At 60.6% G+C, this 57,275-nt stretch carries 52 protein-coding genes and 1 pseudogene (1 of these 53 running past the window's edge); 15 read left to right on the forward strand and 38 right to left on the reverse strand.

What is annotated here, in order from left to right; translation table 11 throughout:
• The 21 genes and pseudogenes from EIY71_RS08510 to tssA all read right to left on the reverse strand — a co-directional run.
• A pseudogene (locus EIY71_RS08510) lies at positions 1-247 on the reverse strand (type VI secretion system tip protein VgrG); the annotation flags it as partial.
• 28 nt (positions 248-275) lie between these two features.
• Entirely contained in the window at positions 276-1,277 is a 1,002-nt protein-coding gene (locus EIY71_RS08515; protein WP_039765160.1) for a serine/threonine-protein kinase, read from the reverse strand.
• Positions 1,274-2,002 (reverse strand): PP2C family serine/threonine-protein phosphatase, encoded by a 729-nt coding sequence (locus tag EIY71_RS08520; protein ID WP_039765158.1) that lies wholly within the window; start codon positions 2,000-2,002, stop codon positions 1,274-1,276. The genes EIY71_RS08515 and EIY71_RS08520 overlap by 4 nt, the downstream gene beginning before the upstream one ends.
• Positions 2,002-5,541, reverse strand: coding sequence for a type VI secretion system membrane subunit TssM (gene tssM, locus EIY71_RS08525; protein WP_134021353.1), 3,540 nt, complete (start codon positions 5,539-5,541; stop codon positions 2,002-2,004). Before tssM ends, EIY71_RS08520 begins: the two co-directional genes overlap by 1 nt.
• Positions 5,542-5,554: 13 nt before the next feature.
• On the reverse strand, positions 5,555-6,430 hold the full coding sequence (gene icmH, locus EIY71_RS08530) for a type IVB secretion system protein IcmH/DotU (RefSeq protein WP_011336585.1): 876 nt from the start codon (positions 6,428-6,430) through the stop codon (positions 5,555-5,557).
• Positions 6,431-6,435: 5 nt separating this feature from the next.
• Positions 6,436-7,767 carry a type VI secretion system baseplate subunit TssK gene (gene tssK / locus EIY71_RS08535; RefSeq protein ID WP_039765155.1) on the reverse strand — a complete coding sequence of 444 codons (1,332 nt, stop codon included), beginning with the start codon at positions 7,765-7,767 and terminating at the stop codon, positions 6,436-6,438.
• A gap of 2 nt (positions 7,768-7,769) precedes the next feature.
• The gene (gene tssJ, locus EIY71_RS08540; protein ID WP_011336587.1) at positions 7,770-8,270 is read right to left on the reverse strand and encodes a type VI secretion system lipoprotein TssJ; all 501 of its coding nucleotides are present in this window, start codon (positions 8,268-8,270) and stop codon (positions 7,770-7,772) included.
• Positions 8,271-8,275: 5 nt separating this feature from the next.
• Positions 8,276-9,469 (reverse strand): type VI secretion system-associated FHA domain protein TagH, encoded by a 1,194-nt coding sequence (gene tagH / locus EIY71_RS08545; RefSeq protein WP_085747928.1) that lies wholly within the window; start codon positions 9,467-9,469, stop codon positions 8,276-8,278.
• A gap of 18 nt (positions 9,470-9,487) precedes the next feature.
• Complete coding sequence (locus EIY71_RS08550; protein WP_003229566.1) at positions 9,488-9,628, reverse strand: hypothetical protein; 141 nt, start codon at positions 9,626-9,628, stop codon at positions 9,488-9,490.
• Positions 9,629-9,721: 93 nt separating this feature from the next.
• Positions 9,722-11,248 (reverse strand): sigma-54-dependent Fis family transcriptional regulator, encoded by a 1,527-nt coding sequence (locus tag EIY71_RS08555; RefSeq protein ID WP_085747929.1) that lies wholly within the window; start codon positions 11,246-11,248, stop codon positions 9,722-9,724.
• 10 nt (positions 11,249-11,258) lie between these two features.
• Positions 11,259-13,916 carry a type VI secretion system ATPase TssH gene (gene tssH, locus EIY71_RS08560; protein ID WP_134021356.1) on the reverse strand — a complete coding sequence of 886 codons (2,658 nt, stop codon included), beginning with the start codon at positions 13,914-13,916 and terminating at the stop codon, positions 11,259-11,261.
• A gap of 11 nt (positions 13,917-13,927) precedes the next feature.
• On the reverse strand, positions 13,928-14,935 hold the full coding sequence (gene tssG / locus EIY71_RS08565; RefSeq protein ID WP_039765146.1) for a type VI secretion system baseplate subunit TssG: 1,008 nt from the start codon (positions 14,933-14,935) through the stop codon (positions 13,928-13,930).
• The gene (tssF, locus tag EIY71_RS08570) at positions 14,899-16,686 is read right to left on the reverse strand and encodes a type VI secretion system baseplate subunit TssF (RefSeq protein WP_011336593.1); all 1,788 of its coding nucleotides are present in this window, start codon (positions 16,684-16,686) and stop codon (positions 14,899-14,901) included. Before tssF ends, tssG begins: the two co-directional genes overlap by 37 nt.
• Positions 16,687-16,755: 69 nt before the next feature.
• The gene (locus tag EIY71_RS08575; RefSeq protein ID WP_102688424.1) at positions 16,756-17,178 is read right to left on the reverse strand and encodes a hypothetical protein; all 423 of its coding nucleotides are present in this window, start codon (positions 17,176-17,178) and stop codon (positions 16,756-16,758) included.
• Between the two features lie 264 nt (positions 17,179-17,442).
• Positions 17,443-17,829, reverse strand: coding sequence for a hypothetical protein (locus EIY71_RS08585; protein ID WP_134021359.1), 387 nt, complete (start codon positions 17,827-17,829; stop codon positions 17,443-17,445).
• Positions 17,826-18,812 (reverse strand): DUF6402 family protein, encoded by a 987-nt coding sequence (locus EIY71_RS08590; RefSeq protein WP_085747933.1) that lies wholly within the window; start codon positions 18,810-18,812, stop codon positions 17,826-17,828. Before EIY71_RS08590 ends, EIY71_RS08585 begins: the two co-directional genes overlap by 4 nt.
• A gap of 11 nt (positions 18,813-18,823) precedes the next feature.
• Positions 18,824-19,348, reverse strand: coding sequence for a PAAR domain-containing protein (locus EIY71_RS08595; RefSeq protein WP_102718398.1), 525 nt, complete (start codon positions 19,346-19,348; stop codon positions 18,824-18,826).
• Positions 19,349-19,359: 11 nt separating this feature from the next.
• Entirely contained in the window at positions 19,360-19,767 is a 408-nt protein-coding gene (gene tssE, locus EIY71_RS08600) for a type VI secretion system baseplate subunit TssE (protein WP_007954373.1), read from the reverse strand.
• Between the two features lie 9 nt (positions 19,768-19,776).
• Entirely contained in the window at positions 19,777-21,252 is a 1,476-nt protein-coding gene (gene tssC / locus EIY71_RS08605) for a type VI secretion system contractile sheath large subunit (protein WP_011336600.1), read from the reverse strand.
• 28 nt (positions 21,253-21,280) lie between these two features.
• On the reverse strand, positions 21,281-21,784 hold the full coding sequence (gene tssB / locus EIY71_RS08610; protein ID WP_003229587.1) for a type VI secretion system contractile sheath small subunit: 504 nt from the start codon (positions 21,782-21,784) through the stop codon (positions 21,281-21,283).
• A gap of 32 nt (positions 21,785-21,816) precedes the next feature.
• Positions 21,817-23,379 carry a type VI secretion system protein TssA gene (gene tssA / locus EIY71_RS08615; RefSeq protein ID WP_102688427.1) on the reverse strand — a complete coding sequence of 521 codons (1,563 nt, stop codon included), beginning with the start codon at positions 23,377-23,379 and terminating at the stop codon, positions 21,817-21,819.
• Between the two features lie 715 nt (positions 23,380-24,094).
• Here tssA and tssI point away from each other — a divergent pair.
• The 5 genes from tssI to EIY71_RS08640 all read left to right on the forward strand — a co-directional run bounded on the left by tssI (position 24,095) and on the right by EIY71_RS08640 (position 30,360).
• Positions 24,095-27,436 (forward strand): type VI secretion system tip protein TssI/VgrG, encoded by a 3,342-nt coding sequence (gene tssI, locus EIY71_RS08620; RefSeq protein ID WP_134021362.1) that lies wholly within the window; start codon positions 24,095-24,097, stop codon positions 27,434-27,436.
• Between the two features lie 10 nt (positions 27,437-27,446).
• On the forward strand, positions 27,447-28,118 hold the full coding sequence (locus tag EIY71_RS08625) for a DUF2931 family protein (protein WP_236190448.1): 672 nt from the start codon (positions 27,447-27,449) through the stop codon (positions 28,116-28,118).
• An 82-nt stretch (positions 28,119-28,200) separates the two neighbouring features.
• Positions 28,201-28,833, forward strand: coding sequence for a CDP-alcohol phosphatidyltransferase family protein (locus EIY71_RS08630; protein ID WP_134021365.1), 633 nt, complete (start codon positions 28,201-28,203; stop codon positions 28,831-28,833).
• The gene (locus EIY71_RS08635; RefSeq protein WP_134021368.1) at positions 28,820-29,419 is read left to right on the forward strand and encodes a 1-acyl-sn-glycerol-3-phosphate acyltransferase; all 600 of its coding nucleotides are present in this window, start codon (positions 28,820-28,822) and stop codon (positions 29,417-29,419) included. The genes EIY71_RS08630 and EIY71_RS08635 overlap by 14 nt, the downstream gene beginning before the upstream one ends.
• The gene (locus EIY71_RS08640) at positions 29,416-30,360 is read left to right on the forward strand and encodes a phosphatidate cytidylyltransferase (RefSeq protein ID WP_039765128.1); all 945 of its coding nucleotides are present in this window, start codon (positions 29,416-29,418) and stop codon (positions 30,358-30,360) included. The genes EIY71_RS08635 and EIY71_RS08640 overlap by 4 nt, the downstream gene beginning before the upstream one ends.
• Before the next feature lie 99 nt (positions 30,361-30,459).
• On the opposite strand, the gene EIY71_RS08645 is transcribed toward EIY71_RS08640, so the two are convergent.
• From EIY71_RS08645 to EIY71_RS08655, 3 genes are all read right to left on the reverse strand, one after another.
• On the reverse strand, positions 30,460-30,735 hold the full coding sequence (locus tag EIY71_RS08645; protein ID WP_003213368.1) for an HU family DNA-binding protein: 276 nt from the start codon (positions 30,733-30,735) through the stop codon (positions 30,460-30,462).
• A gap of 190 nt (positions 30,736-30,925) precedes the next feature.
• Positions 30,926-32,074, reverse strand: coding sequence for an NAD(P)/FAD-dependent oxidoreductase (locus tag EIY71_RS08650; RefSeq protein ID WP_134021371.1), 1,149 nt, complete (start codon positions 32,072-32,074; stop codon positions 30,926-30,928).
• Positions 32,075-32,095: 21 nt separating this feature from the next.
• On the reverse strand, positions 32,096-32,263 hold the full coding sequence (locus tag EIY71_RS08655) for a rubredoxin (protein ID WP_007954349.1): 168 nt from the start codon (positions 32,261-32,263) through the stop codon (positions 32,096-32,098).
• 199 nt (positions 32,264-32,462) lie between these two features.
• Here EIY71_RS08655 and EIY71_RS08660 point away from each other — a divergent pair, with 199 nt between their 5' ends.
• Both EIY71_RS08660 and ubiA read left to right on the forward strand, forming a co-directional pair.
• Positions 32,463-33,014, forward strand: coding sequence for a chorismate lyase (locus EIY71_RS08660; protein WP_134021374.1), 552 nt, complete (start codon positions 32,463-32,465; stop codon positions 33,012-33,014).
• Positions 33,014-33,904 carry a 4-hydroxybenzoate octaprenyltransferase gene (gene ubiA / locus EIY71_RS08665; RefSeq protein WP_085747942.1) on the forward strand — a complete coding sequence of 297 codons (891 nt, stop codon included), beginning with the start codon at positions 33,014-33,016 and terminating at the stop codon, positions 33,902-33,904. Before EIY71_RS08660 ends, ubiA begins: the two co-directional genes overlap by 1 nt.
• Positions 33,905-33,955: 51 nt before the next feature.
• On the opposite strand, the gene EIY71_RS08670 is transcribed toward ubiA, so the two are convergent.
• Complete coding sequence (locus EIY71_RS08670) at positions 33,956-34,339, reverse strand: hypothetical protein (protein WP_134021377.1); 384 nt, start codon at positions 34,337-34,339, stop codon at positions 33,956-33,958.
• 151 nt (positions 34,340-34,490) lie between these two features.
• On the opposite strand from EIY71_RS08670, the gene phoB reads away from it, so the two are divergent.
• The 3 genes from phoB to EIY71_RS08685 all read left to right on the forward strand — a co-directional run bounded on the left by phoB (position 34,491) and on the right by EIY71_RS08685 (position 37,993).
• Positions 34,491-35,180, forward strand: coding sequence for a phosphate regulon transcriptional regulator PhoB (gene phoB / locus EIY71_RS08675; RefSeq protein WP_003229608.1), 690 nt, complete (start codon positions 34,491-34,493; stop codon positions 35,178-35,180).
• 74 nt (positions 35,181-35,254) lie between these two features.
• Positions 35,255-36,541, forward strand: a complete 1,287-nt coding sequence (gene phoR / locus EIY71_RS08680; protein ID WP_256661085.1) for a phosphate regulon sensor histidine kinase PhoR — start codon at positions 35,255-35,257, stop codon at positions 36,539-36,541.
• A 111-nt stretch (positions 36,542-36,652) separates the two neighbouring features.
• Positions 36,653-37,993: a hemolysin family protein gene (locus EIY71_RS08685; protein ID WP_007954342.1), complete on the forward strand. Its 1,341-nt coding sequence runs from the start codon at positions 36,653-36,655 to the stop codon at positions 37,991-37,993.
• Positions 37,994-37,999: 6 nt separating this feature from the next.
• Here EIY71_RS08685 and EIY71_RS08690 read toward each other — a convergent pair whose 3' ends face one another.
• The 8 genes from EIY71_RS08690 to EIY71_RS08725 all read right to left on the reverse strand — a co-directional run bounded on the left by EIY71_RS08690 (position 38,000) and on the right by EIY71_RS08725 (position 48,725).
• Entirely contained in the window at positions 38,000-38,896 is an 897-nt protein-coding gene (locus EIY71_RS08690) for a M23 family metallopeptidase (RefSeq protein WP_085747943.1), read from the reverse strand.
• 191 nt (positions 38,897-39,087) lie between these two features.
• Positions 39,088-40,044 carry a response regulator gene (locus EIY71_RS08695; protein WP_064379783.1) on the reverse strand — a complete coding sequence of 319 codons (957 nt, stop codon included), beginning with the start codon at positions 40,042-40,044 and terminating at the stop codon, positions 39,088-39,090.
• Between the two features lie 177 nt (positions 40,045-40,221).
• Complete coding sequence (phoU, locus tag EIY71_RS08700; protein ID WP_007954334.1) at positions 40,222-40,983, reverse strand: phosphate signaling complex protein PhoU; 762 nt, start codon at positions 40,981-40,983, stop codon at positions 40,222-40,224.
• Positions 40,984-41,107: 124 nt separating this feature from the next.
• On the reverse strand, positions 41,108-41,941 hold the full coding sequence (pstB, locus tag EIY71_RS08705) for a phosphate ABC transporter ATP-binding protein PstB (protein ID WP_007954333.1): 834 nt from the start codon (positions 41,939-41,941) through the stop codon (positions 41,108-41,110).
• A 100-nt stretch (positions 41,942-42,041) separates the two neighbouring features.
• Positions 42,042-43,712, reverse strand: a complete 1,671-nt coding sequence (pstA, locus tag EIY71_RS08710) for a phosphate ABC transporter permease PstA (RefSeq protein WP_134021382.1) — start codon at positions 43,710-43,712, stop codon at positions 42,042-42,044.
• Between the two features lie 16 nt (positions 43,713-43,728).
• Entirely contained in the window at positions 43,729-45,762 is a 2,034-nt protein-coding gene (locus EIY71_RS08715; RefSeq protein ID WP_178083782.1) for an ABC transporter permease subunit, read from the reverse strand.
• 424 nt (positions 45,763-46,186) lie between these two features.
• A complete protein-coding gene (locus tag EIY71_RS08720; protein ID WP_007954316.1) occupies positions 46,187-47,188 on the reverse strand; it encodes a phosphate ABC transporter substrate-binding protein PstS in 1,002 nt (333 codons plus the stop codon).
• Positions 47,189-47,426: 238 nt separating this feature from the next.
• Positions 47,427-48,725, reverse strand: coding sequence for an MFS transporter (locus EIY71_RS08725; protein ID WP_085747947.1), 1,299 nt, complete (start codon positions 48,723-48,725; stop codon positions 47,427-47,429).
• Between the two features lie 378 nt (positions 48,726-49,103).
• Between EIY71_RS08725 and EIY71_RS08730 the strand changes: the two genes are divergently transcribed.
• Positions 49,104-49,508, forward strand: coding sequence for an acyl-CoA thioesterase (locus tag EIY71_RS08730; protein WP_003229628.1), 405 nt, complete (start codon positions 49,104-49,106; stop codon positions 49,506-49,508).
• Positions 49,509-49,565: 57 nt separating this feature from the next.
• Positions 49,566-50,465, forward strand: coding sequence for a D-hexose-6-phosphate mutarotase (locus EIY71_RS08735; RefSeq protein WP_085747948.1), 900 nt, complete (start codon positions 49,566-49,568; stop codon positions 50,463-50,465).
• 48 nt (positions 50,466-50,513) lie between these two features.
• Here EIY71_RS08735 and EIY71_RS08740 read toward each other — a convergent pair whose 3' ends face one another.
• The 4 genes from EIY71_RS08740 to purE all read right to left on the reverse strand — a co-directional run bounded on the left by EIY71_RS08740 (position 50,514) and on the right by purE (position 53,097).
• Positions 50,514-51,050 carry a DUF3299 domain-containing protein gene (locus EIY71_RS08740; protein ID WP_064379774.1) on the reverse strand — a complete coding sequence of 179 codons (537 nt, stop codon included), beginning with the start codon at positions 51,048-51,050 and terminating at the stop codon, positions 50,514-50,516.
• Positions 51,051-51,153: 103 nt separating this feature from the next.
• A complete protein-coding gene (locus tag EIY71_RS08745) occupies positions 51,154-51,399 on the reverse strand; it encodes a GlsB/YeaQ/YmgE family stress response membrane protein (RefSeq protein ID WP_003229635.1) in 246 nt (81 codons plus the stop codon).
• A gap of 113 nt (positions 51,400-51,512) precedes the next feature.
• Positions 51,513-52,595 (reverse strand): 5-(carboxyamino)imidazole ribonucleotide synthase, encoded by a 1,083-nt coding sequence (locus EIY71_RS08750; protein WP_085747949.1) that lies wholly within the window; start codon positions 52,593-52,595, stop codon positions 51,513-51,515.
• Between the two features lie 10 nt (positions 52,596-52,605).
• Positions 52,606-53,097 carry a 5-(carboxyamino)imidazole ribonucleotide mutase gene (purE, locus tag EIY71_RS08755; RefSeq protein ID WP_007954291.1) on the reverse strand — a complete coding sequence of 164 codons (492 nt, stop codon included), beginning with the start codon at positions 53,095-53,097 and terminating at the stop codon, positions 52,606-52,608.
• Positions 53,098-53,590: 493 nt separating this feature from the next.
• Here purE and EIY71_RS08760 point away from each other — a divergent pair, with 493 nt between their 5' ends.
• Together EIY71_RS08760 and EIY71_RS08765 are read left to right on the forward strand one after the other, a co-directional pair.
• Positions 53,591-54,196 (forward strand): reprolysin-like metallopeptidase, encoded by a 606-nt coding sequence (locus EIY71_RS08760; protein WP_085747950.1) that lies wholly within the window; start codon positions 53,591-53,593, stop codon positions 54,194-54,196.
• A 34-nt stretch (positions 54,197-54,230) separates the two neighbouring features.
• Positions 54,231-54,818, forward strand: coding sequence for a hypothetical protein (locus EIY71_RS08765; RefSeq protein ID WP_085747951.1), 588 nt, complete (start codon positions 54,231-54,233; stop codon positions 54,816-54,818).
• 57 nt (positions 54,819-54,875) lie between these two features.
• On the opposite strand, the gene EIY71_RS08770 is transcribed toward EIY71_RS08765, so the two are convergent.
• The gene (locus tag EIY71_RS08770; protein WP_085747952.1) at positions 54,876-55,787 is read right to left on the reverse strand and encodes a LysR substrate-binding domain-containing protein; all 912 of its coding nucleotides are present in this window, start codon (positions 55,785-55,787) and stop codon (positions 54,876-54,878) included.
• Between the two features lie 180 nt (positions 55,788-55,967).
• Between EIY71_RS08770 and aspA the strand changes: the two genes are divergently transcribed.
• Positions 55,968-57,275: the 5' portion of an aspartate ammonia-lyase gene (aspA, locus tag EIY71_RS08775; protein ID WP_039765095.1), read on the forward strand. The gene runs 117 nt beyond the window's last position; 1,308 of the gene's 1,425 nt are visible here — the first part of the coding sequence; the start codon lies at positions 55,968-55,970; the stop codon falls past the right edge of the window.

The following is a 57,275-nucleotide window of genomic DNA, read 5'->3' on the forward strand; positions in this document are numbered from 1 at the left end:
CGGCATCGCCCTGGGCCACGCGGTAGATCTGGCCGTGGATGCCCGAGCCCTGCGGATCGAGGGCGAGGAACGCCTGTTTGTGCAGGAGTTTTTCCAGGTCCAGATCCGGGTTTTCGCTGACCAGTTCGATGTCGAAACGAAACGGCTGGCTGATGCCTTCGGTGCCGGTGAACGACAGGACTTGCAGGTCGCCTACGTAATCTTCAACAGTCAGGCTGAAGTGCGTTTCGTTAGCTGGGTTGAACATAAAGTGCTCCCTGTTCGAATGTCATCCGTTACGCCCTCAGCCGCAAACGCTGCAGCCAGGACGAAGTGGCGCCCAAGGCGTCACGCAATTGTTCGGCAGAAATGTTGCGCTCTGCCGCGTCAAAGGCCAGCGCGGTGCGCAGCGCGGGCCAGCAGTGTGTCGGCAGATTTGCCGGGGCTTGCAGTTCGCGATCCAGGTGTTCGTCACGGGCCTGGGTCGAGGGCAAGCGGCGGAACGGGTGTTTGCCGCCCGCCAGTTCATAGATCACGCAGGCCACGCCGTACACGTCCGCGCTGGCCGACAGCGGTTGGCCCTCAAGCAGTTCGGGGGCGGCGTAGCCCGGAGTCCAGGCGTTGAAGCGCTCGCGGCTCAGGTGCGGCAGGCCGGGCAGGATGCCCTCCTCGGCCTGCCCGAGACCGAAGTCAAACAGGCGCACGCCGTCTTCGCTGAGCATGACGTTGCTCGGTTTCATGTCACCGTGCAGCACCCCGCGACGGTGGGCGTAGGCCAGCGCGTCGAGCAGCGGCAGCGCGATGTCGCGCAGTTCTTTCCACGGCAGGCCCAGCGGCCGCTCGCAGAGCAGTTTGTCCAGGGTCAGGCCACGCATGAGTTCCATGGTGATGAAGGCCCGCTGGCAATCGGTGTCGACTTCGAACGTGTGCGGTCGCAGCACGTTGTCGTGGCGCAGGCGTCGGGTCAGGGCGAACTCGCTGTAAAGCAAGGCACTGGCGTCCGGCGACTCGGCAAATTCTTCGCTGAGGATTTTCAGCGCAATGTAAGGATCGGGATCGCCGAACTGTTCGTGCAGCAGATCCCGGGCCCGGTAAACCGCTCCCATGCCGCCGGCCCCGAGCAGGCGCTCGAGGTGGTAGCGGCCTGCCAGAACATCCGGCAGTGCGCCGACGCTGGCCTTGGTTGGCGCCAGCGCGGGTTCGGCGTTGTGCTGCTTTGCAAAAGCGAAATAGGTCAGGTTGTTGGCCTGCTCCTCGCTCATCAGCAAGTCATCGACTGAGGATTCGATTTCAGTCATTGGCGGATCACCACGGCCGTCAGATTGTCGCGGGCGGCGCCACGCAGGGCGCCGTCGAACAGACGTTCCAGCGCCACATGCGGCGCCGCCAGGCTGAGGGCGTTGCCGAGGGCATCGCTGCTCAGGCCTTGATACAAACCATCGCTGCACAGCAGGAACACATCACCGGGATAGACCTCGAGTTCCAGCACATCCAGGGTCAACTGTTCCGCCGCGCCGACCGCCCGGGTCAACGCCTGGGCTGCCGGGTGCGCCGCCGCCTGTTCGACACTCATCTGCTGCTCATCGATCAGTTGCTGTTGCAGCGAGTGATCCTTCGACAGCTGATACAACCGCTGCCCGCGCCACATGTAGCAACGGCTGTCGCCGGCCCAGATGCAGGCCGCGCGATTGCCTTCCACCAGCAGCGCCACGACGGTGCTGCCCATGATGCTGTCGTGACGCCCGGCGGTGACGGTCAACTCCTGCCCCAGGCGCCGGTTCAGCCAGTGCAGGCACTGGCGGATGGCTTTGAGACGTTCGTCGAAGTCTTCGTGCTGCGGCAGTTCAGCCAGGCTGGCGACGATCAACTGGCTGGCGATGTCGCCACCCTGATGACCGCCCATGCCGTCCGCGACCACCCACAGCCCATGCTGCGGGGTGTCGAGGAAGGCATCTTCGTTGCGCGACCGCACCTTGCCCGGGTCGGTTCGCGCCGCGCTGCGCCAGGGACTGGCCACCAGCATCAGAGCTGCACCGGCATACGGAAGGTACGCAGCACGCCCATGTCGAACGGGTTCGGCGTGCGCTGGCTGGTCAGCAGGTAGTTGGCGCGCAGGCCACCCACGTCGGCTTTGAGCACCAGCACGTCGCGACCGGTCAGGTACTCGGTCTGCATCAGGTCGAACAGACGGAACAGCGACCACGGGCCGGAGTTTTTCTCGATGCCGATCGGGCGTCCGGCCATCTTGTCCATGACCAGGCTGGTGCGACCGTCTTCAGCATCGGTCGGCCACTTGAAGTTCATTGGCAGGATCGGACCGTGGCGGTATTCCATGGTCTTGTCACCGAACTTGAACTCGGAACGGCTGACGGCCGGATCGAGGGTGTACGGCTCCAGCTTGAACTGCACGGTCGGCTCGGCCGGGTTGATCGAGAAGAAGCTCTGGCGAATGTTCAGTGCCGCCGCCATCTGGTCGAGGAAGACCTTGGACACCGGCAGGCTGCGACCGTCGATGCTGCGCATCCGGTAGTTGCCCGGATCACCGCTGACGAACGGACGCATGTAGCTGTCGAAGAAGCGGTCGATGGTGCCTTGAGCCCGGAAGAACTCGCGGAAATCGCTGATCGCCACGTCGCTTGTGCTCGACGCGCTGAACGGATAGCGCTTGCTGATGGTTTTGCCATACACGCTGTACAGCTCGTTCTGATAACGGCCGTTCAGGTATTGGTAGGCATCGTTGAGCACCAGGCGCCACGAGTCTTCGGCCAGCACGTTGAACCACACGCTCAGCGGACGCGGCAGACGACCCGACGCATTGCGCAGATTGGTCAGCGCATCACGCTGGCCGCTCATGCGGGTCTTGGCCAGTTCGAACGCGGCTTGCTCCGGCGTGCTGGAACGGGCGAGGCCCGCCAGTTGCAGTTGCAGGTCGTTGAGCGCGGTGAAGGCCGGGGTCAGGTCAGCGGCCGGGCCGTTGTTGTCGTCGAGCAACTTGTGCAGCGGCTCGAAGCGACGTTGCAGCGACTTTTTGGCGGTGTCCGGCAGGTTCTTCGCCACGTTCATGGCCGCAGCCTTGTCCGTCAACGCCGAAGCGAGTTTGCCGACCTTGCCCAGTTTGCCCTTCTGCCCCGCCAGCGCATCGGCAGCGTCACCGGCTTCATCCACCGGTTCAGGAGCTGCCGGGAAGCGGGTGTTCTCACGCACTTCGGTCAGCAGCGCCAGCACCGGCGAGTTGGCCGAGGTCAGGCCCGCCAGTTGCTCTGCGCCTTCACCGGCATCGCTGATCGGCGGCAGCGCCACCTGGCCAACGGCCTCGCTCCAGTAGTTGGCATAGTCGCGGAAGTACAGTTGCTCCAGCTCGACCATCAGGCGACGCAAGTCCATGTCGCTGATGCCGGCGCCTTCGCCCAGCACCCAGTTGTCACGCAGGATGTCGGTCACCAGCGATGCGCCTTGGACCGAGAAATACTGCTGATAGCCTGTCTGGGTGTAGAAGCCCGGAATCACGTATTCAGTGCCAATGAACAGCGAGCCCTGCGGCCCGAGGTGCTGGCTGAAACGGTAATCCGGCAGGTTGCGCGCCTGCTCGCGGAGCATGCGGTAAACCACGGTCGCCAGCGACTCGCTGCGCAGGATCTGACGCGCCTGGGCCACCAGTTGCTCGTTGAGCGGATAGATAAACGGCTGCTGCAACAGACGCTCGAGGTGCGTGTTCAGACCGTTCTGCACCGCGGTGTTGCCGGTGTAGCGCTGCGACCAGTCCGCCGCGATCCAGTCCTTGAGCCATGCCGCGTCACGACGATCCTTCATGTTCAACATCAGGTACGCGCGCAGGCTGTTGATCAGCTTTTCGCGGTCCTTCATGTTGGCGCGGATCTGGCCTTCAAGCATCGTTGCAACGCGCGGCAGCAGTTGCTTTTCAAGCTCGTGCTCGTAAGCCTCCTTGACCACCGGATTGACGTCCTGGCCCTGATACAGACCCATCCGTTCGTGGTACGCCGCGTCGCCTTTTTTCGGGAACACCTGGGTGGCAGCGTAGCTGGTGTCGAGAGTTTTCAGTGCGCCCATGGCGTCATCGCGCGGCGACAGTGCCGTGCGTTGCTGCGTCCAGTTCTGCGCCAGATTGCGCAGGTTTTCCAGACGCTCGTAGTTGGCCGAGAAACCACCGGCCCAGAGCATGCCGAACAGGACCAGCGCACCCAGTGCGCCGACGTACAACGCACGCTGCCCCCAGTGGATGCGGCTGCGCTCGCGCTTGTCCAGACCGGCCAGATCGGCCTCGGGGAAAATCACCCGGCTGAGCAAGTGATGGATGAAACGCGAACGACCGCTGCGCAATGTCGGCAACACGCCGGCGCTCATGCCCAGACTCGCGCCGATGCCGGCGGTGGTCGAATCCATTTCCTGAGTCAGGTGCGGTGCGCTGGTCAGGTAGAAACCACGCAGTTGCGTCGCACGCTGGTAGCGGTTGCCGGTGAACGCCATGTCGACCAGCAGGCACAGACGCTCGCCGATCTGGCCCATCTGGTGCGGGAAGTCGAGGATGCGGCCACGGCGCTGGGTATCGCGCTCGGAGTGCATGCGCATGATCACCTGGCTGTTGAGGCGACGCAGCAGCTCTTCGAACTCGTTGCGCAGCACCGTCACGTCGGTGCCAACCTGATCCTTGCGGAAACTGGTACCCAGCACCTGATCGCTTTCTTCGCGAGTCAGTTGGTCGAAGAACTCGTCGAAGCCCAGCAGCTTGTCGGCCTTGCTCAGCACCAGATACACCGGCACATCGACGTGCAGCTTCTGATAGGCGTCTTGCAGACGCGCACGCACTTGGCGGGCCAGGGTTTCGATGTCCTGTTCGCTGCCGCCGGTCAGGGTTTCCACCGGAATGGTCACCAGCACGCCGTTCAGCGGACGACCGCGACGACGCTTGCGCAACAGCTCCAGCAAGGTGGTCCAGGCGCTGCCGTCGACTTCCGCATCCGGCTGGGTCAGATAGCGGCCGGCGGTGTCGATCAGTACACCGTGATCGGCGAAGTACCAGTCGCAATGACGGGTGCCGTGGGTGTCGCGGGTCAGCTTGCGGTCGATCTTGTTGATCGGGAATTCCAGCCCGGAGAAGTCCAGCAGGCTGGTCTTGCCGCTGGCCTGCGGGCCGATCAGCAAGTACCACGGCAAGTCATTGCGCCAGCGCTCGCTGCGGCCGCGGTACAGGCTCGAAGTCTTGAGGGTTTTCAGGGCGTCCTTGAAACGCTCCTTCAACTCTTTCTGCTCTTCGTCGATCAACTCTTCGCGGCGGATACGGTCCTGGCCGTCTTCGGTTTCTTCGACGGCTTTCTTGCGGATCCCGGCGCGCCAGCTGACGAAGACCATGGTCAGGCCCCAGATCAGGAACAGCACGCTGATGGTCAGCAGACGCGAAGTCGCGCTTTCCCAGAACTTGTAGTCATCCACTGCCAACAACGGGCCGACGAACCACACCAGCAGCGCCACGAACAGCACCAGCAGCAGGGTCCAGACCCAGGTCTGGCGCAGGAAGGCGCCGACTTTCTTGAAAAACTTTTTCATCACACGTCCCTGTTTACGGCTGCGACTGCGGCTGGGCCGCGGCCGGATCAAGCGGCTGATAAGGTTGCAGAACGGTGTCGCGCTGCTCGCCCAAGACCCAGGCGAAGCCCGAATACATCATCACCAGGCAGACGAAGGTGAACAGCACCACCATCCACGCCGGCACGATGCGCACCAGGTTGCGGCGCTGATCGTTGAGGCCTTCCCACTGCGGCGACAATTCACGCGGCACATCGCCACGCAACTGACGGATCTGGCGGTACAGGGCATCGCGGATGCCTTCGAGTTCCAGCATGCCGCGCGCCTGCACGCGGTACTTGCCCTCGAAACCGAGGGACAGGCACAGGTACATCAGTTCCAGCATCGGCAGGTGCTTGACCGGGTTTTTCGACAGCCGATCGAGCAGCTGGAAGAACTTCTCGCCACCGAAGGTTTCGTTGTGGAAGCTGCTGAGCAGGCTCATCTGCGACCACTCGCTTTCGTTGCCCCACGGCGTGGTCACGACGGCTTCGTCAACCACGGTGCAGAGCACATAACGGGCGGCCATCACCTGGCTGCTTTCGGCGCCGTTGTGCAGGGCACGCACTTCAAACAGCTTGAGCCCGGCGGTCAGGCGCTCGTTGAGCGCGTAGAGGTCTTCGCGGGTTTCGCTGTGTTTGAGGCGCACCACTTCCGACAGCAGTTCGGACGACGCGGCCACCAGCGAATTGAGGCTGATGTTGAAGGCCTCCGCCGGGCGCAGGCGCGCGGCGTAGATCATCCGTTCTTCCAGTTGTTCGAAGCGCGGCGGCGCGGCGAAGTCGGTCAGCGGACTCGCCGCCGGGCCATGGCCCTGACGGTCGAGCAGGACGGTTTTGTCGTCCTGGTTGTGTTCCATGTCCTTGATCATGTCGGTCAGTTCCTGATGGCCCAGAATTTCAGTTCAAGCTCGGCGAATTCGCCGGACACGTGGAACGCGAAGCCGCCGGAGCGCTCGAGTTGTGCCAGGTCTTCGGAACTGAGTTCGAGGATGAAATAGGTTTTGTTGGAGTGGAACGCGATCTGCCGCGGGGCCACCGGCAACGGTTTGACCTTGATCCCCGGCAGGTGCAGGTTGACCAGTTGGCGGATACGCTCCACCGGGCCGACCTTGAGGTGCGCAGGCAAGCGATTGCGCAGTTCTTCGGAGTCGCAGTTGGCACTGGCTGCCAGCACGAACGACGCCGAGCCCAGCAGTTTGTGGTCGTGCAGCGGCGACACGATGATCCCGTACTGACGCGCTTGCAGGATCAGTTCGATGGCGTGCTGTTCCAGCACCATCGACAGTACCTGACGGATCGACTCCATCAGTTTGCGGAAGCTCGCACCCTGGTCAGCGTGGGAGTAACGACTGTCCAGACGCGGGCGTTTGCTGTCGCTGGAGAACGTCGCCAGATCGCCGAGCATGGTCAGCAGCGTGCGGTACAACTCTTCCGGGTGAACCTGCTCCAGACCCAGGTAGTGGCGCAGCAGCAGTTCGGTGCGGTTGATCAGTTGCAGCATCATGAAGTCGCCGATTTCCGCGCCGCCGACCTTGCCGTTCGAACGGATGCGCTCGGCAATGGTGTCGCCCCGGTGACCGAGCATGCTGATCACTTCTTTCAGGCACGACAGCAGGTAGCTGGAGGCGTGGGCCTGAATGTAGGTCGGCACGAAATCCGGATCGAGGCTGATCACGCCGTCCGGTGTGGTGTCGAGCACGTCGCAGATTTTCAGCTTCACGTAGGCCTGGTCGCTCTGCTGCTCGCCGAGCAACAGCTTGAAATCCGGACGGCCGCAGCTGACCTGGCTGGCGGAATCATCGCCGGCGTTGGAGTCGGCGACTTCGGCATCATACGCGGTGTACCGCGCAAGAACGTCGGACTGCTCCGGGCGACGGGCCTCGATGTGGTTACCGGTGACCAATGGCAGCGCCAGGTAGATCGGCGTGTTGCCGGTGTTCGGCGGCACGTCCAGCGCCAGCGGTTCGGTGTTGCCGCCGAGTTCGAACAGGCTGCCGTCCGGCAGGATCCCCGAGGCTTCACTGATTACCAGTTTGCCCATGTTGAGGAACTGCAGGTCGATCTCCAGATTCAAGAAACCCCAGGTGTAGCCGCCCAGCAACCGGGTGCGGGTCTTCATCTGGTGATCGTAGTAGCGGTCGTTGTGCTGGAAGTGCTGCGGACGCAGCAGCATGCCTTCCTGCCAGATGACTTTATGGGTATTCATGATCAGTCATCCGCCTTGGCGAGCACTTCGTTGGTCTTGCGGATACCGGCCTGATCCAGGGTCAGATCGGCTTCGGTGACTTCCAGCGGCGTGATCGGGAACGTGTGGCGCCATTTGGTTTCCGGCAGGTCGCGGTATGCGGCGAGGATGCCGATGAAGCGGCTGCCCTCCTCCACGCTGAGTTTCAGCTCCACGGTTTCACCCGGGCGCAGTTCGAGTTCTTCGCTGGCCACCAGATCCGGGTTGAGGGATTCCTTGGCGCGCTCGTAGAGGCTGAAGAAATCGGCGTTCTCGAACGTCACCGGGTGCTTGAGTTCGAACAGGCGCACCACGATCGGCGACGGACGACCGTTGAGGTCCGGGTTCAACTGATCGCTGCCGGTCAGCTTCAGGTTGATCTTGGTCACTTTCGAATACGGCGACAGCGACGAGCAACCGGCGAGCAGCACCAACAGGGTGAGCGCGGTCAGCGTCTTGAAAAAAGCGGTCGAGCGGCGAGACATGCGCATCATCCTTGGTGGTCGGTGTGGAGGGTGGAGATCAGGCGGATCTGTTCTTCGTAGGCCTGGGCGAAGTCGCGGGCCAGCAGGCGCTCGCTCCAGTCGTCGTCCTGACGCAGCGCATGGTGGTAGCGGTTGAACGCTCTCCAGCGGCCGCCGGCGGTGGCGAGCAACGGCTTGTTGTCACGCTCGAAACGCAGGGTCAACTGCTCCGGCGAGAAGTGCTCCAGAGTGCCGCGCACCGCCGCGCGGCTGGCGGTCAGCAGCGCCACCTGATGCGCCTGCAAATCGCGGAACGCCCGGGAGATCGCCTGCTCGGCCGGCAAATGGCCCGGCTTGTGCGGTTGCAACAGGATGTCCAGCGCTTCGCTCGGATCGACGGCGAATTTCAGCGGATTCTTGTTGGTGCCTTGCACGGTGGTCTGGGCCAGACGCAGCTCGTTCTTCAGCTCGGAACGGGTGCGCAGGCTCTGTTGCAGACCGCCGATGCTCTGGCGCAGCAGACGTGCGGCATTGACCGCCAGTGCTTCGCGCTCGTCATGGCTCAGGCCTTTCAGATCGACACCGAGGGCCGCGCCGAATTTATCCCAGAAGGTTTCGCTCTGACGCTCGACCGCTTTCGGTGCCGGCGCAGGCTCAGGCTTGGGCTCGACGATCAGCTCCGGCACCATCAGGCTTTCCATGTCGATGCGCGCGTAGTCGGCGCGCTGACGGGAGTCTTCAGGATCGGTAACCGGCGCGAGCATCTCCTCGAATTCCGAGTACACGCGCTCTTGCTGCTCCAGCGACTTCAGCGGGTCGAGGTCGAGGAACGCGTCGTCCGGGATGATGGTGCCGGCGGCGCGTGGCTGGCCGACTTCACCGTCGAACGTCGCCGGGTCGCGCACCAGTCGCGCACGAATCTCGAAGTCGCCCAGCACGTAGGTGCTGCCGTGCTCGATGCGCACCGGTTCGCCCTTGTGCAGGCGTGCGCCGCTGTCGCCGTCCTGAACACCGTTGCTGCTGGTGTCGGTCAGGAAAAACGTGCCCTCGCGATAGCTGACAATCGCGTGGTGATTGGACAAGTGACGCTTGCGGTCAGGGATGATCCAGTCGCAGTCCTCGCCCCGCCCGATCACGCCACCGGCCTGTTTGAAGGTCCGCTGGCACAGCTCGGTGGGCACGAACTGCTTGGTGTTCAGCATTTCGAAAACCAATTCCATGTTTGATGCTCCTTGCGGTCACTTGCCGCGATTGACCGCCTGCGGATCACCCAACGGGCGGTAATCGTTATCGTTGAATTTGTAATTGCCGCTGCAACCGCCGAGGCCGCATAGAACGACGAGGGTCAGCAGGACAGCGTGCCAGTGACGAACAGACATCAGAGGGTCTCCAGGTGTAGACAAAGCACAAAGCGCCGACCCTCACGGGCGGCGCTGAAATAGGTGTTCGAGGTGAATCCGACGGACTTTTGCCTACCCATCGAAATCTCCCAGATTGATGTTCAAGCGGCCGAGCCGGTACAGCAGCGTGCGTCGCGGCAAGCCCAGTTCACGGGCGGCGAGCGTCTGGTTGCCGTCGTTCTTGCGCAGGCAATCGAGCAGCAGATTGCGTTCGACCGCTTCCAGTCGTTCGCGCAGATTGAGGCCGCAGTGGTCTTCCGGCACCGGCGCCGATTCCAGGCGCAGCGAGAAATGCTCCGCCAGCAACTCGCCGCCCTCGCACAACAACACTGCGCGTTCGACCAGGCCTTTGAGTTCACGCACGTTGCCGGGAAAGGTGTAGCCGGACAGGTGTTCAAGCGCCGCGTCCGACCAGCGCACCGGATCACGTTGCAGGAAGGTGCAGGCCTTGTCGGCGAAGTGTTTGGCCAGGTCGAGGATGTCGCCTTCGCGCTGACGCAGGGCCGGCAACTCGATCGGAAATTGCGCGAGACGGTAGTACAGGTCTTCGCGGAATTTGCCTTCGCTGACCAGCACCGACAGATCGCGGTGCGTCGCGGCGATGATGCGCACGTCGATCTTGTGGGTGTCGTTGGAGCCCAACGGACGGATCTCGCCTTCCTGCAACACGCGCAGCAATTTGGCTTGCAGCGACAGCGGCATGTCACCGATTTCATCGAGCAACAGGGTGCCGCCATTAGCCGCATCGAACAGCCCGGCGCGGTCGCGATCAGCCCCGGTGAACGCGCCTTTGCGATAGCCGAACAGCTCGCTCTCCAGCAAGTTTTCCGGGAACGCCGCGCAGTTCTGCACGATGAACGCCTGGGACCGGCGCGGGCCGCAATCGTGGATCGCCCGCGCGACCACTTCCTTGCCGGTGCCGGTCTCGCCACGCAACAGCACGGTGTACGGGCTGTGCAGGACTTTGCTGATCAGCGAATAGGTCTGACGCATCGCCGCGCTCTTGCCGATCAGGCCATAGCCACTGGCACTCGGCAGGCTGCGCACGACCGGCGCGGCCGCATCCACTGGCTGGCGCAGACGTTGCAGCAGATGCAGCTGACCCAGCACGAACGAGCCGAGCTGGCCGAGAGAATCGGCGAAGCCTTGCAGGTTGATATGTCGACGGCTGGCGCACAGCAACAGGCCTTCGACAGCCTTCTGCTGATTGACCAGCGGCACGCACAACAGCGACTGCCACGGCGTGGACGATGCCGGCAGAAAGCTGGTTTCGTGCAGGCTGCCGCCCAGGTCATCGAAGCTCACCACGCGGTTCTGGCACAGGGCGAACTGCAACAGTTGCTCGCCGTTGTAGTCCGCCGGCAGGCTCGCCGCGCTGCGCGGTTGCAGCACACCGTCGAGGCATTCGGCGTTCATTCCCAGCGACGTGTGCGTGGCGTCCAGCAAGTACAGCTGCGTCAGTTCGCAACCGCTCAGCCCGGCCAGACCGCGCACGAAGTCACCCAGCAGCGCAGCACCGTCCGCCGCGCGCGACAGGCTGGCGAACTGCGCCAGCAAGGCTTCGGCATAGAGCAGTGGCTGCGGCACTTGAGTGAACATCACACTCACCTCAGGCGAACTCGCAGGTCACGCTGGCTTCACCGTCGAGCGTCGCATGCACGCGCTTCAGGCTTTCACCGGTGGCCATGGCATCGAGCAAGCGGTCGGCCACCAGCGGCAGCACGTGCTGATCGAGCAAATGGTCGATCAGGCGCGCACCGCTTTCGCTTTGGGTGCAGCGCTCGGACAGGTGATCGACGAGGTTCTGGCACCAGGTGAAATCCAGCTGGCGACGGTTCAGACGCTCGCCCAGACGACCGAGCTTGATCTCGATCAGCTCGCGCAGCACCGGGCCGCCGACCGGGTAGTACGGCACCACTTTCATCCGCGCCAGCAGCGCTGGCTTGAAGTGTTTGCTGAGCACCGGGCGAATGGTTTCTTCCAGCACTTCGGCGGTCGGACGCGCACCGTCTTCGCAGAGGTCGCTGATCTTGTCGCTGCCCAGGTTCGAGGTCATCAGGATCAACGTATTGCGGAAGTCGATCTCGCGCCCTTCGCCGTCGTTGGCCACGCCTTTGTCGAAGATTTGGTAGAACAGATTGAGCACGTCCGGATCGGCCTTCTCGACTTCATCGAGCAGCACCACCGAGTACGGCTTCTGGCGCACGGCTTCGGTGAGCATGCCGCCCTCGCCGTAACCGACGTAGCCTGGCGGTGCACCGATCAGGCGGGAAACGGTGTGTTTCTCCTGGAACTCGGACATGTTGATGGTGGTGATGAAACGGTCGCCGCCGTACAGCAGGTCGGCGAGTGCCAGTGCGGTTTCGGTCTTGCCGACGCCGCTCGGGCCGACCAGCAGGAACACGCCGACCGGTGCGTCAGGCTTGTTCAGGCCGGCAGCGGTGGCGCGCATCGAGCGATCCAGTGCGTGCACGGCTTGTTCCTGACCACGGATACGGGTGCGCAGATCAGTGGCGAAGCTGGCGACCTTGGCGTTGTGTTCGCGGGCCAGTTGCGCCAGTGGCACGCCAGTCCAGGCGCTGATCACTTCGGCCACCAGACGCGGGCAGACTTCGAAGCTGACCAGACGCTCCTTGACCTGAGCGGCGGTCAGGGCGCTGTGGGTTTCGTTGAGTTGCGCTTCCAGCGCTTCGACGCTTTGGCCTTCTTCAACTTCAGCAGCAACGGTTTCGATCACCGTGCCTTCGGCGTCTTCTTCAACGGTCACCACCGGCTCGACCGCAGCGGCTTCACGGGCCTTGGCCAGTTGCTGACGCAGTTCCAGCAGGCGCTCGGCCAGTTGCTTCTGCTCGGTCCACAGGGTTTCCAGTGCGACCATTTCCGCTTCGGCTTCGTCCAGACGCGCTTCCAGTGCCTCCAGCGCTTCGTGGTCGATCAGCAGACCGGCTTCGGCATCGCGGCGCAGGGCCTGACGCTGACGGCCACCTTCAGCCAGTTCGCCACGCAGGCGCTCCAGGCTTTCCGGGGCGGCAGCGAGGCTGATGCGAACACGGGCGCAGGCGGTGTCGAGCACGTCGACAGCCTTGTCCGGCAGTTGGCGTCCGGCGAGGTAACGGGCGGACAGTTCCGCTGCAGAAACCACCGCGTCATCGCGCAGGTAGATGCCGTGGCTCTTCTCGTAGACCTGCGCCAGGCCACGCAGGATGGTGACGGCTTCGCTCACGGTCGGTTCGTGCAGCTGAACCGGTTGGAAACGACGGGCCAGTGCCGGGTCTTTCTCGAAGTATTTCTTGTACTCGGCCCAAGTGGTCGCGGCGATGGTGCGCAGTTCGCCGCGAGCCAGTGCCGGCTTCAACAGGTTGGCCGCGTCGGAACCGCCGGCATTGCCGCCCGCGCCGATCAGGGTGTGGGCTTCGTCGATGAACAGGATGATCGGCTTCGGCGAGGCTTTGACTTCGTCGATCACGCCTTTCAGACGACGCTCGAATTCACCTTTGACGCTGGCACCGGCCTGCAACAGGCCCATGTCCAGCGACAGCAGCTCGACGCCCTTGAGCACTTGCGGCACTTCACCGGCAGCGATGCGCGAGGCCAGGCCTTCGACGATGGCGGTTTTACCGACACCGGCTTCACCGACCACGATCGGGTTGTTCTTGCGACGACGGGCGAGGATGTCGACCATCTGGCGGATCGCGCCATCGCGGCACAGCACCGGGTCGAGTTTGCCGTCGCGGGCCTGTTGGGTCAGGTTGTGGGTGAAGCGCTCGAGCAGCGATTCGCCCTGGGCGGCCGGTTTGCCGTTGGCCGCTGCCTGAGGCTGTTGCGACAGAGCAAATTCCTTCAGGCGATCAATGTTCAGTTTGGCCAGCAACGGCTGGTAGCGGCTGCCGGCGTAGCGCATCGGGTTGCGCAGCAGCGCGAGGATCAGCGCCGCGTCTTCGACCGAGGTCTGGCCCAGTTCAAGGTTGGCCACCAGCAGCGCGTCCTGCAGCCACTGCACCAGTTCCGGGGCGAACACCGGGTTGCGCGAAGCGCTGTGCTCGACCCGCGATTGCAGGGCGGCGCTCAGCTCGCCGGCATCAACATCGGCATCCTGCAGCGCGCGGGAGAGCAGACCGTTCGGGCGCTCCAGCAGGCCGAGCAGCAAGTCTTCGACCAGAATCTTGCTGCCGCCACGGGCCACGCAGCGCTCGGCCGAACGCTCCAGATCGCGACGGGTTTCGGCGTCCAGCGCCTGGATGAGTTGTTGCAGGTCTACGTTGATCATGGCTCACGTCCTTAATGAATTTTGCTGCCCAGGGTCACCACGCCGTCTGCTTTTTCGCAGCCCAGCCAACTGGTCCACCCCAGGCGACAGTCGTTCTTCTCGCCAATGCGCAGTTCGCGGATTTCTTCCGGACGCAGCACCAGGCGAATGTCGTAATCGAGCGGGTCACGCAAGGTGAACCGCACCAGCGCGCAGAGCGGCTGGTAACCGAAACCGATGGGCAGGAATTCGTGGAAGCGTTCCCAGTCGAGTTCGGTGATGTGAATGCGGAATTTGCCGCTGCGATCGCGCACGCGTTCGCCCAGCACCAGGTCTTCACCCAGTACGCTGTTGGCGAAGCCGAGGCGGTTGCGCTGTTCTTCGAGGATTTCCACGCGGCGCTCGATGCACTGCTCGATGACCAGGTCTTCGTGCTTGAAGTAGTACCGCAGCACCGCTTCGATCAGCGCCGCCGAGTGCGCCCGCAAACTGAGCAGGCCGAGGTACGGCAGCAGGCGTTTCCAGTTCAGTTCCTTGGCCTTGCGGATCTCGTCGCCGCCGAGGCCGATCAGGGCGAACAGCTGCGACGAGAACGGGTCGACCGCACCGCTCTGGAAGCTCGCGCGATAGCGGTACTTGCGCCAGATCGGCAGCATCAGCCGTTGCAGGCGATGGTGGAACAAGTCGAGGAAATTGCGCGTCGGGTTGCCGTCTTCGCTGTCGCCCAAAGCTTGCTCGCCGTAGAACGCCGGCAGCGGCGAGCCGGAACCGACCAGACCGATCAGGTTGAACCGCAGGCGCGCGCGCATCTGCCCGTGCTCTTCGAAAAACTCCACGCGATCGACGTCGCTGCGCGGAAATCCGAGGCTCGGGTTGGCCTGGAATTCCAGCTGGTCGTACAAATCGTCTTCGCTCAGGTACGGGTGCGCATCGCGCAGCCGGTCGATCACCAGCAGCACGGCCTGAAACAGCGAGTACTCGCGTATTACCTTCGTCAGCCCGCTTAAAGCAGGGGCTGCAGGCCCATACGTGGTGTCCATTGGTACACCTCTCCCTGTGTGCTTTTTACCCGCAGCTCATGGAATGAATTGAGACTGGCGTAAAGCGCGAAAAACTCGTTGAGAACCGAGGCGAAGACGAACAGGTCGCCTTCGCCGATATACCCTTCTGGGTCGATGGTCAGTTCGGTGCGCAGACCGCGCACCGGCAAACCACGGTGCAAGCGGTCCACGTGGTGATGCTTGATGTGCTTGAGACCGCCGAGCAGGCGTTTGCTGACCTTCTCCGCGTGCTGGTCGTAGTAGCGCGGCAGGTCGTAGGTTTCGAGAATCACCTTCAGTGCATTGACGTCGGCCAGCGACAGATAGTTAAGCGACATGTTGCTGATCAGCTTCCACAGGAAGTCACGGTTCAGCGGCGGCGCGAAACTGGAAGTGGCCGGGGTGATGTTGCGGAAACTCAGGAACTCCGGGGTCTCTTCGCAGGCCATGCAGATCTGCCCGAGCTTGAGTTTGCGCGGCAGGTTCTGATTGGTGCAGACCAGCTCGATCGACAGGGTTTCATGGGCTTCGGTGTGGCGGATGCCGAAGCTCAGGTAGGTGTCGAGGCCATCGTGCAGCAGCGACGAACGCTGGCGGATGCTGTAATGCGGACGGCTGTTGGGCACGTCGAAACTTGGGTCGTGCTCGAAGGATTCGAACGGCACGTACTCCTGATAACCGAGGCCGCCGGGTTTCCAGCCGGTCACGGTCTCCACCGAGAACACGCCGCAGTTTTCCAGATCGTATTCGGCCGGCAGCAGCAGGTATTCGTCCTGTTTGCCGTCGAGGCGGATCGGCAGTGCGTCGTGCTTGAACAGGTTGACGATCGGCGTGCAGAACAGCTTCACGTTATCCAGGGTCGGACGCATGCGCATGATGCCGCTCTTGCGGATGTCGAAGCGCAATTCCAGGCCACGCATCTGCTTGAGGGTGTCTTCCGGCAGCGCCTTGAGGATGTCCAGACCGTGGACATCGACGAACAGGAACTTGTCCTGGAAGGCGAAGTATTCCTGCAGGTAGCGATACCCGCGGAAGGTGTTCAGCGGATACGGGATCAACGCTTCTTCTTCGGCGAAGCCCACTGGCTTGACCCGGTCACCCGGGATCTTGAACGCCATCGGCTTGCCGCTCACGCCATCGATCGGCTTGCCGGCGCCGTCGAGCGGGATCAGTTCGATGCCATCGAGGTTGCGCAGCAGGCTCAGGTAGAGCATCTGGCTGATGTAGCGCTCGCCGGCAAAGTGCAGGCGCAGCTTGCTCAGTTCCAGCTCGCCGAGGTGGCCGTCGGCACTCATCTCCAGGCGCAGGCTGAGCAGCGAACCGTCGCCCTTCACCGAGTAGTTCAGCGCGGCCAGATCCAGCGCCATGACTTCGGTCGGGTAGCAGGTGCGGAAGCGGCAACGCACGTCTTCGATCGGCACGCTCTCGATCGGCGTGTCACGCTCGACCTTCAGCGCCGGCCCGGAACGCTTGAGCGGGTCGAACTGCAGAATGCTGAACGCCGGCAGCGGCCGCATGTAGTTCGGCCACAACAACTGCATCAGGGAATGGCTGAGCTCCGGCAACTCGTCATCGAGCTTCTGGCGCAGCCGCCCCGTCAGAAACGCAAAGCCTTCCAGCAACCGCTCCACATCCGGATCCCGCCCGGCCTGCCCCAGGAACGGCGCCAACGCCGGACTACGCTCGGCGAAACGGCGACCCAGCTGGCGCAGTGCGGTGAGTTCGCTTTGGTAGTAGTGGTTAAAGGACACGGGTTACCTGCCTGGTAGTGGAACTCATGGAATAACTGTCCTGTGGATTACGCTCGATACCTGACCTGATCATTGGATGGCACTCTCAGGCTGGTTCGGCTGGATGCGTCCAGCGATGTTTCTTAATACCCAGCGCAACTCGATGACTTGAGAAGCGAGGATTGCCAGCAAGGTGACGCAACCTTGAGCGACGCCATAAAACAAGGCTCTCAATGGGTTGTCGGGGAGCATCCAAAGCAGGATGAAGCCCACCATAAGGCTCAGAATCACCAGTTTGGCAACGAGGCTTGGAATCAGCGCAGCAATAAAATTGACACCGAGAAAAATGTAAAACATCGCGTAGCTGGCAATACCGATCGCGACCCCACGCGTGGTGAACCCGCCGTTCAGATGCTTGTAGGCATGTACTACTGCATTATTCAAAAACACGTAGGCCACACATCCGAAGGCATGGACAAACAGGCACATGGCGATACGGTAGTAGTTGCTCATGCTGGTCTCAGATTTCCGTACCACGATCCAAGGCCATGGATAGCTACAACAGCAGCCAAAACCGAGAGCGTTAGTGCGCGGTGAAGGCGTGAATTTCGAGCCGCCCGATGTGAGGCAGTCAGGAGCAATACAAAGCTCAACAAGGCCAGGCAGCCAAACAGATCACTGTCAGCAACACTGGCCAGATACCCCTGCAAACTCATTGCGTGCATGAATAACGCTCTCCAACTTTCTCAGGTAGCGAGGCCGCCTTTAAATCAGGCATCAACGACACTCTGAAACTATCCAACTTTCCCAGCCTTCAGAGCCTGGATAAACAATCATCTCTCCGCGAAACTCGGGTGCAATGCCGGGACTCCCCTCATCCCGCCAGAGATACCATTCTGATGTTTTTAGTAGATCGTTATTTTTTGTATAAACGCGATAAAAATACGGGCTGCTAAAGTACTTAAACGCACGACCAGCCACTACACCCAAAAAATTGTAATTCGGTGAATACGTTGCGATATAGCAGCTTCCTGAATCATTCCAGTCAATGAAAAGAGGCTCCGCGGCCTTTGAGCTAAGCACCTTCAAGCCCAAAAGAACCAAAACTGGCACAAGCACGCACAACGAAAAAAGTAAAAAGCTCTTTCTAAGGGACGCTTTCATGGCATTGCCTTAGCTGATCGTTGCGAAAACTCTGCAAAATCTGCAGAGGTAAAACGATGATGAATGGATACAGGAATTTTCTTGACCGTAGAGTACACAAACAAATCACCACCCTTGCCAAGCTTGCTGCGGTAATTATTGTAACTATCGTTGGTCACTTTGAAGTAAACCTTCCCCTCAGATTCATATGTTTCTGGCGAAGTTAAATATGCAAAAATGCTCGGCCTGACAACGCCGTCGTGATTCCAATACCCAAGCAGTTGGTCGCTGCCATCTTCATTCAGAAACTCATATGTATCACGTACATAACAACCAATTTCTTCAATCGTTAATGTAGCAGCCATTTTTTTCGTCTTGGGTGTAGTGCTGAATTTTGTGACTGCAAATTTAATAACAAATCCACCCAATGTGCCGTACACATCATCCAATGGATTATTCTTCTTTTCCGAAGTGGTAATCCCGATAGATCGAAAATTATATTGCGTAGCAGACTCCAGCATTCTTGCACTCAGGGCACTGTAGTCATGAGCACCCCTAGCAAGGTCCTGGTTAGCCTCATCAAGAACTCCAAGCGTTCTCATGCAAGTCATAAATTGCAAAAGCCCCGGTGCTAATTGCGTCAGTCCCTTTTGACGGCCAATAAGCTCATTGTATTGACTGGGGCTTGCGGCCTTCGCAATAAGCTCTTTGATGGTTTCACCTGTGTGGGGCGAGGAGGAGGTAAGCCATTCAAAATCCAAATCATCAAACAATTTTTCTTGGGTGATCTTGTCAACGGCAAGACGTCCCCGCTTCTCACTTGAGGACATCACGAAAGGCGCACCGTCGAACCAACGCTGCATGATTCGAGCGCTTTCCTTCCAGCCCATTTTTCTCATCACACCTGGAATATCTGTGATCTGGAAATGATCGACGGCCGCTTCCGCTGGCTTCTTGTCAGAGGAAGGGGTGAGTTGAGCTGTTACAGGAGTGGGTGCCGGCATGTGATAGTCCCTTAAGCAATCACGAGCGAAGTCTGTTCTTCGACGATAAGCGTGACACTTTCAGCGAGGTGGGAAGCAATAGGCCTCGTTCGACCTTGTGCATCAGTAACGCCCCTGACCTCTTTACCGGAGGCTGTACGCAAGGTGTACGGCCGGTCAGCAACCGGTGCGCCGGTTCTAGGATTACGAACCACAAAGTGCTGACTAAACGGCCACTGAATCTCCACCGGCAACGGCGGCACAAACGGCGCCGGCGAATGCGAATTGCCGATAATCACCGTCCCGGATCCAGCCGTGACTTTATTGCCATGAGATCCAACCGAACCGACCGTGGCGGCCGGTTTGCCGTTGATCAGAACCGTCGTCGCCAGATCGCCGACCATCGCACCACCACACGCGGAGGCATCGCCTTCGCGGGCGGCCGGGAGGCCGTCGAAGAACACGTCGCCGGAACCGGCGGCAATCGGGTTGGTGCCGTGGCCGGGGAGCGGGCAAGCGGTGGGGTCGGATACGCGTGCTGCAGGTTTGCCAGACATCGGGGTTCTCCTTAGTTGACCTTCACTTGACCGCTGCCATCCAGGCGCGCGGCGAAACTGACCTGACGCTTGAAACCCTCGACTTCCAGCAGGCCTTCGATGCTGAAGGCCAGGCGAAGCTGATCGTGGTCACGCGGCAGGGAAATGACACGCACGTTGCTCAGGCGCGGTTCGTAGGCTTCGATGAAGCTTTCGATGGCCAGGCGGGCCTGACTCAGGGAGTCGTGCAGGCTCAGGCGCATGTCATTGAGATCGGGCAACCCGTAGTCGGACAGCGTTTGCACGCTGCCGGCCCGGGTGCTGAGCATTTTGGCCAGATGGGCAGCCACCGACGCCATGGCCGAAGCCTCGAGGCTCCTGCCCTTGCGTAGTTCCGCGTCGCCGTTGAGGCGTTCGAAAAGGCTGCCGTATCCGTCCATGAGTCGCTCTTACTCTTTGTCCAGCTTGCCAACCAGCGACAGGGTGAAATCGGCACCCATGTACTTGAAGTGCGGACGCACGTTCAGGCTGACGCGGTACCAGCCCGGCTCGCCTTCAACGTCGCTGACGATCACTTGCGCAGCGCGCAGCGGACGACGGCCACGCACTTCGGCGCTCGGGTTTTCCTGGTCGGCCACGTACTGACGGATCCACTTGTTCAGTTCCAGCTCGAGGTCGGTACGTTCTTTCCACGAACCGAGCTGCTCGCGCTGCAGCACTTTCAGGTAGTGAGCCAAGCGGTTGACGATCATCATGTACGGCAGTTGGGTGCCGAGCTTGTAGTTCAGCTCTGCAGCCTTGCCTTCTGCGCTGATGCCGAAGAACTTCGGCTTCTGCACCGAGCTTGCGGAGAAGAACGCCGCATTGTCGGAGCCTTTACGCATGGTCAGGGAGATGAAGCCTTCCTCGGCCAGTTCGTATTCACGACGGTCGGAAACCAGAACTTCGGTAGGAATCTTGGTTTCGATTTCGCCCATGCTTTCGAAGTGGTGCAGAGGCAGGTCTTCAACCGCGCCGCCGCTCTGTGGGCCGATGATGTTCGGGCACCAGCGGAATTTGGCGAAGCTGTCGGTCAGCTTGGTGCCGAACGCGTAAGCGGTGTTGCCCCACAGGTAGTGCTCGTGGCTGTTGGCAACGTTTTCCTTGTACACGAACGATTTGACCGGGTTCTCTTCCGGGTCGTACGGGTTACGCAGCAGGAAACGCGGCACGGTCAGACCAACGTAGCGGGAGTCTTCCGAGGTACGGAAGCTCTGCCATTTGGCGAATTGCGGGCCTTCGAAGTGATCTTTCAGATCCTTCAGGTCCGGCAGACCGGTGAAGCTTTCCAGGCCGAAGAATTTCGGGCCGGCAGCGGCGATAAACGGCGCGTGGGACATGCAGGCTACGCTGGACACGTACTGCATCAGCTTCACGTCCGGCGAGCTTGGGGACATGTAGTAGTTGGCGATGATCGCGCCAACCGGCTGACCACCGAACTGGCCGTATTCAGCGGTGTAGATGTGCTTGTACAGGCCCGACTGCATGACTTCCGGCGAGTCTTCGAAATCGTCCAGCAGGTCTTCTTTGGAGACGTTGAGGATTTCGATCTTGATGTTTTCGCGGAAGTTGGTGCGGTCGACCAGCAGTTGCAGGCCACGCCACGACGATTCCAGGGCCTGGAAGTCCGGGTGGTGCAGGATTTCGTCCATCTGACGGCTGAGCTTGGCATCGATCTCGGCGATCATGCGGTCAACCATGGCTTTCTTGACCGGCTCACCGTTGTTCTGCGGCTTGAGCAGCTCTTCGATGAACGCCGACACACCGCGCTTGGCGATGTCGTAGGCTTCGTCGTCCGGCGTCAGGCGGGTTTCGGCGATGATGCTGTCGAGAATGCTGTACTCGCCGTTTTCTGCGGCGTTCTGTTGTGCTGCGCTAGTGCTCATTGTGTTGGCTTCCTTGGCTGCTGGAGTCTCAAGCGTCCGGAGCTGCGGCGTTCAGGCCCAGCTCACCGAGTACGCGACCGCGGGATTCATCGTCGGCGAGCACGCCTTCGATGGCTTTACGGAACGCAGGTGCGTTACCCAGCGGGCCTTTGAGGGCCACCAGCGCGTCGCGCAGTTCCATCAGTTTTTTCAGCTCAGGCACTTGCTCGACCAGACTGGCCGGGTTGAAGTCCTTCATGGAGTTGACGCGCAGTTGCACAGCCAGCTCGTCGGCCTCGCCATCTTCCTGCAGACGGTTCGGCACGCTCAGCGTCAGACCCAGCTCTTGCTTGGCCAGCACTTCGTCGAAGGTCATCTTGTCGATGCTGATCGGCTTGCGATCCTCGATCTTGCGATCGTCCTTGCGGTGGGTGTAGTCACCGATTGCCAGCAGCTTCAGCGGCAGTTCAATCTCTTCCTGAGCACCGCCGGTGGCGGGTTTGAAGGTGACGTTGATGCGTTCCTTGGGGGCTACCGAGCCTTCTTTGGCCATGGCTTTTCTCCTTGCGGTTGTGGCCCTGGGGCCTATTCGAGTACCACTTCGAGGTCGAGGTGGCACAGCCTGCGATAAATCTCTTCCTTGCGTTCACGTACGGCATGGTTCTGCGGTAACAACTCGCAGCAACTGTGCAGCAGGTGCAGCACTTCCAATGCAAGATCGGGCTCCCAGGCGTGCAGGCCTGAGTCCTGTAATGTCTGATCGAGGGTTTCGAGCTGGTTCTTGGCGAGTTCGTATTTCTTGGCCAGGAAGCACAGCCGCGCGAGGGCGAACTGCCAGAAGAAGCGTTCGCGCCCGCCGTGCGCCGATTGCAGACCCTGCTTGAGGATCTGCACGGCAGGCTTGAGGCCTTCCTTGCGCAGGATCGGCTGGACTTCCTCCAAGGCCTTTTCCCAGGCTGGCTGGGTTTCGACGTTCTCGGTCTCGACCTTGCGCGGCGCGCTGGCGCTTTGCAGGTGCGGCATGACGTTGCCGGCGATCCACGCCCGGGTGGACGGATCGGCGAACGGCGCGCCGTCATGGAAACGCAGCTCGATGATGCCGGGCAGGCGCTGAATCAAAAGCGCGAAGTGGATTTCCACTTCGCGCATGGCCAGCTCGGCGTTGAGGTTCTGGAGACATTCCCAGACCATCCTCTGGCCATCGAACCAGAACGGCGCCTTCGCCAGGCTCGCCTCCAGTTCCACCAGCAGGTCGGCATATTTGCCCTGATCGAAGCGGTCCTGATACTGCTTGAGCTTGTCGACCGGCAACCCGCGCAGCACGGTAATCTGCTCGGCGTTGCGCTCGGGCACCGCATCGATCGTCATCCACAGCAAGGTGCGGTTGAGGCGCAGCGCGCGCAGGTCGGTGGCTTTCTGCTTGAGCCACCAGGCGCACAGCGGGCGGGCGCTTTCCTGCTGGGCGCGCAGGGCTTTGTGGGCTTCTTTTTCGTTGTCAATCGGCGCACCGGGAGCCAGTAACTGGCTGGCGGCCTGCTTGACCTGCGCCACCGCCGCACCCACCACGCCGGGTGCCGGCTGATTGTCAGCGGCACGCTGGATCATGGTTTTCAGGCGGCGAGAAAGCGGCAGCAGCAGCGGCGCATCATCGCCCAGGTGCTCGGTGCAGGCGGCGTCGAGACCGGACAGATGCTCGGACAACTGCCGGAACATCGGCAGCTGTTCCTTGATCGCGATGTTCTCGGTGATCACCTGCTCAAGACGCGGCACCAGCCAGCCGATGGCGGCGGCCCGGGTGCGGGGTTTGAGCGGGTGAATCTCGGCCCAGTGGTTTTCCGACAAATGGTGCAGAAAACCGAGGCCGGCCAGCAGGCCGGGGAAGGATTCACGCTGGTACAGCGACCAGGTCAGCCAGGCGCCGACACGCAAATCCTTGGATTGGGTACGCAGGAGGTTTTCGCTGTTTTCGCGAATTTTCAGCCAGTCGATCTGCCCGCTTTCGTGCATCGACGAGGCTTTGGCCAGCTCGCTTTCCAAGGCCTCGAATTCGCTCGAGAAACGAACGTCTTCGCCCGCAAAATTCTCTTTGGAAACAGAGACTTTAGCGAGTTCGAGGTAATGGGCGGAAAGTTTGCTTGAGTAGGACATCCATGGCCTTTATTAGGATTACGGTCGTGCGCCTATTGGAGTTGCAGCGGCGCGGGACAGTATCGAAGAGCAGTCGGAAGACTCATCCAATTGAGTGCTTGCTCTTTCAAGTGCGCGCATCGTAATCACTATGATGGCCACTAGCAAGCATCCGATTAAACAACAAGACGAACTGTTCATTGGGCGCTGTAGGAGATCGCCCTATATGTGACAGGGGATTCCCTGATGTCCCTTTATATTTCACCTTTAAGCCTATCCCTTCCGAAAGCATTGGGCCAGAGCGGCCGGCGCGCGGCATCGAGAACATCTGCACGCTCGTTCCACAAGTAAGCGGCGAAAGCATGACAAACCCCGAAAAAATTTGAAGTAGGACGCTTCCGAAAATACGCCGCCATTTATTAACAAATGACTGACGACAACAGACAACATTAAAAGTGCCATCAATTTGATGGCATTTATATGTTTAATAGTCCTGGATCCTTGCCTGCATAAGACTATTGCGCAGGATTCCAATCATTCGCCGTCAGTTTCTCACAGCCATTTCCCACAATTTCCACGTTGTTTTAAAACCCGGAAAGCTCCGACTTAAACAAGGGATCCTTCTTACATAAATCTGTTTAACGCCTTGTTAGCGTGCCGGCCAATGTTCGCGTGCGCTGACCAGGGAGGGTTTCGACATCACGCCGTCTTCCCCTCTCTGCTTAAGGACAAGCGTATGTCTGGAGCTGTCAGTTCTGCGCGCTTTACGCTGCAGATTCCTGCTGTTCGCAACGACTTCAAGGTGCTGGCCTTCGAAGGCACCGAGACCATCAGCACCCTTTATGCCATCCACGTCGAACTGGTCAGTGAAGACCCCGACTTCGATATGGAAGGCCTGCTCAGTCAGCCTGCCTTCCTGCAGTTCGGCCTGAACGGTGAAGGCATTCATGGACGCATCGACGATGTGTTGGCGGGTGAATCCGACAAACGCCTGACCCGTTATCGCCTGACTCTGGTGCCGAGCCTGCACTATTTGCAGTTCAGTCACGATCAAAGGATTTACCAGGGGCAGACTGTCCCGCAGATCATCACGCAAACACTCAAGCGACACGGCATCCTCGCCGATGCGTTCACCTTCCATGTCCAGCCCCTAGCAGCACGGGATTACTGCACCCAATACGACGAAAGCGATTTCGAGTTCATTCAGCGCGTGTGTGCCGAGGACGGAATCGCCTGGCATCACCAGCACTCCGCGCAAGGCCATTTGCTGGTGTTCACCGATGACGCGGTGTTCCTCCCGACATTGCGCGCCACACCCTATCGCCGGGATAGCGGGATGGTCCCGGAATATCCAGTAGTCAGCAGGTTTTCCTTGCGCGCCGCCACCCGGACAAGCCGGGTCACGCGACGCGACTATGACCTGAGGCGACCGACGCTTTTAATCGAAAGCCGCTTCAGCGCCGAATTCACCCCGACGTTTGAGGACTACCAATACCCGTTGCCGCTGGACAACGAAAAGCGTGGCAAGCAACTGGCCCGTCAGGCCCTGGAGCGCCATCGCGCAGACTATGAAATGGCAGAGGGTCAAAGCAACCAACCTACCTTGCGCTGCGGCCATCTGCTTGAACTGACCGAACACCCTCGCCAGAAATACAACAGTCTGTGGCTGCTGCTCGGGATCAGCCACACCGGGCGGCAGCCGCAAGTGCTCGAAGAGTCGGTTAGCAGCGAAACTCAATCGGCGGACGGTTTTGCCCAAGGCTATCGCAACACCTTCCACGCCATTCCGGCCGAGGTAGTTTTCCGTCCGCCGCTTCCCGCACGCAGGCCACCACTGGTCAGCCAGACCGCCCGGGTGACCGGCCCCAAAGGCGAAGAGATCTACTGCGATGAGTTCGGTCGCGTAAAAGTCGAATTCCACTGGGACCGGACCGAATTAAACAGTGAGCGCAGCAGTTGCTGGGTGCGGGTCTCGTCGAGCTGGGCCGGGAACGGTTTCGGTGTCGTCACCCTCCCCCGCATCGGGACGGAAGTGGTGGTGACCTTCGTGGAAGGTGATCCCGACAAGCCGCTGATTACCGGCTGCGTGATCAACAAGGTCACGCCCGCGCCTTACAAACTGCCCGAGCACAAGACCCGAACCGTGCTGCGCAGTCGCAGCTCGCCTGACACCGGCGGCTACAGCGAATTTACGATTGAAGACCGCGCCGGACTGGAACTGGTCTACCTGCGTGCCCAGCGCGACATGGAGCGGCAGGTTCTCCATGACAGCCGGCTGGCGGTCGGGCGCGATCGTTGGGAAAGCATCCAGGGCAGCAGCCAGACGACGGCCGGGAAAATCATTACCGTCGAGGCGGGCCAGCAGGTGCAGATCAAGGCCGGCGCCAGCGTGGTGCTGGATGCCGGCGCCAGCATCACGCTGAAGGCGGGCGGTCACCACATCGTGATCGACAGCGGCGGGATCTTCAGCAGTACCGAGATGGTGGCGGGAGGAAAGACGTCCGCCAGCGGAGCCGCTGATCATCCAGAAGCCGCAATGGCGGGTACCTTGGCCGCAGGACCAGCAACTGCTTCCACTCAAGCAGCGGAGGAAGGAGAACTCGAAGAAGAGGAGGAAGAGGTCGAACTGGAAGACGAGTTACCTGCTGGCATCACCTTGCGGATCGGCGTGTTTTTCGATGGGACGGGGAACAATCTGTTCAACAGCGAACAGGTGAAGGGCTGCTATGCGCGGGATGTGAATCTTGAGGAGGAAGCCGAGGACATTCGACAGTTCTGCCAGATGCATGGGTATGACGGACAGGGCAATGTGCCGGATAACAGTTATGGGAATGATGCGAGCAATGTGGCGAGGCTGTATGAGTTATATCGCGATGACCAAGGGCGGCAACTGGCGAAAGAGGAAACCATCGCGTACATACCGGTCTATCTTGAGGGCATAGGTACGAGTGCCGATAAGGACGACTCGGTTTTTTCGCAAATGACTGGCACGGGTGCACAAGGTGTACTGGCGAGAGTCAAGCAAAGCCCGACCAGCATCATTCCTGGGATTCGCCTTTTTGAGTCGGCGAACCCGACCCTGAAGGTGGAATCCGTTCAGTTCGACATCTTCGGCTTCAGCCGCGGCGCCGCTGCTGCGAGACACTTCGCCAATGAAGTGATGAAAGGCGAGCAAAGCCCGCTGGCGCAATTACTTCCCGCGGACTCGTCACTGTTCCTTGAGAGCTTCTCCTGGCGGGCCAACATCGATGTCAGCATTAACTTCATCGGCATCTTCGACACCGCTGCCGCCATAGGCAGCATGGCTGACGGCGATTTCAGCGTCCATGACGCCAACAACCCCGGCGTCAATCTGTATCTGGCGCCGGACATTGCAAAGAAAGTTGTGCACCTGGTTGCCCGGGACGAACGCCGCCACAACTTTTCGCTCAACAGCGCCGGAAACGCCGACATTGTGTTGCCGGGCGTCCACTCCGACTTGGGCGGCGGGTACTTACCGAATCTTGTCGAACGGGTACTGCTGAGCAAGCCGCGCTGCAGTCGCGACGTGGACTTTAATACCCCTTCGTCGTCGACCAACGCTTATCGGTTGGCCGAGCAAGAACTCGGCAGGCTTCAGGACCAACTGCATTTCTATGGGCTGACGCTTCAAGTCAAAACCTGGGCGGTGGAAACGGCCAGCAACGTCAAGGGCGATCGGCGCAAATCAAAAAATGTCTACGCAGCGGTCTACAGCGAACGAGTTGTGCGCAATGACCTGTCCCTGATTTACCTGCGAATCATGCGGGAGCTGGCGAACCGGCACGGGGTAGAGTTCGAAACGATTAACCAAGAATCTCAGAGTTACGCGCTACCGGGAGAGCTCAAGGGTATCGCCCGAAAATTGATGATGTTTGCGCTGGGTGAATCCCGCAGTCTCGATTTGAGCCTGAACGAGCATGCGCTACTCGCTCAACGCTACATTCATCTGTCATCCAACTGGAATGCTGCGAAGGGACTCAACGAAACCGGGCTGAGCATCCTGTTTATCAACCGCCCCGCCGATCAGTCTGTTCGTGTGGTGCACCCTAATGCGTGAGAACTCGTACATGCTCAAGATTGGCTTTGCATTGATATTCATTGTGTTGCTGGGCGGCTGCACTTCCGGTGGTACAAGATTGCTGCCTTATGACGGCTGGATGCTCAGGTTTTTCACACCCGACTACATGGAGGCCTGGATCGAAAATGCCGACGTCGTGGACGTCAACAAACGCGTATTTCTGGACACAGCCGGTGGAGTTCCAGCATTTGCCTATCCGCGACCGTACAGTAAAGGCGTACCCGCCACTTTCCGTGGGCAGGCACCAGGATGGCCGGAACATCCGGTAGGCAAAGGTCGACGTGTCACGGGGGCCGCGCTGCCCTATCTGGTCTTCGTCCGCTGGTATTCCATGGCCGAACCACAGACTTACAAAGCCTTCATAAAAATTCCGGACTCAGTTCGCCAGATCATGCTCAAGGGCGAGAGGGTTTTCTGTCGGGCAGACGGCAAGTGGATCACGGATTACCGAAATATGATGGTCATCGGCCTCGCGCCAGGCGGCATCGCCAAGGTCTGGCTGGGCGGCCAGTGTCTTTTGTCGACCGAAGTCATGCGGGTCCAGGGCAAGATCGATCCCAAAGGTCCCTACGGTGGCAAGACCAACGGAAGACACAGGCAGCTCTATGAAGAATCCAAGGCCTACATCGAAAAATACGGCATCCCCTACGACTCCTGGTGACCACTCGATTGTCGGGCACCGTCTACCGCCAGCGACCACAATACAACTCACTGCAATTCCTCACTGATACGGACATTGGCAAATGGATGAAAACAGACGGCCCATCAAGACCCGCTCCGCGGGCTGGGCGAAACGCTTCACGGATGAACTGGTCAAGCGGGACATCTCCCCCAACCAGATCTCCGTCATCAGCATGCTCTTCGCGTTGTTCGGCGCGGTGACGCTGTACATCGATAACGGCGTGGCCGGTTCAATCTTGTGCATCGTCAGCATTCAGTTGCGGCTGCTGTGCAATCTGTTCGACGGGATGGTGGCAATCGAAGGCGGCAAGCAGTCGGCCGTTGGCAGTCTGTACAACGAGTTTCCAGACCGGGTTGCAGACAGCCTGCTGATCGTCGGGCTGGGTTTTGCCATCGGCCAGTCCGACCTCGGCTGGTTTGCCGCATTGGCCGCTGCGCTGACGGCGTATGTCCGGGTGTTCGGCGGCGCTCTAGGGCTCACCCAGAGCTTCATGGGACCGATGGCCAAGCAGCACCGGATGGCGGTGATGACCGTGGCGCTGCTGTTGAACGTGTTCGAAACCCTTTACTACGCGACCCACTACGCTTTGCTGATCGCGCTGGTGGTCATCGCCCTTGGCTCTGTCGCCACCTGCGTGACGCGCACCCTGGCCATCGCCAGACAACTGAAGGGGAATGCTCATGTGGATCAGTAACGCGCTGATTTCGGTGCTGCGCTTCTTGATCGGCGTGACCGCCCGCTGGGAAAGCCCGCCGGACCTCACACGCCAGCGCATCTACTACGCCAACCACACCAGCCACATGGACACCCTGGCGATCATCGCCGCACTGCCGCCGGAAGCCCGGTTGAACGTGAAACCGGTGGCGGCCGCCGACTACTGGGGCAAGAACCGCTTTCTGTCATACATCTCGCAGAAAGGCCTGAATGCGGTGCTGATCGAGCGTAATCCGGCACCGGGCACCAATGTACTCGAGCCGATCTTCGATGTGGTGCGGGCCGGTCATTCGATCATCATTTTCCCCGAAGGCACCCGCTCCACCCAGCCGCTGCCGGGGGAATTCAAATCCGGAATCTTCCGCCTGGCCGAGATTTTTCCCGACGTCGATCTGGTGCCGATCTACCTGGAAAACCTGCATCGCTCGATGCCAAAAGGCAAACATGTGCCGCTGCCGATCATCTGTACGATCCGCATCGGCGACCCGCTGCAGAGGATTGCCGGTGAGGAGAAACAGGCGTTTCTGGACCGGGCGCGTGACGCCATCGTGAGGTTGTCGAAATGAGTCTGGAAACCAAGTTCCTGTGGTTCTTCGCGGCAATCGCCGGTTTGCTGGCGGTGGCTTCGCTGATTGGCGGCGTACTGGCACGGCGGGCGAAAAGCGAAAGCTCCATCGCGACCATCGAAAACCTCAACCAGCGCGTGAATGCCTGGTGGGGGATGGTCATTATTTTCTTTGTGTCCTGGCTGCTCGGCCCCAATGCGACGGTGGTGCTGTTCGGCTTCATTTCGCTGTTTGCGCTGCGCGAGTTCATAACACTCACGCCGACCGCACGCGGTGACCATAACGCGCTGTTTTCGGCGTTTTTCATCCTGATCCCGCTGCAATATCTGCTGATCGGCACCCATTGGTATTCGATGTTCACCCTGCTGGTGCCGGTGTATGCATTCCTGCTGCTGCCGGCGATTGCCGTGTTGAGCCAGGACACCGAGGGCTTTCTGGAGCGCACGGCGAAGATTCAGTGGGGCGTGATGATCTGCATCTACTGCATCAGCCATGCGCCGGCGCTGCTGTTGCTGGACCTGCAGGGTTTCCAGGGTCAGAACGCCCTGCTGCTGTTCTACCTGGTATTCGTGGTGCAGATGAGCGATGTGCTGCAGTACGTGTTCGGCAAGCTGTTCGGCAAACGCAAGGTCGCACCGCTGGTGAGCCCGTCGAAAACCGTCGAAGGGCTGGTCGGCGGCGGACTATCTGCCACGCTGATCGGCGGCTGCATGTTCTGGATGACACCGTTCAGCTTCTGGCAGTCGCTGCTGATGTCGCTGGTCATCGTGGTGATGGGTTTCCTTGGCGGGCTGGTCATGTCGGCGATCAAACGCAGCCTGAGCGCCAAGGACTGGGGCACGATGATCAAGGGCCACGGCGGGATGCTCGACCGGATGGACTCGATCTGTTTCGCCGCGCCGATCTTCTTTCACCTCACCCGGTACTTCTTCTCGGCCTGATCCGGACGAAATCATCGGGCACAAAAAATGGGCATCCGACCGCAATCGGTATGCCCATTTTTCATGCAGCGCGCCCGGCTGACCGGGCGTTCGCCGCGATTATGGATTGACGCTGTCTTTCAACGATTTGCCTGGCTTGAACGCAACGGTGTTGCTGGCCTTGATCTTCACCGGTTCACCGGTTTGCGGGTTTTTGCCGGTGCGGGCACCGCGGTGGCGTTGCAGGAAGGTGCCGAAGCCCACCAGCGTGACGCTGTCCTTGCGGTGCAGGGCGCCGGTGATTTCTTCGAGAACGGCGTTGAGAACGCGGTTGGCCTGCTCTTTGGTCAGATCCGCTTTTTCAGCGATTGCAGCGGCGAGTTCTGGTTTACGCATTAGTGAAGCCCCTTTGACGGTTTTTTGTTGTTATGTCCGTGCTGTTCTCGTTGGAACAGCGCCCAAGGCGCCGCAGGCTCTACTCTGCGGCAGACGGGAGTGAGGATGGCACGCGGTTAAGGGCGGCGCCAGTCTCCCCGCGACGTTTGTGGGGGCAAAAGCGGGGTGATTCCGACAGAACGACCGGTATTTACGCCAGCAAGGCCGGAAGCTGTTTGTTCAGTGCGAGTTTTTCCATCACCGCCGCGCCGGTCAGGGCGTAACCGAGCAATTGCCCTTCGGCGTCGTGGCACAGCGCCTTGACGTCGGCGCCCTGCCCTTCGACCGTCCAGACGCCTTCGCGGCCCCGTGGCGGCGGGGAAACCACCAGCGGGCAGACCGGGGTTTTCACGGTGATCGGCATCGGTCCGTAGTTCACCACGGTCGGGTTGCCGGCCAGGGTCTGTGCCAGCGCTCGCGCACAACTCATGAGGGGCATGACGTACAGAAGATTCAGCCCGTCGACCTCGGCGCAGTCGCCCAAGGCGTAAATGTTGGCGTGAGAGGTTTGCAGATGACGGTCGACCACCACGCCGCGATTGGTCTGGATGCCGGCGGCCGCCGCCAGATCGATCCGCGGGCGCAGGCCGATGGCCGAGACCACCACATCGCACGGGACAACCTGACCGTCGGACAGGTGCGCTTCCAGCCCATCCGCGACTTTTTGCAGGCGGGTCAGCACCGGGCCGAGATGAAAACGTGCGCCGAGGCTTTCCAGCCCGGCCTGCACCGCAGCCGCCGCCGCGGGATGCAGCAGGGTCGGCATCACCTGTTCGCACGGTGCAACCAGTTGCACCTCGTAGCCGCCCAGAATCAGGTCATTGGCGAACTCGCAGCCGATCAGCCCGGCGCCGAGCAGCAACACCCGGCGCTTGCCGGCGGCTGCGGCGCGAAAGCGGGCATAGTCTTCGAGATCGTTGATCGGGAACACCAGATCCCCGCCATCGCCTTCGATCGGCACGCGTACGGTTTCGGCGCCCCAGGCGAGGATCAGGTCGCGATAGCTGACTGCTTCCTCGCCGATCCACAACCGCTTGTGGCCCGCATCGATGCCGCTGATGCGGGTGTGGGTGCGGATTTCGGCCTTCAACTGCTCGGCCATGGCGCCCGGCTCGGCCATGCTCAGGCCGTCGGCGTCCTTGTTCTTGCCGAAGCCGGTGGACAGCATCGGCTTGGAGTAGGAGCGACCGTCATCGGCGGTAATCAGCAGCAACGGGGTTTCGCCATCGAGTTTGCGAAACTCGCGGGCCAGGTTGTAACCCGCCAGCCCGGTGCCAACGATTACGACAGGTGCGCTCATGCCCTACTCCTCAGTGTTTTCTCAGTTGATTTCGATCATTTCGAAGTCCATCTTGCCGACGCCGCAGTCCGGGCACAGCCAGTCTTCCGGCACGTCCTGCCACAGGGTGCCCGGCGCAATGCCGTCATCCGGCCAGCCGTCGGCTTCGTTGTAAATCAGGCCGCAGACCACACATTGCCACTTTTTCATTCAGGTACTTCCTCAGGGTTCAGGCTTTAGCCGGCGCGGACGGTCGATGGTGCAGCGCTGCCGTCCGGCTCAGGGCGTTTTGTACTGATCGTGCCGGGCAGATGCAAGCCTGTTCGGCGCAGCGGCGTCCCGGATCAATCAAACTCTCGGTTCAGCATGGTAAGCTCGCCGCCTCATTTGCTGCCAATAATGACTCATTGTGCAACACACAAACGCTCCGCTGTGGCGCCCGCAAAGCGAACTGACACCGCTCCCCGACACATCCACGCTCGACTGGCTGTTCGACGAAGGCTCCCTGACCCGCCGGCTGACGCGCCTGTCCGATGACGGCTTCAGCGTGACGCCGCTGTTCGAAGGCTGGCAGACCCTGCGCGACGACGAATGCGCCGCGCTGGATCTGGCCGAAGGCAGCGAGGGCTGGGTGCGCGAGGTGTATCTGCGCGGGCATGGCCAGGCCTGGGTGTTCGCCCGCAGCGTGGCGTCGCGCAGTGCCTTGCAGGGCGACGGCTTGCACATGGATGAACTGGGCAGCCGCTCGCTGGGCGAACTGCTGTTCTGCGATCACGCCTTCCAGCGTCGCGCCATTGAAGTCTGTCATTACCCTGAGCACTGGCTGCCCGAAGGTTCCCGGGCTGCCGGTCTGTGGGGACGGCGCTCGCGTTTCGACCGTGGGGCATTGAGCGTACTGGTGGCGGAGATTTTCCTGCCTGCGCTGTGGGAAGCCGTCCGCGCCCGTCCGGAGAACTGCTGATGTACCAAAGCCTGCTCAAATCCCTGAATCGCTTGAACCCGCGCGCCTGGGACTTCATCCAGCTGACCCGGATGGACAAGCCGATCGGCATTTACCTGCTGCTGTGGCCAACGCTCTGGGCCCTGTGGATTGCCGGAAAAGGCTCGCCATCCCTGGCCAACATCGTGATTTTCGTCCTCGGCGTGGTGCTGACCCGTGCCGGCGGCTGTGTGATCAACGACTGGGCCGACCGCAAGGTCGACGGCCACGTCAAACGCACTGCGCAGCGGCCTATTGCTGCCGGCAAGATCAGCTCGAAAGAGGCGCTGGTGTTCTTCGCGCTGCTGATGGGCGTGAGTTTCCTGCTGGTGCTGTGCACCAACGCGGCGACGATCTGGCTGTCGCTCGGCGGTCTGGCGCTGGCGTTCACCTATCCGTTCATGAAGCGCTACACCTACTATCCGCAAGTGGTATTGGGCGCGGCGTTCTCTTGGGGGATGCCGATGGCGTTCACCGCCGAAACCGGTGAGTTGCCGGCAACGGCCTGGCTGCTGTGGATCGCCAACCTGTTGTGGACTGTGGGTTACGACACTTATTACGCGATGACCGACCGCGACGATGACCTGAAGATCGGCGTGAAATCCACGGCGATCCTGTTCGGCGATGCCGACCGGGTGATCATCCTGACCTTGCAGGTACTGTCGCTGGGCTGTCTGCTGCTGGCGGGGTCGAAATTCGAGCTGGGGATCTGGTTCCACCTCGGCCTGCTGGTGGCGGCCGGGTGCTATGCCTGGGAATTCTGGTACACCCGCGACCGGGACCGGATGCGCTGCTTCAAGGCGTTTTTGCACAACCACTGGGCCGGGCTGGCGATTTTTGTCGGGATCGTGCTGGATTACGCGTTGCGTTGATCCACAGAACCTGTGGGAGCGAGTTTGCTCGCTCCCACAGGGCATTTGCGTTTATTTGTGCTCGTGAACCACGTGCCACACGTCCTTCATGCCATCGCCCTTCATTTCTCCCGGCTTCTCATCCTTCATGAACGTGTACAGCGGCTTGCCGTCGTAGGCGTACTGCATCATGCCGTCATCACGTTTGATGACCGTCCATTTACCTTCAGCCTTGGCATCCGCCGGCGCCATCAACGGCGGCCAGTTCTTGGCGCAATCGCCGTTGCACATCGACTTGCCGCCACTGTCCTTGTCGAACGTGTAAAGCGTCATGCCCTTGTGGTCGACCATCATTCCGTCTTTCATCATGGCCGGCTCGGCCGCCATCGCCAGTCCAGGCAGAGTCAGGGCGGCAGCCATCAGCAAAGCCTTAAAGGAAGCAGTCATTTGAGTCATGGAAACCTTCTCTTGTGGTTGTCAGGATTCGGACTTAGAGCTTAGTTCAGGATTTGCACAATCGCCGCCGGACTAAAATACTGTCACACGACTGCAATAATTCCGTTATCTAATGCGGCGCAAGACAGTTAAATGACAAGAGGATTAAGGCATGGTTGGCAGGAGCATTCTGATCGTCGACGACGAAGCGCCCATTCGCGAAATGATCGCCGTTGCGTTGGAAATGGCCGGCTATGACTGCCTCGAGGCAGAGAACTCGCAGCAGGCCCACGCCATTATCGTCGACCGTAAACCGGACCTGATCCTGCTCGACTGGATGCTGCCCGGCACCTCCGGCATCGAGCTGGCCCGCCGCCTCAAGCGTGACGAGCTGACCGGGGACATCCCGATCATCATGCTCACCGCCAAAGGCGAAGAGGACAACAAGATCCAGGGTCTGGAAGTCGGCGCCGACGACTACATCACCAAACCGTTTTCCCCACGCGAGCTGGTGGCGCGCCTCAAGGCCGTGCTGCGTCGCGCCGGCCCGACTGATGGCGAAGCGCCGATCGAAGTCGGCGGCCTGCTCCTTGACCCGATCAGCCACCGCGTGACCATCGATGGCCGTCCGGCAGAGATGGGCCCGACCGAATACCGTCTGCTGCAATTTTTCATGACCCACCAGGAACGCGCCTACACCCGTGGCCAGTTGCTGGACCAGGTCTGGGGCGGCAACGTCTATGTTGAAGAGCGCACCGTCGACGTGCACATCCGGCGCCTGCGCAAGGCCCTCGGCGACGCCTACGAAAATCTGGTACAAACCGTGCGCGGCACCGGCTACCGGTTCTCCACCAAAGCCTGAGCCGAGCGCCAGCCCCGTAGACAAGGACCGCATTTTCCGTGAACCAAAACTGGCATGGCACCCTGATTCGCCACATGCTGTTGCTGGTCACCGGCTGCCTGGTGATCGGCCTGATCACCGGCTACTACGGCTGGAGTCTGGCGGCGGGACTGGGCCTGTACCTGGCCTGGACGCTCAAGCAACTGCTGCGTCTGCACGAATGGCTGCGCCTGCACCAACCCGATGAAGCACCGCCCGACGGCTATGGCCTGTGGGGCGAGGTGTTCGACAGCATCTACCACCTGCAACGCCGCGACCAACGGGTACGCGGACGCCTGCAAGCGGTGATCGACCGCGTTCAGGAGTCCACCGCCGCGCTGAAAGACGCGGTGATCATGCTCGACAGCGACGGCAACCTGGAATGGTGGAACCGCGCAGCCGAAACCCTTCTCGGCCTCAAGACCCCGCAAGACAGCGGCCAACCGGTGACCAACCTCGTCCGCCATCCGCGCTTCAAGGAGTACTTTGAGCAGGAAAGCTACGCCGAACCGCTGGAAATCCCCTCGCCGACCAACGATCGCGTGCGCATCCAGCTGTACCTCACGCGCTACGGCAACAACGAACACTTGATGCTGGTGCGCGACGTCACGCGCATCCATCAGCTGGAACAGATGCGCAAAGACTTCATCGCCAACGTCTCCCATGAGCTGCGCACCCCGCTGACGGTGATCTGCGGCTACCTGGAAACCCTGCTCGACAACGTCGAGGAAGTGAACCCGCGCTGGAGCCGTGCCCTGCAGCAGATGCAGCAACAGGGCGGACGCATGCAGACCCTGCTCAACGACTTGCTGCTACTGGCCAAGCTGGAAGCCACCGATTACCCGTCGGACAACCAGCCGGTGCACATCGACACACTGTTGCAGTCGATCAAGAGCGACGCCCAGCAGCTGTCAGGATCGAAGAATCAGAAAATCTCCCTGGAAGCCGACACCAGCATCCTGCTCAAGGGCAGCGAGGCGGAACTGCGCAGTGCGTTTTCCAACCTGGTGTTCAACGCCGTCAAATACACCCCGGCCGAAGGCAATATCCGCATCCGCTGGTGGGGCGACGATCAGGGCGCACACCTCAGCGTGCAGGATTCCGGGATCGGCATCGACAGCAAACACCTGCCGCGCCTGACCGAACGCTTCTACCGCGTCGACTCCAGCCGCAACTCCAACACCGGCGGCACAGGCCTGGGTCTGGCCATCGTCAAACACGTACTGCTGCGCCATCGCGCACGGATGGAGATCAGCAGCGTGCCCGGTCATGGCAGCACGTTCACCTGCCATTTCGCCCCGGCGCAGGTCGCTCAGGCACGGGTCATCAGCGCCGCTGAGTAATGCCGGACTAGGCAATCGCCAGGTCAGCCGCTACATTGGCTGACTTGCGCCTGCCTTTCAGGTGCGGATTTTTCTTTCTTTCGAATCACACGGAACCCGCAAAACTCCATCATGGACCCTTCCCCTGGCTTGTCCCTCGCAACAATATTCGCCGATTTCGGCATGATTCTTTTCGCTCTGATCCTGGTTTTGCTCAACGGCTTCTTCGTTGCGGCAGAATTCGCCATGGTCAAACTGCGCTCGACCCGGGTCGAAGCCATCGCTGAGCAGCACGGCTGGCGCGGGCACATCCTGCGCACGGTACACAGTCAGCTCGATGCGTACCTCTCGGCGTGCCAGCTCGGTATCACCCTCGCCTCCCTGGGCCTGGGCTGGGTCGGCGAGCCGGCGTTCGCGCATATTCTCGAGCCGCTGCTGAGCGCGGTCGGCGTGCAATCGGCCGAAGTCGTCAAAGGCATCTCGTTCTTCACTGCGTTCTTCATCATTTCGTACCTGCACATCGTGGTCGGCGAACTCGCACCCAAATCCTGGGCGATCCGCAAACCCGAGCTGCTGTCGCTGTGGACGGCGGTGCCGCTGTACCTGTTCTACTGGGCCATGTACCCGGCGATCTACCTGCTCAACGCCAGCGCCAACACCATCCTGCGCATTGCGGGTCAAGGTGAGCCCGGCCCGCATCACGAGCACCATTACAGCCGTGAAGAACTGAAACTGATCCTGCACTCCAGCCGTGGTCAGGATCCAAGTGACCAGGGCATGCGCGTGCTGGCCTCGGCGGTGGAAATGGGCGAGCTGGAAGTGGTCGACTGGGCCAACTCCCGGGAAGACCTGATCACCCTCGAGTTCAACGCCCCGCTGAAAGAGATCCTGGCGATGTTCCGTCGCCACAAGTTCAGCCGTTATCCGGTGTACGACAGCGAGCGCAAGGAATTCGTCGGCCTGCTGCACATCAAGGATCTGCTGCTGGAACTGGCAGCGCTGGATCACATTCCCGAGTCGTTCAACCTCGCCGAACTGACCCGCCCGCTGGAGCGCGTGTCGCGGCACATGCCGCTGTCGCAGCTGCTGGAGCAGTTCCGCAAGGGCGGCTCGCACTTCGCCGTGGTCGAAGAGGCCGATGGCAACATCATCGGCTACCTGACCATGGAAGACGTGCTGGAAGTGCTGGTCGGCGATATCCAGGACGAACACCGCAAAGCCGAGCGCGGCATCCTCGCCTACCAGCCGGGCAAACTGTTGGTACGGGGCGATACGCCGTTGTTCAAGGTCGAGCGCCTGCTGGGGATCGACCTCGATCACATCGAAGCCGAAACCCTCGCCGGGCTGATCTACGAAACCCTGAAACGGGTGCCGGAAGAGGAAGAAGTGCTGGAAGTCGAAGGCCTGCGGATCATCATCAAGAAGATGAAAGGTCCGAAGATCATTCTGGCCAAGGTGCTGATGCTCGACTGACGGGGTTTACTGCTTGCCCAACGCAAAGTTGGGCAACGCCCCCAGCGGCTGGTTGAACTGATACGGAATCGACACCAGCCCCATCCCGGTATTGCGCTGCACCACAAAGTGCAGGTGCGGGCCGCTGCTGTTGCCGGTGTTGCCGGACAGCGCCAGCGGACTGCCCACCGTCACCCGCTGCCCCTCGCGCACACTCACCGACCCTTGCTTGAGATGCAGGTACACGCCCATCGTGCCGTCGTCGTGCAGGATCCGCACGAAGTTACCGGACGGATCGGTGCCGCGCCCGTTCTGGGAATTTTCGGTCTTCACCACCACTCCGGCGCGCGCCGCAATGATCGGCGTACCGACCGGCATGGCGATGTCCATCGCGTATTTGTTCTTCGGCCCGAAGTGGCTGTAATCGCCATTGGCGCCCTGGCTGAGACGGAACGGACCGCCTCGCCACGGAAACGGATAGCGATAGCCCTGAGCCGCGCCAGCAGGGTCACCGAGGGAATACTGGAACATCGGCGTATACACCAGCGGCTTGCCACCGGACACCGCCGTCAGCAACGCCAGCCGCGTATTGCTGCGCGCCGGCAGCACCCGACGGATCGTTTGAGCGGGAGCGCCGCGCACGTTGCTCATCCCGGTAAACGCCAGTGCAACCTCGACCGGCGCGTACAGGTCGTTGCGCACGAACACCACGTCCGCGCCCTTCTGCTTCTTGATGTCGAGATAGACCTGGCGCTCTAGGCGCTCGACCATCCGGTCCTGAAACACGAACACCTGGGAGCCTTTGCTCGGACGGTCGCTGTACGAAACCACTCCGTTGGCATCGGTGGATTTGTAGATCGTCATGGCCACAGTCGAGGTGGAGGCCATGAACAGACCACAGAAAAACAGCAGGCGCAGGGGCATGGGCGAAAGTTCTGTCGAGTAAGGCCTGGGAATGAGCCTAGCAGCTGAAGCAGACCAGGCTAGTCGACAGATGTTTCAAATTGGCAGGTGCAGGAGATGATCGTCCCCACGCTCTGCGTGGGGGGACGCGGAGCGTCCCTTGAGGCATTCCCACGCGGAGCGTGGGAACGATCAATGTCAGGCGACGAAGATTATGCGCCCGGAACGAAGTGCTTCTGCGCCGTACCGCGAGCAATCAGGCGGGAGATGTAGTCGAGCTTCTGCGCGTCCTGGTCGACGAAGCGGAAGGTCAGTTGCAGCCAGTCGCTGTCGGGTTTCGGCTCGTGGGCAACGACGGCGTGCAGGTAGCCGTTGAGGCGGGCGATTTCGGCGTTGTCGCCCTGCTCCAGATCGAGCACGGCGCTATCGAGGATCTGCGGCAGGGTGTCGGTGCGTTTCACCACCAGCAGCGCTTCCTTGATGCTCAGGGCCTTGATCACGCATTGCTGGGTGCCGCTTGGCAGGCGCAGTTGACCCTGACCGCGACCGCCGGCCGGAGCGCTGGAGGCTGCCGGGGCTTTCACCGGCGGGCTGTTGAGCAGGCCACGCTGTGGCGCGGCGGCAGGTGCCGGGGCCGCAGCGGCAGGCTTGGCAAACGGATTCACTGCCGCAGCCGTCGGTGCGGAACCAACCACGGCAGCCTTGCCGCCGGTCAACGCGCTCAGAGAGTCGTTGCCGAACGCCGAGTTCATCTTGGTCGGGGCGCTGTTCATCAGGGTGTCGAGCTTGCCGACCTTGTTCAGGGCCTGCTTGACCTTGGTCAGCAGTTGCTCGTTGGTGAACGGCTTGCTGACGTAACCGGTAACACCGGCCTGGATCGCCTGCACGACGTTTTCCTTGTCGCCCCGGCTGGTGACCATGATGAATGGCATGGTCTTGAGGTTGTCCTGCTCACGGCACCAGGTCAGCAGTTCGAGGCCGGACATTTCCGGCATTTCCCAGTCGCACAGCACCAGGTCGAACGCTTCCTTGGCCAGCATGGCCTGGGCCTTCTTGCCGTTGATGGCGTCCTCGGTGCGGATCCCCGGGAAGTAATTACGCAGGCACTTTTTCACCAGGTCACGAATGAACGATGCATCGTCCACGACCAACACACTGATCTTGCTCATCCAACACCCCTATTAAAATCCCGGCAAGCATAACGCTGGCTGATGGCACATTGCCAAAACTCTTCAGTCACGCCGGGACTTTTCGTTCGCGGGTGCTGCTTTTTAATTCGGTTCTGCCCATGAAAAGCAGAAACAAAAACGCCCGGCCAAAGGGCCGGGCGCTTTTCTCAGGCAATCTTACTTATCGTCAGCATCGCCCGGAACATTAGCGGTTTCGCCACTTGTCCCTTCAACTTCTTCCTTCATGCGCTTGAGGCCCATGTGGCGCACATCGGTGCCGCGCACCAGGTAGATCACCAGCTCGGAGATGTTGCGCGCGTGGTCGCCAATGCGCTCCAGCGAACGCAGCACCCAGATAATGCTCAAGACCCGCGAGATAGAGCGCGGGTCTTCCATCATGTAGGTCGCCAGTTCACGCAGGGCGGTCTTGTATTCGCGGTCGATGATCTTGTCGTACTGCGCCACCGACAACGCCAGATCGGCATCGAAGCGGGCAAAGGCGTCGAGCGCATCACGCACCATGTTGCGCACCTGGTCGCCGATGTGGCGAACCTCGACGTAACCACGCGGCGCTTCGCCTTCTTCGCACAACTGGATCGCACGACGGGCGATCTTGGTCGCTTCGTCACCGATGCGCTCAAGGTCGATCACCGACTTGGAGATGCTGATGATCAGACGCAGGTCGGAAGCCGCCGGCTGACGACGAGCCAGAATGCGCAGGCATTCTTCGTCGATGTTGCGTTCCATCTGGTTGATCTGGTCGTCGATCTCGCGTACTTGCTGGGCCAGGCCCGAGTCGGCCTCGATCAGCGCGGTGACCGCGTCGTTGACCTGCTTCTCGACCAGCCCGCCCATGGCCAGCAGGTGGCTGCGCACTTCTTCCAGTTCGGCGTTGAACTGCGCGGAAATGTGATGAGTGAGGCCTTCTTTGGAAATCATGCGTTCGCTCCGAAAAAGCGTTTAACCAAGAGCTGCAAGCTACGAGCTGCAAGCTGTTATGTGGTGTTCCCTGCCGCATCGCTTCTAACTTGCCGCTTGAAGCTTGCCGCTTGCAGCTGTACGGCTAGCCGTATCGCCCTGTGATGTAGTCTTCGGTCTGCTTCTTGGCCGGATTGGTGAACAGGGTATCGGTGTCGCCGAACTCCACCAGTTTGCCCATGTACATGAACGCCGTGTAGTCGGACACCCGCGCCGCCTGCTGCATGTTGTGGGTCACGATGACGATGGTGAACTTGGATTTGAGTTCGTAGATCAGCTCTTCGACTTTCAGGGTCGAGATCGGGTCGAGGGCCGAGCACGGTTCGTCGAGCAGCAGCACTTCCGGTTCCACGGCGATGGTACGGGCGATCACCAGACGCTGTTGCTGACCACCGGACAGACCGAGGGCCGAGTCATGCAGACGGTCTTTGACTTCGTCCCACAGGGCCGCGCCTTTCAACGCCCACTCGACGGCTTCGTCGAGGATGCGCTTCTTGTTGATGCCCTGGATGCGCAGGCCGTAGACCACATTTTCGTAGATGGTTTTCGGGAACGGGTTAGGCTTCTGGAACACCATGCCGACCCGGCGACGCAGCTCGGCCACGTCTTCGCCCTTGCGGTAGATGTTATTGCCATACAGGTTGATCGCGCCTTCGACGCGGCAGCCGTCCACCAGGTCGTTCATGCGGTTGAAGGTGCGCAGCAGCGTGGACTTGCCGCAGCCGGACGGGCCGATGAAGGCGGTCACGCGCTGTTTCGGAATGTTCATGCTGACATCGAACAGCGCCTGTTTCTCGCCGTAGTAAAGGCTCAGGCCCGGCACTTCGATGGCCACGGTTTCCTGCTCGAGGTTCAGGCTCTGCTTGTCGCGGCCCAGGGCAGACATGTTGATGCCGTGGGTATGTGTTTCGTGCTGCATGGGTCTCACTCCGTTCGTAGCTGCAAGCTTCTAGCTGCAAGCTGCAAGTTTGAGCAAAAGCGGCTTGTAGCTTGTAGCTTGCCGCTTGTGGCTAATGGCTTTAGCTGTCTAGAGCTTTGTACTTCTCGCGCAGGTGGTTACGGATGTACACCGCCGACAGGTTCAGGGTGGCGATCACCAGTACCAGCAACAGCGCAGTGGCGTATACCAGCGGCCGCGCGGCCTCGACGTTCGGGCTCTGGAAGCCGACGTCGTAGATGTGGAAGCCCAGGTGCATGATCTTCTGATCCAGGTGCAGGTACGGGTAGTTGCCGTCCACCGGCAGCGACGGCGCCAGTTTCACCACACCCACCAGCATCAGCGGCGCCACTTCACCGGCGGCGCGAGCCACGGCGAGGATCATGCCGGTCATCATCGCCGGACTGGCCATCGGCAGAACGATCTTCCACAGGGTTTCAGCCTTGGTCGCACCGAGGGCCAGCGAGCCCTCACGCACGGTGCGCGGGATACGTGCCAGACCTTCTTCGGTGGCCACGATCACCACCGGCACCGCCAGCAGCGCCAGAGTCAACGAAGCCCAGAGCAGACCCGGCGTACCGAAGGTCGGTGCCGGCAGCGCTTCCGGGAAGAACAGACGGTCGAGCGAACCACCCAGCACGTAGACGAAGAAGCCCAGACCAAATACGCCGTAAACAATGGCCGGAACACCCGCCAGGTTGTTCACCGCGATCCGGATCACCCGGGTCAGGGTGTTCTGCTTGGCGTATTCACGCAGGTACACCGCCGCCAGCACGCCGAACGGGGTCACGATCATCGCCATGATCAGGGTCATCATCACGGTGCCGAAGATCGCCGGGAAAATCCCGCCTTCGGTGTTCGCTTCACGCGGGTCGTCGGACAGGAATTCCCAGACCTTGCTGAAGTAGAAACCGATCTTGGTGAACGTACCCATCGCGTTCGGCTGGTAGGCGTGAACCACTTTGCCCAGGCCGATTTCGATTTCCTTGCCGTTGGCATCACGAGCGGTCAAGGCGTCACGGTTGAACTGCGCGTGCAGGTCGGCCAGACGAGCCTCGATGTCCTGATAGCGGGCGTTCAGCTCGGCGCGCTCGGATTCCATGTCCGCTTGCGCGATGGCGTCGAGTTTGCCTTCCAGCTCCAGCTTGCGACCGTGCAGACGGATGCGCTCGAGGCCGGCGTTGATCGCACCGATATCGACTTTTTCCAGAGTCTTGAGCTGGGCGGCAAGTTTGTTCACGCGATCGATCCGCGCTTGCAGCTCAGGCCAGGCGGCTTCGCCTTCGGCGATCACCTTGCCGTCCTGTTTGACGTTGACCAGGTAGCCGTAGAAGTTGCCCCACTCACGACGCTCCAGCGCCATCAGTTCCACCGGCGTGGTCTGGTTGGTCAGCCACTCGCCGACGATCCAGGTGAAGTCGTTGCCGTTCAGGTCACGGTTGCCGACCTTGATCAGCTCGCGGGTCATGAATTCCGGACCTTCGTCCGGCACCGGCAGGCCGGCGCTCTTCAGACGGGCGCGCGGCACTTCTTCTTTCTGCACCACCTCGCCCACGACCAGATGCTGGCCCTGGCCCGGTACGTCATAGCTGGCGTGGATCAGATCCGCCGGCCAGAAGTGACCCAGACCGCGCACGGCGATCACCGCCAGCAGGCCAATGGTCATGATGACCGCGATGGACACCGCGCCGCCGCTGATCCAGACGCCGGGGGCGCCGCTCTTGAACCATCCTTTCAGGGAGTTCTGTTTCACAGACTTCTACCTTTGCTTAAAGCGACGAGTATTTCTTGCGCAGACGCTGACGAATCAGTTCCGCGAGGGTGTTCATGACGAAGGTGAACAACAGCAGCACCAGCGCCGAGAGGAACAGCACGCGGTAGTGGCTGCCGCCGACTTCCGACTCCGGCATTTCCACCGCGACGTTGGCGGCCAGGGTGCGCAAGCCTTCGAACAGGTTCATTTCCATGACCGGGGTGTTGCCGGTGGCCATCAGCACGATCATGGTTTCGCCGACCGCACGACCCATGCCGATCATCAGCGCCGAGAAGATGCCCGGGCTGGCGGTCAGGATCACCACGCGAGTCATGGTCTGCCAAGGCGTGGCACCGAGGGCCAGCGAGCCCAGGGTCAGGCCGCGCGGCACGCTGAACACGGCGTCTTCGGCGATCGAGTAGATGTTCGGGATCACCGCGAAACCCATGGCCAGACCGACCACCAGGGCGTTGCGCTGGTCGTAGGTGATGCCCAGGTCGTGGGAGATCCACATGCGCATGTCACCGCCGAAGAACCAGTTCTCCATGAACGGGCTCATGTACAGCGACAGCCAGCCCACGAACAGGATCACCGGGATCAGCAGCGCACTTTCCCAACCGTCCGGGACTTTCAGGCGGATCGATTCAGGCAGGCGGCTGAAGGTGAAACCGGCGATCAGGATGCCGATCGGCAGCAGCATCAGCAGGCTGAAGATGCCCGGCAGATGCCCTTCCACATACGGTGCGAGGAACAGGCCGGCGAAGAAGCCGAGGATCACCGTCGGCATCGCTTCCATCAGCTCGATCACCGGTTTGACCTTGCGGCGCATGCCCGGGGCCATGAAGTACGCGGTGTAGATCGCCGCGGCGACGGCCAGCGGTGCAGCCAGCAGCATCGCGTAGAACGCGGCTTTCAGGGTGCCGAAGGTCAGTGGCGACAGGCTCAGTTTCGGTTCGAAATCGGTGTTGGCCGCAGTCGATTGCCAGACGTATTTAGGCTCGTCGTAGTTCTCGTACCAGACCTTGCTCCACAGCGCGCTCCACGAGACTTCCGGGTGCGGGTTGTCGAGCAGCAACGGTTGCAGCTTGCCGCCGGCTTCGACGATCACACGGTTGGCGCGCGGCGACAGACCGAACAGGCCCTGGCCTTCGACCACTTGATCGACCAGCAAGGTGCGGTGCGCGGTGCTGTGGAACACGCCGAGCTTGCCGCTGGCATCCAGGGCCAGGAAGCCCTTGCGACGTTCTTCGGCGGAAATTTCAACGATCGGCGTGGTGCCCATCTGGAAGGTGCGGATCTGCTTCAGGCGCAGCTCGCCATCGGTGTCGCGGGCCATGAACCACTGGGCCAGGCCACCTTTGGAGTCACCGACGATCAGCGAGATACCACCGACCAGTTGCGTGGTCGCAGTGACTTCAGCGTCAGCGTTTTCCAGCAGTTTGTAGCGACCGTTGAGGCTCTTGTCGCGCAGGCTGAACACGTCGGCCTGCGCACGTCCGTTGACCACGTACAGCCACTGCTGGCGCGGGTCGACGAAGATGTTTTTCACAGGTTCAGTCATCTGCGGCAGATCGATACGCTTCTGCTCGTTGGTGACTTCGCCGGTCATCATGTTTTCTTCGCTGGTCAGCGACAGCACATTGAGTTGCGAACCGGTGGAGCCGACCAGCATCAGGGTCGAATCGGTGGCATTGAGGCTGACATGCTCCAGCGCACCGCCGCTTTCATTGAGTGCGATCGGTGTCTCGCCGTACGGGTACTCAATGCCCGGGGTGATGGTTTTCTTGCCGTCCGGGTAGCTGACTTTATAGGTGTGACGGAACACCAGCGCCTGGCCGTTGGACAGGCCCACGGCCACCAGCGGATGGCCCGGCTGGTCTTCGCCGATGGAGGTCACACTGGCGCCTGCCGGCAGGGGCAGATCGACGCGCTTCAATTCAGCGCCACTGTCGATGTCGAAGAACAGCGCCTGGCCCTTGTCGGAAACGCGCATGGCCACCTGATTCTGCTCTTCGAGCGAAATCATCAGCGGCTTGCCGGCGTCCTGCATCCAGGCCGGGGTGATTGCATCTTTCGCAGTCAGGTCAGCACCTTTGAACAGCGGCGCGACCACGTAGGCGAGGAAGAAGAAGATCAGGGTGATGGCTGCCAGTACCGCCAGACCGCCGACGAGGACGTACCAGCGGGTGAAGCGATCCTTGAGCGCGCGAATGCGGCGCTTGCGTTGCAACTCAGGCGTATTGAAGTCAATGCGCTTGGGAGGGTTCGTAGTCATTTTGGAATTGGCCAGATCATTCATGCGCACACCCTAGCGATCCTGTATGACAGAAAGATGACAATGCAGTGACGCACCAAATCCGCCGCCAGCAGGGCACTGGCAGTGGATAGAAGAATTCGGGGAGTGTGGGGGCCGGGCCGCTTGCGGGCCGGGCCCCACACGGGAGTCAGGCGGGGTTCACCCCTGACTCAGTTTGTTACTTTTTTGCGACTTCAGCGCCGCCTTCCTGCAGACCCAGGTCAGCCAGTGCTTTTGCAGCAACCTTGGCTGGCAGCGGGATGTAGCCGTCTTTCACGACTACTTCCTGGCCCTGTTTCGACAGAACCAGTTTCACGAACTCGGCTTCCAGCGGGGCCAGAGGCTTGTTCGGGGCCTTGTTGACGTACACGTACAGGAAACGCGACAGCGGGTACTTGCCGTTCAGGGCGTTTTCTTCGGTGTCTTCGATGAAGTCAGTGCTGCCCTTCTTCGACAGAGCAACGGTTTTCACGCTGGCGGTCTTGTAGCCGATGCCCGAGTAACCGATGCCGTTCAGCGAGGAGCTGATCGACTGCACGACCGAAGCCGAGCCTGGTTGTTCGTTGACGTTAGGCTTGTAGTCGCCTTTGCACAGGGCTTCTTCTTTGAAGTAGCCGTAGGTGCCGGATACCGAGTTGCGACCGAACAGTTGAACCGGCTTGTTGGCCAGGTCGCCGGTCACGCCCAGGTCACCCCAGGTTTTCACGTCGGTCTTGGCGCCGCACAGACGGGTGGACGAGAAGATCGCGTCAACCTGTTCCATGGTCAGGTGCTGGATCGGGTTGTCCTTGTGAACGAAAACAGCCAGGGCGTCCACGGCAACCGGGATAGCGGTTGGCTTGTAGCCGTATTTCTGTTCGAAGGCAGCCAGTTCGGTGTCCTTCATCTTGCGGCTCATCGGGCCCAGGTTGGAGGTGCCTTCAGTCAGCGCAGGTGGCGCGGTGGCGGAGCCAGCGGCCTGAATCTGGATGTTTACGTTCGGGTATTCTTTTTTGTAGTTCTCAGCCCAGAGGGTCATGAGGTTGGCCAGGGTATCGGAACCGACGCTGGACAGGTTGCCCGACACACCAGTGGTCTTGGTGTAGCTCGGGATAGCAGGGTCAACAGCGGCAACCGCGTTGGCAGTCGCAACGCCAGCAGCGACAAAAGTCATTGCCGCCATCAAACGCTTCAGTTTCATGCCTTACTCCTAGCAGATAGGGTGTGTTAAGTCGGGGCCAAGTATCAGCAGGCCGTGTGAACACTCTATGGCTGAAATATGACAATTGGATGAAAGGCCAGCATGTCGTGACAGATCGTTCCCACGCTCTGCGTGGGAACGCCGCCATGGACGCTCCGCGTCCGCTTCAAGACGTGACGCGGAGCGTCACAGGATGCATTCCCACGCGGGAGCGTGGGAACGATCAGTGTGAGGTGGCTTAGCGACCTTTGCTCCACAACCACGCGCCGACCAGGATCCCCATCCCGCACAGCACCGCCACATAGTAGGCAGGCCCCATCGCGCTTTCTTTCAGCAGCAGGCTGACCACCATCGGCGTCAGGCCACCGAAGATCGCGTAAGCGACGTTATAAGAGAAGGACAGACCGCTGAAGCGCACCACCGGCGGGAACGCTTTCACCATGACATAAGGCACCGCGCCGATGGTGCCGACCAGAAAACCGGTCAGCGCATACAGCGGGAACAGCCAGTTCGGATGATCGGCGAGGCTGTGATAGAAGGTCCAGGAACTGGCCAGCAAACCCAGGCAGCCGAACACGAACACCCGACCGGCACCGAAGCGATCGGCCAGCGCGCCGGAAATGATGCAGCCGAAGCTCAGGAACACGATCGCCAGGCTGTTGGATTGCAGCGCGGTGGTCGGCGAGAAGTGATAGACCGTTTGCAACACGGTCGGCGTCATCAGGATCACCACAACGATACCGGCGGACAGCAGCCAGGTCAGCAGCATCGACACCGCGATTGCACCGCGATGGTCACGCAGCACGGCGCGCAACGGCACCTCTTCGGCCAGCGCCTTGCGCTGTTGCAGTTCGGCGAACACCGGAGTTTCGTGCAGCCAGCGGCGCAGGTAGACCGAGAACAGACCGAAAACGCCACCCAGCAGGAACGGGATTCGCCAGGCGTAATCCGAAACTTCCGTTGGCGTATAAATGCTGTTGATCGCGGTGGCGACCAGCGAACCGAGGAGGATGCCCGCCGTCAGGCCGCTGGTCAGGGTGCCGCAGGCGTAGCCGATGTGCTTGCCGGGTACGTGTTCGGAAACGAAGACCCACGCCCCCGGCACTTCGCCGCCAATCGCCGCGCCCTGAATGACGCGCATCAACAGCAGCAGAATCGGCGCCCACAGGCCGATCTGGGCGTAGGTCGGCAGCAGGCCCATGATCAGGGTCGGCACGGCCATCATGAAAATGCTCAGGGTGAACATCTTCTTGCGCCCCAGCAGGTCGCCGAAGTGCGCCATCACGATCCCGCCCAGCGGCCGCGCGAGGTAGCCGGCGGCGAAGATGCCGAAGGTCTGCATCAGGCGCAGCCACTCGGGCATGTCGGCCGGGAAGAACAATTTGCCGACCACGGTGGCGAAGAACACGAAGATGATGAAATCGTAGAACTCCAGCGCGCCCCCCAGGGCCGAAAGCGACAGAGTCTTGTAGTCATTGCGGGTCAACGGTCGTGCGGGTTGGTCGGGCTGCGCGAGGCTCGAGGGCGCTGTGGTCATGGCAAGGTCTTCTCTTATAGTCGGATCTGCCGCCACAACAACGCTGGCTGTGGCTCGGGCAGGTTCGGCACCATAGCAAATTGTTCGAAAAAGCACATAGAGGCGCGTATTTGCCGGTCGAAATCAGAACCGGACGGTCGTCGCGGAGTCTACCGACCGATATACTCGCAACCTTGCTCCGGTTTGTAAGGGGTTGCTGTGCGAAAACGTCGTTGGCCCGACCCTTGCTCGGGATTAGCCGGTTTCGCAGAGTTTCTCCTTAGGCGCCTGATGGAAAACGTGACGAACGTAGTATGTTCGGTGCTGAATCGTTTTTCCCGAAGACGGCTACCACCAGCAATACCCAACGAAGAGTCACGGGTCAGAGGCACCCCCGGCATGATAGAGCTCGAACAAGAAGATCCGATCCCGCAAGGCGACCTGGCCCTGCAAATCACCGCGCTTCCCCGCGAAACCAACGGCTTCGGCGATATTTTCGGCGGCTGGCTGGTGGCGCAGATGGACCTGGCCGGCACTGCCATGGCCAGTCGTGTTGCCGGCGGCCGTGTTGCGACCGTCGCCATCGATCGCATGGCGTTTCTGGTGCCGGTGGCTGTCGGCGCGCAATTGTCCTTTTACACCCAGACCCTGGAAATCGGCCGCAGCTCGATCCAGATGATGGTCGAGGTATGGAGCGACGATCCGCTGTCCAGCGAGTGGCGTAAAGTGACCGAAGCGGTGTTCGTGTTCGTTGCCATCGATGGCAGCGGCCGCACCCGTTCGGTTCCGCCACGCGCACGTTAAACCTCGCGGCCGTTTCACGGTCGATAGTCGTCCAAGTTGCTGATCGAGAGTTGTCCCATGAACACGCCCAACGTTGAAGCCGTGAAACTGGATGAACTGAACTGCTGGCGCATCCGCCACGGTCAGGCCGAAGTGCTGGTGGCCCAGCAAGGCGCGCACATCCTCAGTTATCAGGTGGACGGCCAGCCGCCGATCATCTGGCTGAACGACAAGGCCATGTTCAAGACCGGCCAGAGCATCCGCGCCGGCGTGCCGGTGTGCTGGCCGTGGTTCGGCAAGTTCGAACGCAACCCGCAGAGCGTGCAGGTGATGCGTGTCAGCGAAGAACCGGCCGCCGCCCACGGGTTTGTCCGGACGATGGATTGGGAGCTGGGCGGTATTGAAACCGAAGGTGAAAGCCTGAAGGTGGAGTTCAAGCTGCCCTACCCTGAAGGCGGTTTTCCGGGCTGGCCGCATCAGGTCGATCTGACCCTGACCCTGCGCCTCGACGATCAACTGCACATCAGCCTGACCAGCCACAACCGTGGTACAGACAGCGTCAGCATCAGCCAGGCATTGCACAGCTATTTCGCCGTCAGCGATGTGCGCAACGTTCGCGTCGAAGGTGTGGATGGCCTCGATTACATCGAGACTCTGGATGACTGGAAAACCCACACCCAGCAAGGCGACCTGCGTTTTGCCGGGGAAACCGACCGTATCTACCTCGACGTTCCGCCGCAACTGAGCATTGTCGATCCGGCCTGGGAACGGCGCATCGTGCTGACCGCTACCGGTTCACGCACGGCGGTGATCTGGAACCCGTGGATCGACCGCGCCGCCGCGCTCAGCGACATGGATAACGACGGCTGGCAGCGCATGCTGTGCATCGAGACGGCGAACGTGATGAGTGATGTGATGACTCTGGCGCCGGATGCCGGTCACACAATGGGTGTCAGTATTGGCAGCGAGCCGCTCTGAAAACAAAAAACGCAGCCCTGAGGCTGCGTTTTTTTTTGCGGCTCTGAATTACAGATCCGATTCCTGCACCACCCGCACCTTGTCCGCTTCCAGCGCGTACGCCGCATCGGCCAGGTCATTGCTGACCTTCTCGATCTTCAGCGTGCCGGTCACCCACAGCGGCGTGTAGATGTCATCCAGCTTCAAGCCTTTTGGATAACGCACCAGCACCAGTTGATTCGGTGGCGGTGGTGGTACGTGGATGCACGCGCCCGGGTACGGCACGAGGAAGAACAGTGTGCTGCGGCCCTTGGCGTCGGATTCCAGCGGCACCGGATAACCGCCGATGCGGATGTGCTTGTCGTTCATCGACGCCACGGTCTTGGTCGAATACATCACCGCCGGCAAACCTTTGGCCTGCTTCATCCCGCCTTTCTGGGTGAAGGTGCCGGTGGCTTCCGGGGAGTTGTGGTCGATTTCAGGCATGGCCTCGAGGGCTTTCTGGTCCGACTTGGGCATCAGTTCCAGCCAGTCGGTTTCCGGCAGTTCGCCGGCGTGGGCCAGACCGCTGCCCAGCAAAAGGAGAGTCAACAGAAGACGGCGCATGAAGGTGCTCGGTAAAGGATGCTCGAAAAGGGAGGGGACGCTGAATCGCCGAGCATTTTAGCCCTCCCCGCCGGATTGGCGGAGAGGACTTTGTCGCTTTGAATCAGTTCTTTTTGATCAGGCCGTAGATCACCAGCAGCACGATCGCGCCAACCAGCGCGCCGATGAAGCCGGCGCCCTGACCCGCCTGATAGATGCCCAGGGCCTGGCCGCCGTAAGTGGCTGCCAGCGAACCGCCGATACCGAGCAGGATGGTCATGATCCAGCCCATGCTGTCATCGCCCGGTTTCAGGAACCGCGCCAGCAAGCCGACGATGAGGCCGATAAAGATGGTTCCGATAATTCCCATGGCATTTCCCTCTGAATGGTAGATATGCGATGAAGCCTAGCCAGACTTTCGCATCCTGCCATCAGAGAACGGCGGCCCCGCAATGGTTCCGCCGCTGCCGGATGAAACTGTCGTTACTCGGCGATCAGCGCTTCGACCTTGAGGATTTGCTGCTCGAGGGTCGCCTTGTCCTTGCAGCGCAGGTTGGCGTGACCGACCTTGCGCCCGGCCTTGAAGGCCTTGCCGTAGTGATGCAGGTGGCAATCGTCGATGGCGATGACCTTCTCGACCGGCGGAACAACGCCGATGAAGTTGAGCATCGCGCTCTCGCCGACCTTGGCGGTCGAACCCAGCGGCAGACCGGCAACGGCCCGCAGGTGGTTTTCGAACTGGCTGCACTCGGCGCCTTCGGTGGTCCAGTGCCCGGAGTTGTGCACGCGCGGGGCAATTTCGTTGGCCTTGAGGCCACCGTCGACTTCAAAGAACTCGAACGCCATCACGCCGACGTAGTTCAGCTGCTTGAGGACGCGGCTGGAGTAGTCTTCAGCCAGGGCCTGCAGCGGGTGATCGGAACTGGCAACCGACAGCTTGAGAATGCCGCTGTCATGGGTGTTGTGCACCAGTGGATAGAACTTCGTCTCGCCATCGCGGGCGCGCACGGCGATCAGCGACACTTCGCCGGTGAATGGCACGAAGCCTTCCAGCAGGCAAGGCACGCTGCCCAGCTCGGCGAACGTACCGACCACGTCTTCCGGCTTGCGCAGGACTTTCTGACCCTTGCCGTCGTAACCCAGGGTGCGGGTTTTCAGCACAGCAGGCAGGCCGATCGAAGCGACGGCGGCGTCCAGGTCGGCTTGCGACTGGATGTCGGCGAACGCCGGGGTCGGAATCCCCAGGTCCTTGAACATGCTCTTTTCGAACCAGCGGTCGCGAGCGATGCGCAGGGCTTCGGCACTCGGGTAGACCGGCACGAATTGCGAAAGGAACGCCACGGTTTCCGCCGGGACGCTTTCGAACTCGAAGGTCACCAGATCGACTTCATCGGCCAACTGGCGCAGGTGATCCTGATCGCCGTAATCGGCCCGCAGGTGTTCGCCCAACGCGGCGGCGCAAGCGTCCGGCGCAGGGTCGAGGAAAGCGAAGTTCATGCCCAGCGGGGTGCCCGCCAGGGCCAACATGCGACCCAACTGGCCGCCACCGATTACACCGATCTTCATCTCAACAACCTCAGGCAATACGTGGGTCTGGATTGTCCAGGACGCTGTCTGTCTGCTCGGCACGGAAGGTTTTCAGTACCGCGTGGAATTGTGGATGCTTGGCGCCCAGGATGCTCGCCGACAGCAGGGCTGCGTTGATCGCACCGGCCTTGCCGATGGCCAGGGTGGCAACCGGAATACCGGCCGGCATCTGCACGATCGACAGCAGCGAATCGACGCCCGAGAGCATCGCCGACTGGACCGGAACACCCAGCACCGGCAGGTGGGTCTTGGCCGCACACATGCCTGGCAGGTGGGCTGCGCCACCGGCACCGGCGATGATCACCTCGATGCCGCGGCCTTCAGCCTCTTCGGCGTACTGGAACAGCAGATCCGGGGTGCGGTGGGCGGAAACCACCTTGACCTCGTAAGGGATGCCGAGCTTTTCCAGCATATCGGCGGTGTGGCTAAGGGTGGACCAATCGGACTTGGAGCCCATGATCACGCCAACCAGTGCACTCATCGTCGCGCCTCTTCTCTCTGGGCGCCCGCAGGCGCGTCAAAAACAACAAGCCACGCAGGATGCGTGGCTTGTTGTAGGAAAAATGGCCGGACGAACCGGCCGAAGGCCGCGCAGTATACCGCAAAGAAAGCAATAAACAGCCCCCGTGGCGACCATCTGTCATCTGCACCGAACCACTCATTTTACTGACTCGAAAATCAAGAACAGCGCCTCTGCCGTTCAAACGAAATACATAGCGATCAAGTTATATCGGGAACGCACTTAACTCACTGCGGCATCCATGTAATAAAATTCAAAACACTCCTGAGCGTCATAACTCATCGCGCATGGTATATAAACAATCACCCACAACTTACTGACGCAACCAATCACCACAACCGGCAATATCAATATCAACCAGAAATACCCACTACCGTTATACCTCTTGCAATACATCGCAAGCTGGGCGCATTGCTAAAACCCGCAATAACTCAAACATTAAAAGGATTTAAACATGCTAAAGGAACCAATAGCACTACAAGTTTTCATCCACGAAGACCTGTCGGATTACACTAAGGAAGATCTATACAAAAGGCACTTCTCCTGGCTTGCAGCGGAGATCGAGAGCATTACCGGCCGCAAAATGCTGATTCGACTGATCGAACCATCAGAAGCAAGGGGCCTGAGCAGTCATCCGTATCAAAACTTGAACGAACGTGCCTCACTGAGCGCTTGGAAAACCAAGGTCGACAAGTATCGAAACACTAATCTTGACCTGCGCTTGATCAAGTTCCTGTTACTGACGCGCAACTCTATAAACAGCCGTACACGGGGAATTGCCGAACTCCCGGGTTACGTGGGTATCGCCTCGACAGAAAAAGTCAGCACGGCCGCTCACGAAGTAGGGCACATGTTCGGTGCAACACATGAAGACGCCGAAATTCTCTACAACGGATGGTGGAGCGAAACGGTCATGTCGAGTGATGAGTTCTCTCCACTGCGAAGCAACGCCGACCGTTTCAGTGATAAAAATCGAGAAAACATTCGTAAGTACCTGAGCACAAAAGTTGTAACAGGCCCAGTGCAATCGACCCTGCGTCCCGAGGAAGACTGGGACTGAGGCAAGGCATGCCGAACTTAAAAAGGAATTACAGATGACCATTGTTAACAAGAAACGAGACATCAATATCTTCGCCGTCGTTCACGACGATATTCCGGCGACGACAACCACGAGTATTTACGCCGAGCACTTCCAGCCTTTTGTAAAAGAGCTGGAAAGCTTTATCGATCGAAAATTCAATGTTGTCTTTGGCAGGGGCGCCCCCTACAGCCAGTTCAACTACAAAGGTGATGACCCGCTACGGACCTTGAAAAGTTGGGAAATACTGGGCCGCCAATACCTGGAGCTGGCCAAGGCCGAAGGCTTCGAGACTGGCCCGCTGGATCAGGTCGTTCTGCTGACTAAAGAAAACCTGAATGAGAGGACTGGGGGGGCTGCACTGCTATGGCCTCCACTCAATACCGGAAACTTTGCAATCTCTTCTCTCGGCAGCCGGATCACTGTGGGTCATGAAGTCGGTCACTTGCTGGGCGCCCGACATGAAGATTCGGAAATTCAATACAACGGCTGGTGGTGTGAAACGTACATGACCCCACAACCCCATCCACTCAGATCCATTTGTTACAGTTTCAGCCAGAAAAACCGGGAAAACATACAAAACCATTTGGCCAGCAAAGGCTGACCGTTCGCCTGGAGACTCGGCAGAGGCGAAAACAAAGTTCGCCTCTGCTTCCATCACTCAGCTATTGCCACTCGCCGCGCCGCCCTCCAACTTGCGCCACAACAACCGCACATTGGCCTTGCGCACCAGCGCGCATCTGTACAGACGAATCTCCAGCGGCACATGCCACTGCGCGCCGCCGCAGACCACCAGTTCGCCCCGCGCCAGCTCGGCCCGCACGCTCAGCTGCGGTACCCAGGCAATGCCGAGGCCTTCCAGCGCCATGCTTTTCAGGCTGTCGGCCATGGCGGTTTCATAGATCGTGGTGAAGCGCAGCTGACGCTGACGCAGCAAGCCGTTCACGGAGCGTCCGAGAAACGCCCCGGCGCTGTACGCCAGTAACGGCACACTGCCCTCGCCTTCCAGATCGAACAGCGGCTTGCCATTGGCATCCGCCGCACATACCGGAAGCATTTCGGTCTGGCCCAGGTGCAGCGACGGGAAGATCTCCGGGTCCATCTGCATCGCCGCGTCCGGGTCGTAGAACGCCAGCATCAGATCGCAGCCACCTTCACGCAGCGCGTGCACCGCGTCGCCAACGTTGGTCGCCACCAGCCGGGTAGCGATGTTCAGGCCTTCGTTGCGCAATTGCGCGATCCAGCGCGGAAAGAAACCCAGCGCCAGCGAGTGCGCCGCCGCGACCTGGATCACTTCGCCCTGCCCGCCTTCCAGATGATGAAGATGGCGCAGCACTTCACCGAGCTGTTCGACCACGGTGCGCGCGGTCACCAGGAACAGTTGCCCCGCCGCCGTCAGCTCGATTGGCGTGCGCGAGCGGTTGACCAGCGTCAGGCCCAGCGCCGCTTCCAGGCTGCGGATCCGCCGACTGAAAGCCGGCTGGGTCACGAAGCGCCGTTCGGCCGCCTGCGAGAAGCTGCGGGTGGCAGCCAGAGCACTGAAGTCCTCGAGCCATTTGCTTTCCAGATTCATCACGTCCTCCCGGACACGCACCAAAACAGGTCACACGTCTGCCGCGCACGCGGCGTCACACGGGCATTATGCCGAATGTGCATAGGGCAGTGTTTAACAGCATTGGCCCAAAAATTCCCACAAGCCTAGCATTCGCAGCGTTCCGGCACAGACCGGGTCCATATCGAGATGATTTCTATCATGTCCTCCGCTGCATCATTCCGCACAGAAAACGACCTGCTTGGCACCCTCGAAGTCCCTGCTCAAGCGTATTACGGCATCCAGACCCTGCGAGCGGTGAATAACTTCCGCCTCTCGGGCGTTCCGATTTCGCACTACCCGAAGTTGGTTGTCGGTCTGGCGATGGTCAAACAGGCTGCCGCTGACGCCAACCGCGAGCTGGGTCACCTGAGCGAAGCCAAGCACGCTGCCATCAGCGAAGCCTGTGCCCGTCTGATCCGCGGCGATTTCCACGAAGAGTTCGTGGTCGACATGATTCAAGGTGGCGCCGGTACCTCCACCAACATGAACGCCAACGAAGTGATCGCCAACATTGCTCTTGAAGCGATGGGTCACCAGAAAGGCGAGTACCAGTACCTGCACCCGAACGACGACGTGAACATGGCGCAGTCGACCAACGACGCCTACCCGACCGCGATCCGTCTGGGTCTGCTGCTGGGTCACGACGCGCTGCTGGCCAGCCTCGACAGCCTGATTCAGGCGTTCGCGGCCAAGGGTGAAGAATTCAACCACGTCCTGAAGATGGGTCGTACCCAGCTGCAAGACGCCGTACCGATGACCCTGGGTCAGGAATTCCGTGCTTTCGCCACCACCATGGGCGAAGACTTGGCCCGTCTGAAGACGCTGGCCCCGGAACTGCTGACCGAAGTGAACCTGGGCGGCACCGCGATCGGCACCGGCATCAACGCCGACCCGCGCTACCAGGCCCTGGCCGTACAGCGTCTGGCGCTGATCAGCGGTCAACCGCTGGTTCCAGCCGCCGACCTGATCGAAGCCACTTCCGACATGGGCGCCTTCGTGCTGTTCTCCGGCATGCTCAAGCGCACCGCGGTCAAGCTGTCGAAGATCTGCAACGACCTGCGCCTGCTGTCCAGCGGCCCGCGCACCGGCATCAACGAAATCAACCTGCCGGCGCGTCAGCCAGGCAGCTCGATCATGCCAGGCAAGGTCAACCCGGTTATCCCGGAAGCCGTGAACCAGGTTGCTTTCCAGGTCATCGGTAACGATCTGGCGCTGACCATGGCAGCCGAAGGCGGCCAACTGCAACTGAACGTGATGGAGCCGCTGATCGCCTTCAAGATCCTCGACTCGATCCGCCTGCTGCAACGCGCCATGGACATGCTGCGCGAGCACTGCATCGTCGGCATCACCGCCAACGAAGCGCGCTGCCGTGAACTGGTCGAACACTCGATCGGTCTGGTCACCGCACTGAACCCGTACATCGGCTACAAAAACGCCACCCGCATCGCCCGTATCGCCCTTGAAAGC

The sequence above is a fragment of the Pseudomonas sp. CH235 genome, assembly GCF_004368175.1.
Classification (GTDB): domain Bacteria; phylum Pseudomonadota; class Gammaproteobacteria; order Pseudomonadales; family Pseudomonadaceae; genus Aquipseudomonas; species Aquipseudomonas paraglycinae.

Coding starts and splice junctions, on each gene's coding strand:
- EIY71_RS08590 (WP_085747933.1), bottom strand. CDS start 18,812: ATGCCGGCACCCACTCCTGTAACAGCTCAACTCACCCCTTCCTCTGAC.
- EIY71_RS08735 (WP_085747948.1), top strand. CDS start 49,566: ATGAACACGCCCAACGTTGAAGCCGTGAAACTGGATGAACTGAACTGC.
- EIY71_RS08760 (WP_085747950.1), top strand. CDS start 53,591: ATGCTAAAGGAACCAATAGCACTACAAGTTTTCATCCACGAAGACCTG.
- EIY71_RS08585 (WP_134021359.1), bottom strand. CDS start 17,829: ATGAAAGCGTCCCTTAGAAAGAGCTTTTTACTTTTTTCGTTGTGCGTG.
- EIY71_RS08645 (WP_003213368.1), bottom strand. CDS start 30,735: ATGCGTAAACCAGAACTCGCCGCTGCAATCGCTGAAAAAGCGGATCTG.
- pstB (WP_007954333.1), bottom strand. CDS start 41,941: ATGCAGCACGAAACACATACCCACGGCATCAACATGTCTGCCCTGGGC.
- purE (WP_007954291.1), bottom strand. CDS start 53,097: ATGAGTGCACTGGTTGGCGTGATCATGGGCTCCAAGTCCGATTGGTCC.
- ubiA (WP_085747942.1), top strand. CDS start 33,014: ATGTACCAAAGCCTGCTCAAATCCCTGAATCGCTTGAACCCGCGCGCC.
- EIY71_RS08550 (WP_003229566.1), bottom strand. CDS start 9,628: ATGTCTGTTCGTCACTGGCACGCTGTCCTGCTGACCCTCGTCGTTCTA.
- EIY71_RS08685 (WP_007954342.1), top strand. CDS start 36,653: ATGGACCCTTCCCCTGGCTTGTCCCTCGCAACAATATTCGCCGATTTC.
- EIY71_RS08745 (WP_003229635.1), bottom strand. CDS start 51,399: ATGGGAATTATCGGAACCATCTTTATCGGCCTCATCGTCGGCTTGCTG.
- EIY71_RS08520 (WP_039765158.1), bottom strand. CDS start 2,002: ATGCTGGTGGCCAGTCCCTGGCGCAGCGCGGCGCGAACCGACCCGGGC.
- EIY71_RS08515 (WP_039765160.1), bottom strand. CDS start 1,277: ATGACTGAAATCGAATCCTCAGTCGATGACTTGCTGATGAGCGAGGAG.
- EIY71_RS08655 (WP_007954349.1), bottom strand. CDS start 32,263: ATGAAAAAGTGGCAATGTGTGGTCTGCGGCCTGATTTACAACGAAGCC.
- EIY71_RS08770 (WP_085747952.1), bottom strand. CDS start 55,787: ATGAATCTGGAAAGCAAATGGCTCGAGGACTTCAGTGCTCTGGCTGCC.
- phoU (WP_007954334.1), bottom strand. CDS start 40,983: ATGATTTCCAAAGAAGGCCTCACTCATCACATTTCCGCGCAGTTCAAC.
- EIY71_RS08575 (WP_102688424.1), bottom strand. CDS start 17,178: ATGAGCAACTACTACCGTATCGCCATGTGCCTGTTTGTCCATGCCTTC.
- tssH (WP_134021356.1), bottom strand. CDS start 13,916: ATGATCAACGTAGACCTGCAACAACTCATCCAGGCGCTGGACGCCGAA.
- EIY71_RS08725 (WP_085747947.1), bottom strand. CDS start 48,725: ATGACCACAGCGCCCTCGAGCCTCGCGCAGCCCGACCAACCCGCACGA.
- tssA (WP_102688427.1), bottom strand. CDS start 23,379: ATGTCCTACTCAAGCAAACTTTCCGCCCATTACCTCGAACTCGCTAAA.
- EIY71_RS08720 (WP_007954316.1), bottom strand. CDS start 47,188: ATGAAACTGAAGCGTTTGATGGCGGCAATGACTTTTGTCGCTGCTGGC.
- tssM (WP_134021353.1), bottom strand. CDS start 5,541: ATGAAAAAGTTTTTCAAGAAAGTCGGCGCCTTCCTGCGCCAGACCTGG.
- icmH (WP_011336585.1), bottom strand. CDS start 6,430: ATGATCAAGGACATGGAACACAACCAGGACGACAAAACCGTCCTGCTC.
- EIY71_RS08630 (WP_134021365.1), top strand. CDS start 28,201: ATGGATGAAAACAGACGGCCCATCAAGACCCGCTCCGCGGGCTGGGCG.
- tagH (WP_085747928.1), bottom strand. CDS start 9,469: ATGGAATTGGTTTTCGAAATGCTGAACACCAAGCAGTTCGTGCCCACC.
- EIY71_RS08555 (WP_085747929.1), bottom strand. CDS start 11,248: ATGTTCACTCAAGTGCCGCAGCCACTGCTCTATGCCGAAGCCTTGCTG.
- EIY71_RS08650 (WP_134021371.1), bottom strand. CDS start 32,074: ATGAGCGCACCTGTCGTAATCGTTGGCACCGGGCTGGCGGGTTACAAC.
- tssI (WP_134021362.1), top strand. CDS start 24,095: ATGTCTGGAGCTGTCAGTTCTGCGCGCTTTACGCTGCAGATTCCTGCT.
- tssJ (WP_011336587.1), bottom strand. CDS start 8,270: ATGTCTCGCCGCTCGACCGCTTTTTTCAAGACGCTGACCGCGCTCACC.
- EIY71_RS08750 (WP_085747949.1), bottom strand. CDS start 52,595: ATGAAGATCGGTGTAATCGGTGGCGGCCAGTTGGGTCGCATGTTGGCC.
- phoB (WP_003229608.1), top strand. CDS start 34,491: ATGGTTGGCAGGAGCATTCTGATCGTCGACGACGAAGCGCCCATTCGC.
- tssE (WP_007954373.1), bottom strand. CDS start 19,767: ATGGACGGATACGGCAGCCTTTTCGAACGCCTCAACGGCGACGCGGAA.
- EIY71_RS08715 (WP_178083782.1), bottom strand. CDS start 45,762: ATGCAGGACGCCGGCAAGCCGCTGATGATTTCGCTCGAAGAGCAGAAT.
- phoR (WP_256661085.1), top strand. CDS start 35,255: ATGCTGTTGCTGGTCACCGGCTGCCTGGTGATCGGCCTGATCACCGGC.
- EIY71_RS08765 (WP_085747951.1), top strand. CDS start 54,231: ATGACCATTGTTAACAAGAAACGAGACATCAATATCTTCGCCGTCGTT.
- EIY71_RS08740 (WP_064379774.1), bottom strand. CDS start 51,050: ATGCGCCGTCTTCTGTTGACTCTCCTTTTGCTGGGCAGCGGTCTGGCC.
- EIY71_RS08690 (WP_085747943.1), bottom strand. CDS start 38,896: ATGCCCCTGCGCCTGCTGTTTTTCTGTGGTCTGTTCATGGCCTCCACC.
- EIY71_RS08640 (WP_039765128.1), top strand. CDS start 29,416: ATGAGTCTGGAAACCAAGTTCCTGTGGTTCTTCGCGGCAATCGCCGGT.
- EIY71_RS08670 (WP_134021377.1), bottom strand. CDS start 34,339: ATGACTCAAATGACTGCTTCCTTTAAGGCTTTGCTGATGGCTGCCGCC.
- EIY71_RS08595 (WP_102718398.1), bottom strand. CDS start 19,348: ATGTCTGGCAAACCTGCAGCACGCGTATCCGACCCCACCGCTTGCCCG.
- EIY71_RS08635 (WP_134021368.1), top strand. CDS start 28,820: ATGTGGATCAGTAACGCGCTGATTTCGGTGCTGCGCTTCTTGATCGGC.
- tssG (WP_039765146.1), bottom strand. CDS start 14,935: ATGGACACCACGTATGGGCCTGCAGCCCCTGCTTTAAGCGGGCTGACG.
- tssB (WP_003229587.1), bottom strand. CDS start 21,784: ATGGCCAAAGAAGGCTCGGTAGCCCCCAAGGAACGCATCAACGTCACC.
- tssK (WP_039765155.1), bottom strand. CDS start 7,767: ATGAATACCCATAAAGTCATCTGGCAGGAAGGCATGCTGCTGCGTCCG.
- EIY71_RS08695 (WP_064379783.1), bottom strand. CDS start 40,044: ATGAGCAAGATCAGTGTGTTGGTCGTGGACGATGCATCGTTCATTCGT.
- EIY71_RS08625 (WP_236190448.1), top strand. CDS start 27,447: ATGCTCAAGATTGGCTTTGCATTGATATTCATTGTGTTGCTGGGCGGC.
- EIY71_RS08730 (WP_003229628.1), top strand. CDS start 49,104: ATGATAGAGCTCGAACAAGAAGATCCGATCCCGCAAGGCGACCTGGCC.
- tssC (WP_011336600.1), bottom strand. CDS start 21,252: ATGAGCACTAGCGCAGCACAACAGAACGCCGCAGAAAACGGCGAGTAC.